Source organism: Sphingobacteriales bacterium (genome assembly GCA_016700115.1).
GTDB lineage: Bacteria > Bacteroidota > Bacteroidia > Chitinophagales > UBA2359 > UBA2359.
This window is the reverse complement of sequence record CP064999.1, coordinates 288,358-346,028: the sequence shown is the minus strand read 5'-3', so window position 1 is coordinate 346,028 and position 57,671 is coordinate 288,358. Positions and strand designations below refer to the sequence as shown.

The following is a 57,671-nucleotide window of genomic DNA, read 5'->3' as shown; positions in this document are numbered from 1 at the left end:
TTCTAAAAACTTTCCTGTAAAGATGCGCTTTACGAATTTGCGACATTGAGGGGCAATTTTAGTAAAGTGATTGTTCCATCCTTTTTATGCTTTTTTGAGCCTCTCCACCTCTGTGTTAATTTCTTTAAGCACTTCTTTATTGGCAATTTCTCCATTAAGGCTGAATACAATGAATACCTTTCCTCCGTAGTCTTCCTCGAAGTCAAGAAATCCTGCTTTCATTCTTTCTGAAACCGAGTAATTTCCAAAGTTTGACTTGGCTGTAACAGGTTTGATTTGAATACCAAATGCTTTTTCACCGATGTGTCCCAAATAGTCAATGTCGCCTGCATGGTCGAGTTCTGACGGACTTTCCTCAAACCTTACTGAGGGGTATAATTTTGCTAATCCATCATTGACAACCGATTTCTCTCGAATATATCCGTCAAAAGTCCGATTTATAGTCAAATTGTGAATATAGTCAATGCAATCTTGTAATGTCAAGTTTCTGAATGCCTCTTGCCATTCAGGAATGACAACTTCTGTTATTTTTTCGTGAAGACGATTGCCGAGTTCTTCCAAACTCTCTTTGGTTACTTTGAAGGTGTTTTTACCATCGGTGTACGCATTTTCGAAATACCACGCTTCCCATTCTTCAATCGTATTTGGCTGACATTTGCGTATCAATGCCATGACTGCACCGACTTTGTTTGGTCTCGAAAGTTGGTAAGTTTGGCAAGCATAATTCAAGACCTTTTCTTTTTTGCCAAACTCTTTTGAGTATCTCTTCATTCTTCGCTATAAATTCCGTTGTTACGAATGTTATCGCCTCTATTAGGTTTTTGAATCCATTTTACAGCGATTTCAATATCTTCCTCACTAACATTCACAAACACACCTTTTTTAAGAGGTTCCAATTGGTAAACCATGTACTTCCACCATTTCTTTAATGATGCTTCTAACATTCTGGCAGTTTGACCCCATACATTCAACTCCAAGTTACATCGGCAATTGGAGGATAATGCACGGCATTAGCATGGCCTAATGCATTGTCTTTCAAATATTTCCAAATCAATTCTTGTTCTGTTGTCATTTATCTTGCTTTAAGAGGTTATTAAACTTCTGCTTGTACTTAAAGTTAGCAGAATTGTCAACCAATGCTAATCCTTCCTTCAAAAGGTGTGCGTTCAAAAAAGTCTTGTTTTCAAGATAGAGGTAAGCCATAAGGTGGTTATGCTCATCGTGCTTGACTTCATCATATTTTAGAAACACTTTTTTTCCTTTTGTCTTTTTGATGAGAAATTCATTGGCACTACCATTTTTACTAAGGTCTTGCTTAATTCCGATAAGTCTTATAATTAAATCATTGTTTAACCTTACCAATTCGGGGCTTATAACTTCTTTAACTGTATAAAAATCTTCTCTCTTTGCACTACCATTAGCGTCGAGTTTAGATCCAAATTGAAATTTCTTTACATCTACTTTTTTGTCTAATTTATGGGCGTCTTTAAAAATATAGGGTAGTTCTTTGATTTTTTCCTCAAAGTCAAACTTTAATTCAGATTGTTTTATAAAATCTATTCTGGCATCCTCAAATAAAACGTTGTCATTTGCGCCTAATTTTTGTTTAATAATTGGAATAAATTCTGGATTGATTTCATATCCGCATGAGTTTCGTCCAAGGATTTTTGCAACTAATGAGGTTGTGCCACTTCCAAGAAATGGGTCAAGTACATTTTCTCCCGGGAAAGAGAACATTTTTATAAGTCTTTTGGGCAATTCTTCCGGAAACATTGCCAAGTGATTATCTTGACGAACTCCACTAATATACCAATGACCATTAAAGTAAGTGTTCCATTCTTCTGTTGTCATTGCAGAATGTTCTTTTTGCTCAGCCGTTGGTTTAGGTGCATTTCCCTGCTTTTTAAAGAGAAGGATGTACTCAAAATCTAACTTTACAATACCGTTTCTTGGATGAGGAAAACTGCCCATTATGCTTGCACCACCTGTCGTATTCATGGTTGTCGTTTTCTGCCAAATGATAGAACCCATAAAGTCAAAGCCTATCATTTCACAAAACTTGATTATTTCACTATGAATTGGGATGATTTTATAGCGACCGTAATAAACCGACCTTGCAAATTGGTCACCAATGTTTATACATAAACGGCAACCATTGTGGAGCACACGAAAGCACTCTTTCCAAGTCAAATTTAGATGGTTAATATATGTTTCGTAGTCGTCGTGAAAACCAATTTGATTTTCAGTGCCGTAGTCCTTTAACTGCCAATACGGCGGAGAAGTAACAATTAAGTGAATGCTCTCATCTTTGAGTTCACTCATTTGCCTACTATCGCCGTTTATAATTTTGTGATAAGTTCCCTTCATAAAACTAAAATTTGAAGCAAAAATAATTCATTTTTCTCTCTTTTTTATTATATTTTGTTTTGTTTTATTGCATGGAACTTTTTTTTATTCTAATCATTGTGTCCATTCTATTTTGGAAAAGGGCAGACCATTAATGGTTGAAATTTGTAGTTAAAAACTTCAGCCTGAGCAAGTTTCTTTATGGGTACACATATTCCACCGGTGAAAAAAATCCTGAGAATAAGATTATATTTGCTATAAAAGGGGAAGCAGTTTGCTTCAAAAACAGCTTAAATTTAAATCATTATGAAAAAAATACCGATGGTCAAAACTATCTGCTTAGCAATAACAGGGGTTCTATGGCTTTCCAACGCTTATTCACAAGTACAGAGCAAAGGGTTGATTTGGGAAGACGACCAATATTCTGAAGTCGAGCGAGTGGGAACGGGGATGAACTTTGCAGCAAATGAGCCGGTTGTCAGTCTGAAGGCATATTGCCCGCAACCGGGAAGTCAGGGCAATATGGGTTCTTGTGTAGGATGGGCCAGCAGCTACGGCGCATTAAGTATTGCCCTTGCTCAAAAAAACAACCTGACCGACCCTGTTCAGATTACGTCAATTGCCAATTCTGCCCTGTATGTGTATAACCAAATCAAACTAAGTGATTGTCAGCATGGTTCCCGCATCACCGATGCCCTAAAGTTGCTAAAAACCAATGGCGCATGTCTGAAAACCGATTTTGATCCCGGAAACTGCAACACCCTGCCCGGCATGTCCGAACATTCAAAAGCCCAGCCTTACCGCATCAAAGACTACGCCACTTTGTTTGGCATCAGTGACCCGAAAGAAACAAAAATCGGAGCTACCATTAACAGCCTCGCCTCGGGTAAACCTGTGGTTATCGGCATGAATGTTCTAAAGTCTTTTGACCTGCTTCGCTCAGAGAAATGGGACAGCAATATGGGAAGCAAGGAATTTGCAGGGGGACATGCCATGGTGGTTATTGGGTATGACGACAACAATCGGGTTTTTGAAATTCTGAACTCATGGGGTACATCCTGGGGCAATGGTGGTTTTTGTAAAATTGGCTATGATGACTTTGCCACTTATGTAAAATATGGGTTTCAGTTTACCTTAGACGAAAGGAAAGACCCCGAAATAGACCCTGTTTTGCTGTCCGGTGAGTTTGTGTTTGAGCGATTTTTGAGATGGGATGAACAACATAATACCCCCATTTTTGCCGAAGTCAGGCCCATGTTGAACAATAACCTCTATACCTTGTCGGGTACTGTGGTAAAAGTAGGGGATAATTTCAGGGTTACTGCCAAAAATGTTCGCAAAGACAAGTATATTTATGTTTTCAGCATTGACCCTTCCAACAAGGTAGAAATTCTTTACCCCAAAGACAAGGCCTTTGAACAATCGGATAATGCGAGCTTGAAAGAATTGCCCCGGGTGCCATCAGAAAAGGCAGTGATTCAGATTCCGGGCGGCAATCAGGCTATCCAAACCGATAAAGCAGGTACCGATTATCTCTGCATTTTGTATTCTGACAAGGTCATTGATGATATCCGGGAGTTGGTGCTCAAAGTTCATCAAAGCAGCGGAATCGATTTTTGGACAAAACTGAAAAGCGGTTTCGGAGACCGCCTCATGCCCGTTGACAGCATAGAATACAGCAACGGGATGATGAGTGTGAATGCAAATTCGGCAGAAGGATATATTGCACCGATTGTGCTAAAAGTAGAGGTAACTCAATAGGTATGCCGCCACTCAGTTCTTACCGCAATTATAAATTATTGCCCAATAAGCTATAGTCCGCTTGCCTTATCCGACCCTTCGGGCAGTAGAGTGTTCCTGTAGTTCAAGGGTTTCGGTGTTCAGATTTTCAATCAGCACCACTCCGGGTTTTTTACCCGTTTCAAACGAACCGAGCGTTTTCTCAAATCCAAGTGCAGTAGCCCCGTTCAATGTTGCCCAGGTCAGCAACTCCGAAAGGGGTATTTGCGGTGCGTTTAAGGCAATCGTCTTTAGTTCAGATAAAATACAAAGTTGCCGGTTAGAGGTCAGGCTGTCGGTGCCGATTACAATTTGGCAGCGATTTCGCATAAATTGTTCAAAGTCGGGAAGCCGGTTTTCGATATACAGGTTTGCATTGGGGCAAAAACACCAGTATATATCGTTGTGATAAGAGGCATGGGCAAAGGCTATATCTTCTGCCGAAGTATAGGTGTTGTGAATAAGCAGCAGTTTACAGTTCCCTTCAAGATGTGACAAAACATAGTAGAGAGATGAAGTGCCGGGAGGGGTGAAAAAGTCCGTAATTTTTCCCATCCCTATAGTATGGTAAAACTCAACAAATTCACCCGTTCCGAAACGGAACAACTCTTCTTCTTCCAAACATTCCTGATTGTGAATACTGACAACACCGCCTCCATAAACTGCGCTGAATGCCTCGATTTGCCGGAGCAAATTGCCCGAAACGCTATAGGGTGCATGAGGAACAATGCTGCAAATATTGCCGTTTGATGGGGCAAATCCGTCAAACAATTCTTTTCCCAATCCCATAGACAGGTCTGCCCTGGCAGGATTTAAGCCGAAAATTTCCAGAAAAGTATGATAGTCTAAATTGCCCTGTCTTTTTCGCTCAATAGTATGAGGTGTATTGGAAATATCTCCGACCGCAACTATGCCGTTTTTTATCATTTCTTTTTCGCCGGCTTCAATTTCTTTCAGAATATCAACCTCATCAAAAGACTTTCTCAATTCGCCAATGGGTTTCAGAAACCCCAGCAATCCCGTCCCGGCAGGAATAGCTCCTTTCAGATGTGACAACTCCAAATGACAATGGGCATTGATAAACCCGGGACATAACACACCGCGGTAACGGGTTATTTCTTCATCCGGAAAATCCCCTTCGTTAGCCACTTCCTGGATATAGCCATCTTCTGTTAAAACAACGATTCCGTTTTTGACCGGCGGACGGTTGATTGGAAAAATATAATCGGCCTGCATTTTTAACATACGTGGTCGGAGATTGTAGGTGGGGTTTAGGAGTTGCCGGTTGAACAAACCGCTGTCAGTTAAGAACTCATCAGGATAACATAATCGTGATTAGTCTGTCGGGGTTGAATACATCTGATTTCAGCAGATAAGAATTTGACGAATGGGCTATGAGTAGTTTTGATTTTTGTGTGCATCGGATAGCATTAAACCAACCCGGAAGAAACAATAAGTTTGTGTTTTCTTATATTTAACATAAATGGTTCGATTAATAAAAGAGAATTGATTATCTTTGCGGCATTTTTAGGGGGATAGTTTTTAAAGCCTTTTTAAAATTAACCATAAGAAAAACAAAAGGAACAACCTGCAATTCAATGCAGGAAAAAAACATCGCCGCTAAAACCGGATAACTAACAGAAGCCATAAAGTATAAACCGACCCATGTCAGCCTATAAAGAAGTAAAGCAGCTCAACCTGCCTGAAATAGACCGAAAAATATTGAGTTTCTGGAAAGAACACCATATTTTTGAACAGAGCATTGCCACCCGCGAAGCAGGCGAGCCTTTTGTGTTTTATGAAGGACCTCCTTCAGTTAACGGCTTACCGGGCATACACCACGTCATGGGGCGCACCATCAAAGACCTCTATTGCCGTTTTCATACTTTAAAAGGGAGACAGGTACACCGAAAAGCCGGATGGGATACCCACGGTTTGCCCATTGAGCTTGCGGTTGAAAAAACGCTCGGCATTACCAAGGAAGACATCGGTAAAACAATTACCATTGAAGAATACAACGCTCAATGCCGCAAAGAAGCGGTAAAATTTACCGAAATCTGGAACGACCTGACCGAAAAAATGGGGTATTGGGTGGATTTGTCCGACCCTTATGTAACCTTTGAAAACAGCTATATCGAAACGCTTTGGTGGTTGCTCAAACAACTGTATCAAAAAAACCTGTTGTACAAAGGTTATACCATTCAGCCCTATTCTCCTGCTGCAGGAACCGGACTCAGCTCACACGAATTAAACCTGCCCGGTGCTTATCAGGAGGTTAAAGATACTTCAGTGGTTGCCATGTTTAAGGTCATTCATAACCAACAATCGGCCTTTTTATTCGCCACTCCGGACGAAAATGTGCGAATACTGGCATGGACCACCACCCCCTGGACCTTACTTTCCAACACTGCTTTGACACTTGGCCCGGAAATCAGTTATCTGAAAGTTGAAACCTTTAATCCCTATACCGCTGCACCCGTCAGTGTCATTTTGGCCAAAGACCTGCTGCATAAGTGGTTTACTACTGAAGGAGAATCGGCACCGATGCAGTATCAGGTTCATGATAAAACATTGCCTTACCGTATTGTTGCAAACTATACCGGTAAGCAGTTGGGCGGACTTGACTATCATCAACTCCTTCCTTATGGCAACCCAATCGAGCCTTTACAGGGAGCTGCCGGTGCATTCAAAACCATCACCTCCGATTTTGTAACCACCGAAGACGGAACCGGAATTGTTCATACAGCGCCATCATTTGGAGCTGACGACCGCAGGGCAGCCATGAACAACGGCATCGGAACCCTGACCCTCGTTGACAGGCAAGGTAAATTTATTGATACGGTGGGTGAATTTTCGGGCAGATATGTCAAAGACTATCAAAACGAAGGTAAAAACTTTAAAGATGTGGATGTGGATATCGCCGTAAAATTGAAGTTGAACGGCGATGCTTTTAACATCCATAAATACGCCCACAATTACCCGCATTGCTGGCGAACCGATAAACCTATCCTCTACTATCCTTTGGATTCATGGTTTATTCGCGCCTCTGAATTTCGTGGGCGAATGGCAGAACTCAATAAAACCATATACTGGAAACCGGCCTCGACCGGCGAAGGCCGTTTTGGTAACTGGTTAGATAATCTGAACGACTGGAACCTGAGCAGAAGCCGTTATTGGGGCACTCCACTGCCAATCTGGCGAACATCTGACGGAACCGAAGAAATCTGTATAGGTGCTGTTCAGGAATTGAAAGATGCCATTGAACATGCGTTAACTTCAGGAGTATTAACCCCTGAACAAACCCGGCAAAACGAAGACTTTGCCCTTAAAATGGCTGCCGGCAGTTTTGACCTGCACCGTCCTTACATTGACTATATTACCCTGGTTTCCGCTTCCGGTAAGCCAATGCAACGCGAACCCGACCTGATAGATGTCTGGTTCGACAGCGGTGCTATGCCTTATGCACAATGGCATTACCCCTTCTCGTTGGCTTCCCTCAAAGGACAATTCCCTGCCGACTTTATTGCCGAAGGTGTTGACCAGACCCGTGGATGGTTTTATACCCTTCACGCCATTGCCGTCATGCTTTTCGATTCCGTAGCCTTTAAAACTGTGGTTTCAAACGGATTGGTCTTAGATAAAGACGGGATGAAAATGAGCAAAAGGTTAGGCAATGCGGTAAACCCGTTTACTACTATTGAAAAATATGGGGCAGATGCTACGCGGTGGTACATCATTTCCAATTCCAATCCCTGGGATAATCTGTTGTTTGACGAAGAAAAACTGGCAGAAGGGCAGCGCAAATTTTTTGGCACCCTGTTCAATACTTATTCCTTCTTTGCCCTCTATGCCAATGTTGATGGATTTACCTATTCAGAAACAGACATCCCAATGCAGGAGCGGCCTGAAATTGACCGTTGGATCATTTCGCTGCTGAACTCACTTTCAAAACAGACGGAGGATTTATATGCCGATTACGAAGCTACTAAAGCAGCCCGGATTATTGCCGATTTTGTAGGAGACCATCTCAGCAACTGGTATGTACGCCTCAGTCGCCGCAGGTTTTGGAAAGGGGAGTATAATGCCGATAAGATTGCAGCCTATCAAACCTTATACACCTGTTTAAACACCATTGCAAAACTGATTTCCCCGATAGCTCCTTTCTTTTCAGACTGGCTTTATGGCAACCTGAATAGCGTCTCTAAAAAAGAAACCGCTGTTTCGGTTCATCTTTCACAATTTCCTCAAGCAAACGATGCCGTCATAGACGTAGATTTGGAAGAGCGGATGCAGTTGGCACAAGATATTTCATCGCTCGTTTTGGCCTTGCGCAAAAAAGTTGAGATAAAAGTAAGACAACCTTTGCAAAAAATACTCGTTCCTATATTGAACGAACACCAACAAATACAATTGGACAAGGTGAAAGACCTCATTTTGGCCGAAATAAATGTTAAGGAACTTGAGTTTATCACCGATACAAGCGGGTTGATTATCAAAAGGATTAAACCCGATTTTAAAAAACTCGGTGGCCGATTGGGTAAAAATATGTCTTTAGTAAAAGACCGGTTGGAGGGTGTAAAAGACAAGCAGGGAAATGTGTTGACAGAAGGATTTACGCAGGAAGAAATTGCTGCCCTCGAAAAAAACGGCACATGTGAACTGATGATAAACAACGAAACAGTAACAATTTCCGTCAATGAAGTAATGATTGTATCTGAAGATATTCCCGGATGGCAGGTAAACAGTATGAACGGCATTACCGTGGCGCTGGATACCCATATTTCAGAAACCCTGCAAAACGAGGGGTTCGCCCGGGAATTGGTCAACCGCATACAAAACCTTAGAAAAGAACAAAACCTGAAAGTAACCGACCGGATACAACTCATAATAGAAGCTAACGGTCAACAGGAAAACATCAGGCGGGCAGTAACCGGTTTTGGCGGCTATATCTGTGCCGAAACTTTAACCGAAAAATTAACAATCGCCGAGCATCTCGAACCTTCCATCACGGTCGAGGTCAACGACTTTCCCTTAAAGGTTTGGATTGAACTTTATGAAAAGAAAAGTTAACCGGAATTTATTTAGTAATAAAAAAACGCAATTGAACAATTAACATACAAAATTCATTACTACTCTAATAAACATGCGCACTCCGGTAGTTTAATCTGTTGACAATCACCGGAAACAAATTAAGTAATTCGTCCTGCAAACTTTTTTAAAAAACAAAAAACACTATGACAAAAAACCCGGAACTAAATGACAACGTGGAAGTAAAGGAAAAAACGCATTTTACAGATGAAGAGTTGCGCGAGTTTAAAGACCTGATTCTCAGCAAATTGGAGCCGGCACGTAAAGATTTGATTTATCTTCAGGAGCAGGTAAAACAACTTACTGAAAACCCAAACAGCAAAAGTCTCGGTGGTGAAGACAGTACAGGAACGGTCGAAAAAGAATATTTGAATCAAATGGCTTCACGTCAGCTTCAACACATCAGACATCTTGAAAATGCCTTAATCCGAATCGAAAACCGAACTTATGGAATTTGCCGCGAAACCGGTAAACTGATTCCAAAAGAAAGGCTGAGAGCAGTACCTCATGCCACTTTGTCAATCGAAGCAAAAAACAAGCAAAACAAACAGCCCGTTTTATCCGGCGTTAAGACGGAAAATGTATAGCCTGATACTCCTTTAAGGAACTTATCCGGCATCATTTGCCGGATAAGTGGTATCAATATGTGCCGGTTAAATTATCTTGTTTTGTCTTTTTGAGGCAACTCCCAAAACAACCCCTGTTCAGACCTGACAATACTAATCGGGTATAGGTATTACCCACGTTGAAAATTCCGGAACAGATTGAATCTGATCATCTCTAAAAAAATCCTATCGGTAAAACAATTACACCAATTTGATTAACGACAAATCCTTCTCCTGCTTTGGGACCTAATAAATCTGCAATCGCACTGTTTACCATCTTTCTGGTACTTTTTATTGATCAGTTCACTAAAATTTGGATAAAAACTCACCTGATGATTGGGGAGGAAATCCATGTGTTTGATTGGTTTAAAATACATTTTGTCGAAAACGAGGGGATGGCCTTTGGCATGAAATTAGGTGGCGATTATGGGAAGTTCATTTTAAGCAGCTTTCGCATCATTGCTGTTGTTTTCCTGATTTTTATTTTGCGCAGCCTCATTCGCAAACCGGACACCACACTTGGTTTAACGCTGAGCATGTCCTTTATCCTGGCCGGTGCTATCGGTAATATCATAGATAGTGTCATTTATGGAATCATTTTTTCGGATAGTCACGGACAAGTTGCCACTTTTCTGCCCGCCGGAGGAGGATATGCAGGGTTGCTTTATGGTAAGGTTGTGGACATGCTGCATTTTCCCATCTATCAGGGTTGGCTGCCGGTTTGGATTCCAATTTGGGGAGGTGACTATTTAATTTTCTTCAGACCTGTTTTTAATATTGCCGATTCCGCTATAACTGTGGGTGTCTTTTCGATTTTATTATTCCAACGCAACTTTTTTGCCCATTTCGAGGACAGTAATAAAACTAAAGAAGCAGAAGTTACCCCCCTTGAAGCAAAAACTGACCATGATTCTGAAGTTGAACAAATTGTTGAAAACCCGGCAACCATAGAATCGGAAGATTTGAATGAAGATTTGGACGAAAATATACCGGAAGGAACTCAGCCCATGCCCTATGTTGATACATCAACTCCTTTTGAAACAGCAACAGACAATTTAGTAGTTGAAGACTTATCAGACGAAATACCTCAAAATCCGGCAGCAGATATAGCTACGAGCGATGAGGTAGTCAAAGAATAACAACATCGGGTATTAAATACAGGAACTGCATTTAACCCTCTGCCATCCCATCATCCTATAACACATCACAAAGCAGGTTTCCCTTCAAAACGGGCAATAATACTAACTATGATTTAATTTTGAACCATCAGTTAATGGCAATCTTTTTTAAGTTTCCCTCCACGGAGGGATTAGCGGTGGGTTCTTGTAGATAGTAAAGTGGTATGAGATGGTAGTCAGTTGCATTAAAAAAAGACCGGGCATCTGACCGTTGGTTCAAACACTTGAATTGATATATGTTTCTAATACTAACCGCAATACTTGTGTAGGGCAGATGCCACAGAAATTTTTAAAAACATTTTACCTGTTGTATCATCCATTCAAAAACTGTAACTTTATACCCTCAATACTTTGTTTATGAAACGAAATTGGGTTTAAGTGCTGCAATTGTTTAAACTGAATTTCATCTTTTTATTAAAATTAAGTTCTTATGAAACGAAATCACCCAATGCTTGCCGGATTTTTCCTGTTTTGGACATTCCTGTTGGTTGTATTTAATTCTTGTAAGGAAATCCCTCCATATATTGATTTCACGGAAACCTTGTCCGATACTACTTATGTAGATATCGTCGAATCTCCTCAAATCAGATTAGTCATTTTAGAAGAGTTTACCGGAGTGCGCTGTGTGAATTGCCCCGCCGGTCATGAAGTTTCAAAAGCATTGTTGGCGGCAAATCCAAATCGGTTTGCATATATGGTACTACATGCAGGTTTTTTAACCCAGCCTTATGCGGATAGTCAGCAGCAGTTTGTAATAGACGAAACCACATTCCTGTACGATTTTCTGGAAGTTCCGGCAGTGCCCGCAGCAGCCATCAACCGGGTTCAGTATAGCGGTGAAAACTTTTTATCAATTTTGAATCCAAATTCATGGGGAGCAAAAGTAGCTTTGGAACTACAAAAACCCACGCCGGTTAATCTGACTTTGAGTAGCGAATATGATTCCAATAACCGAAACCTGCGCATAACGGCCCGAATCCATTACACACAGGAAGTCAGTGCGGATAACAATCTCAGTCTGTTCCTTGCCGAAAGCCATATCGTTGACCCACAACTAATTCCTGACGGAACCTCAAGTATTGTCAACCTTGAGTATGAACATAATCATGTGGTCAGAAAAATGCTCACTGCTCCTCAGGGCTTAGTGCTGAATGTCGAAAAAATACCCGGCAGAGTAGTGGTAAAAGTGTTTGAAATTACCCTGCCCGAAGCATGGAATGCAGATAATTGCGAAGTAATCGGTTTTGTACACAATGCCGGTGTAAACAAAGAAATCTTACAAGGAGCAACCATCAAAATTGTTGAATAATCCTGCCCTGTTTTTTAACAACTCCAAATCATTTTCTATGGAAACTCCCTGGTCAAATACACCCAAAGATGATGCCTTTGATTATTCATCGAACACCCCTGCTAACCCTCAAACTCAGTATGCAGGTTTTTGGCTTCGGGTAGTTGCAGCTTTGGTGGACGGAATTATTTTGAGCATTTTTACAGCAATAGTTATTTCCCCTATTTTAAGGCTATTGGGATATGATTTTAGTTTTGAATTTTCTATGTTGGACGACCCAGAAAACCTGGAAATTGCTATTTCAGAACTATTGGACAACATGATGTTTAGTGTTGCTATCAATTATGTGGTGGGATGGTTATACTATGCCTATATGGAGTCGTCAGAAAAACAAGCTACTTTTGGTAAACTGGCTTTAGGTATCAAAGTAACCGACACTTCGTTTCAAAGAATAGATTTTGCAAAGGCATCTATGCGGTATTTCAGCAAAATTTTATCGGGCATTATTATGGGTATCGGGTATCTTTTGGCCGCCTTTACCGAAAAAAAACAAGGACTGCATGATTTAATTGCCGGCACTTTGGTAGTTAAAAAAGAAACAGAAACTTCGGGTTTTGAACCTGTTTAACATACATTTGTCTTTCTTGATTTATTAAAGTAAATACTTTCCGAAAACCATGAAAAATCTCCTTTTAAGCCTCAGTATTTTCTTAACCATTACACTCTTTTATAGCTGCGACTGCGAAAAAGGTTCGGGAAACGTCATTTCCGAAACCTATGAATTTGATTATTTTGACAAGATTCAACTCGAGGGCGATTATACCGTATATATTTATCAGGATACGGTTTCTCAGATAACCATTGAAGCAGAAGACAATATCTTGCCCCTGATAGATACCTATTTGACCATTGACGACAGGCTGATTATAGATACCGATAAATGTATTGGCAAACACAAACAAATTATCATTACCGTGTCTATGCCCGATGTGCGGGAAATAAGGAGCGACGGCTCTGCTGAAATTTCGGTAGTCAGTAATGTTCAAACGGATCAGTTGCGCCTGGAAACCTATGGATCTGGTAAAATCATCCTCAACATGGTGAATGCGGAATCATTGGTTTTCGTGGATATCAGAGGGTCGGGAGATGTGAGGATTGATGATTTGACTACGCCGTTATTGAAAGTGAAAATATTTGGTTCCGGTGATTTTACTGCTTATGGAACTGCGGAAGTATTCGATATTGATATTTTCGGTTCGGGCGATGTAAATGCTTTTGGTTTAGACAGCGAAATTTGCGATATAAGCATTACAGGCAGCGGCAACTGTTCCGTAACTGTTTATGAACGTTTGGATGTGCAGATTACAGGCAGCGGTAATGTATATTACCGGGGAGACCCTACTACAGTTGATGTTTATATAACCGGTACAGGTAGAGTCGAGGCGGATTAAATTAAATCCTGAACCGTATTGTGATAGGTTCAACTAACTTGTTCCGAACTACAGTTCATCTTCGGTATCGTGCAGTAAAAGCAAAGGAACAGGCGCTTTGTAAGCCATCCTGCGGGTAACACTATTTAGCAGCCATTTATCCAACCTCCCCTTGTTGGTACGCTCTACCATAGCAACCAAATCGGTTTCTGAATGTTGTTTTAAATAGTCAGAAAGTGCTTCATCCACACTACTGTGGTTAATCTCTGTCAAATCATACCGGCCTTTTCCCAATATTGTATCTGCTTTCTTGTAAAATTCCATCAGCTTTTTATTGTGAGAACGGGTTTCTTCAATGACGACATGTACAAAGTTAGTAAATGCTCCAACTGCCTCTGTAAAGTCGTGTAATTTTTGCAGTGTTCTTTCATTAGCTGAAAGGTTTGTAGCATACATTACCCGTTTAATTGCCTTATAGGTACACGTTTCCGGAACAATGAGCAGGGGACAGGGCAAGGGAGTCGCAATTAAATTTTCTAATGTACTGCCAAAAAACAAATTCCGGATGGTATCTTTAAAAAAATTGCCCGCCGATAACTCACTTAACCATCCCTTTTTTTTAGCGCTCATCACTAACAAACCAAAGTCTTTTCTTTTAACTTCTTCTATAATTGATTCGGAAGTCATATTAGGGATATAGTGGTATTGCGCCTTAATACCCGACAGGATTTCTTTACTATGTATTTTTTGTACAATGTCGGTAAAGTGAAGATGAGCAAGTTCATCAGCCACATTTAGCAAATGAAGCAGGTCATCGGCCGATTCCGATTGTTGATGAATGGAAGACAGCACCGTAATGACAGCATTACTTTGTTGAGAGACCTGAACGGCGTAGTTGAGTGCCCGAGCCGTATGAATGGTAAAATCAATTGGAATCAATAATGTTTGTAACATAAATCGGGAGTTGGCACACTATAGCTGAAGTTTAAAATAAAATGCCAAATTAACCGTAATAACTGAACTCTGTTCAGTATGAATGAAATTTGATCGAAAAAAGAATATCCGTAGCTTTTTAAAATGATGAATAAACAGCCCGGAATTGGACTTGACGGGGTTACATATTTCGCCTGTATTGCCCGCCGACTTGATAAAGTGCATTGGTGATTTGACCAAGAGAGCAATACTTCACAGCTTCCATGAGGGTTTCAAACAAATTGCCGTTTCGAATAGCGACATTTTGCAAATGAAGGAGATGTTCTGCTGATTTTTGGGCGTGGAAGTCGTGAAGTTGCTTTAAAGTGTTGATTTGTGCTTCTTTTTCTTCAACGGTTGAACGGATGACCTCTTTGGGCAGGATGGTAGGCGACCCGTCTGCTGAAAGGAAGGTATTAACTCCGATGATTGGCAGTTTACCATCGTGTTTCAGGGTTTCGTAATACAAACTTTCTTCCTGTATTTTACCTCGTTGATACATTGTTTCCATAGCTCCCAAAACACCACCACGCTCAGTAATTCGATCAAATTCAGACAACACAGCCTCTTCTACAAGGTCGGTAAGCTCTTCGATGATAAAACTGCCTTGTAAAGGGTTTTGGTTTTTAGCAAGTCCTAATTCGTGGTTGATGATGAGCTGAATGGCCATGGCACGGCGCACGCTTTCTTCTGTAGGGGTAGTGATTGCCTCGTCGTAAGCATTGGTATGCAGGGAGTTACAGTTGTCATAGATTGCATAAAGTGCCTGCAGGGTGGTTCGGATATCGTTAAAACTTATTTCCTGAGCGTGCAAAGAACGACCGGAAGTTTGAATATGATATTTTAGTTTTTGAGAACGCTCGTCAGCCCCGTATTTCAGCTTCATTGCTTTAGCCCAGATTCGTCGGGCAACACGTCCGATTACGGCATATTCGGGGTCTATTCCGTTGCTGAAGAAAAAGGATAGGTTAGGGGCGAAATCGTCAATGTTCATGCCCCTGCTCAGGTAATATTCGACATAAGTAAACCCATTGGCAAGGGTAAAAGCCAATTGACTGATGGGATTGGCACCGGCTTCAGCGATATGGTATCCGGAAATGGATACCGAGTAAAAATTGCGAACGTCATTTTGGATAAAATACTGCTGCATATCGCCCATAAGCCTGAGTGAAAATTCGGTGCTGAAAATGCAGGTGTTTTGCGCTTGATCTTCCTTTAAAATATCAGCCTGAACAGTGCCGCGCACTTGCCGCAAAGTATCGGTTTTAATCTGCTCATAGACATCAGGGGGTAAAACTCGGTCGCCCGAAATGCCGAGTAGCAACAGCCCAAGCCCGTTGTTGCCTTCGGGCAGTTGTTGTGCATTATAGACTGGAGGAACTGCTCCCTTTTCGGCAAAAATCTGTGTAATTTTTGCCCTTACTTCTTTTTCCAACCCGTTTTTATGGATATACAACTCACATTGCTGGTCTATTGCGGCGTTGAGGAAAAAGGCAGTTACCGTAGCAGCAGGCCCGTTTATGGTCATCGAAACCGACACATTGGGTTCGCAGAGATTAAACCCGGAATATAGTTTTTTTGCATCATCGAGACAACAAACAGACACCCCGCTGTTTCCAATTTTTCCATAAATATCCGGACGATAGCCGGGATCTTCGCCGTACAAAGTAACTGAGTCAAATGCAGTTGACAATCTTTTGGCAGGCATGCCCAATGACACATAATGAAACCTTTTGTTGGTTCTTTCGGGATTGCCCTCGCCGGCAAACATCCGTGTAGGATCTTCGTTTTCGCGTTTAAAAGGAAAAACTCCTGCCGTATAAGGAAACTCTCCGGGCACATTTTCCTGTAAGTTCCAACGCAAAACATCACCCCAATCTTTGTAGCGAGGCAGGCTGATTTTGGGTATTTGGTTATGACTTAGGGAAGATGTATGGGTCTGTACCTTAATTTCTTTTCCTCGAACTTTATACACATAAGTTGGTGCTGAATATGCTGCTATTTTAGATTCCCAGCTTTCGAGTATATCTGAATTAAGAGGGGTCAGGTGTTTTTGAACTTGTGCCAATTGTTCCTGCAAGACTTGGATAAGTTGCTCTTTATTTATTGCCTCCCGGCTTTGCCCCTTTTCAGTGGTGGCATAAATATCCAACACTGTTTTAAAAGCACTGATTTGCCGGGCAACTGATGCCTGCTGGTCAACCCAGTTATCATAGCGGCGGTTGTTTTCTGAAATCTCCGACAAATATCTGGTACGTGCAGGCGGAATTATGTATATTTTTTCGCTGTCGCCTATTGGAAGTTGTAATGTAGTGTTAAAATCGGTTCCGGTTTTACGGGATATTGTGCCAATCAGGGTTTTGTATAAACGGTTAGTACCCGGGTCGTTAAACTGTGAGGCGATTGTACCAAAAACCGGTAGTTGTTCGTCCGGAGTATCCCAAAGGTTGCGGGCGCGTTTAAACTGCTTTTTCACATCGCGCAGTGCGTCCAATGCTCCTCTTTTGTCAAATTTGTTGATGGCGATTAGGTCGGCAAAATCAATCATGTCTATTTTTTCCAACTGCGAAGCTGCTCCATACTCAGGGGTCATGACATAGAGCGACAAATCGGAAAAGTCAATAATTTCGGTGTCCGATTGACCAATACCCGAAGTTTCGAGCAGGATCAGGTCAAAACCTGCAGCTTTTAACAACAAGATAACATCGGGAATATGCCGGGACAAAGCCAGATTTGATTGGCGAGTAGCAACCGAACGCATAAAAACATTTGGATGGTTGATGGCGTTCATTCGGATGCGGTCACCCAACAGCGCTCCGCCTGATTTACGCTTAGAAGGATCTACCGATACAATGGCAATGTGTTTTTTGGGAAAGTCGAGCAGAAATCGGCGCACTAATTCATCCACCAACGACGATTTTCCGGACCCCCCGGTTCCGGTAATTCCAAGAACCGGAATAGTTTTAGCGGAAATCTGCGACTGAACAATAGGCATAAATTCCCGTGCAAAATCAGGGTAGTTTTCGGCAGCAGAAATGGCGCGGGCAAGATATTGAGGCTGGTTGACCGATAATGATTGAAGTTCGCCATTCAGGTGGTTGCCGGTAGGAAAATCTGACAATTGGAGCAAATCGTTTATCATACCCTGTAACCCGAGTGATCGGCCATCATCGGGCGAATAAATACGGGTTATACCATACAAATGGAGATCTTCAATTTCTGTAGGCAGGATGGTTCCACCGCCGCCGCCAAAAATTTTGATATGTGGAGCTCCCCTTTCTTTAAGTAAGTCGTGCATGTATTTAAAAAACTCGGTATGCCCACCCTGATAGGAAGTGATGGCAATAGCCTGTGCATCCTCCTGAATGGCACAATTTACAATTTCATCTACCGAGCGATTGTGTCCGAGATGTATCACCTCTGCGCCGGATGCCTGCATGATTCGGCGCATAATATTGATGGCAGCATCATGTCCGTCAAATAAACTGGCAGCGGTAACAATTCTTATTTTGTGGGTTGGTGTGTATTGTGTGGCAGGGGTCATATACAACTAATTAGGTTGAAAAAACGCTATTAGCAGAGTATTCGGACCTATTTATATCACGTTAAAAAAGTCCGGTCTATTGGGCATAAAATTACATCAAAAATCGTGAAATCAAAAAGACTACCCTTTGTTATAGCAAGGTTGAATGATTGGGTATAGTTCGGGAAACAACAATGCGCTAAAATGTAAAGTCAATAATTAGCTTTACCTCATCAGACAGATAATATTGGCAATGGGCAGAATTTCTTTTAATACAATTTTATTGGAAAATCTGTTGCGCAAAGAAAAATTGAGCAGTACACTCCGACTTAGTTTAAAGTCCCCACCATAAGCGATAGTAAATGAGTTGCTTTCAGTTTGTCTGGTAAAATTTTGCATAAAAAACTCGGTAAAGAAATTATACCGGCCATTACCAAACCGCATATTGGCACCCCATAAAAAAGAATCACTGATTTCACGAAGTGTATAATGTGCCATTCCGCTTAAAAGCCAGTTTTTACCTAACCCCACCGACGCATTTACCCACATTCCGGTAGCTTCACTTAACAGGCTTAGGCTGTCTAAAGTAACGTCACGGTCAAACACATAGGAGCGAGCAAAGGCAACATCAATCATTGAGGTATTCCAATGCCTGTTAATATAGCGGGACTGAAGTTCTCTGATAGTTTCTCGACGCATAGCCTGGAAATATACCAATTCAGCACGAAGCGAATCGATTGACTGGAACAGGGTGTTTCTCGATCTTTCGGAAGCGGCATCTTTTCTGCCTTTAAGCTTATCAGCCTGTTTTCTCAACTGTCTCAACTCAGACATCATTTGCCTTTCATCACCACCCACCAACATATTGAGCGAATCGACCAATTCAGGGTCGCTCAACGGGTCGCGGCTCCGGTAAATATTCATTTTAAACCCCCACGCCAGATTATTGAGTGAATCGCGGGAAACAATGCCAACCGAACCGCTCAAAGTGGAAAGCATTTTCAACAAAGGATTTGCCTTTTGGTACTTGCTCAAAGGAGCACGGTCGTACAATAAATGCCATAAAGGTTGCGCTTCTATGGCCAAATTGGGTTGAAAACTATATGTCCGTAATGACCAATCAACTTTAAAATTGCGTGGCATACCGGGTTTTATAATGCGTTCGGGGGTGGCATCCAACATTACAAAAGCAGGGGAAACCGGAATTGAAAACTCGGTAGATTTGATGACCTGACCAAATTCGTCATAAGCAGCCTCCTGAGCATAAATCTCATCAGTCCACAAAAACAGACTAAGTATAACACCAACAAAAAAAACAGATTTCATACGATAAACCTTTTAAGTGGTGAAAAACAAAACTTAAAACCGGTTAAATTACGGGGTCAAATGAAACATCTCAGAAAACTGTGTGCTATAGTCTAAGGCAAATCCCCATCAAAACTTACAAATCCATATCAATAAAAACCGCTGAAAAATTACCCTAAGTGCAAACATAAATAAACAACTTTACAATCATGCCTGTCTGGGCAAATATTTTGTTATTTCGATGGGTGAAAATAAGTATAGGGACTTATTGGCACTTAAATTGAGAATGGAGCATCAGATTTAGCCTTTTATTAAATTACCTCTATCTTTACCCAAAACTTATCAACATGAAAGGGATAGTACTGGCAGGTGGTTCGGGAACCCGTCTTCACCCCATCACTTATGCCATCAGCAAGCAATTGATGCCTATTTATGATAAACCCATGATTTATTACCCGCTTTCAACTCTGATGATGGCGGGTATTAACGAAATACTCATCATCTCTACACCTCAACACCTGCCTATGTTTGCACAACTCTTAGGAGACGGTTCGGCTTACGGGTGCTCGTTTTCTTATGTAGAGCAGCGAATACCCAACGGGCTGGCACAAGCTTTTGTGTTGGGGAAAGATTTTATTGGAAAAGATAAAGCAGCACTTGTGCTTGGCGATAATATATTTTACGGCACTAAGTTCGAAAGTCAGTTGGAAGAATGTAAAGATATTGAAGGAGGTCTCATTTTTGCCTATCATGTCTCTGACCCCGAGCGTTATGGAGTCGTAGCCTTTGATGAAAACAACAAGGCTATTTCCATTGAAGAGAAACCTCTCCATCCTACTTCTAATTATGCGGTACCCGGTCTATATTTTTACGACAACGAAGTAGTAAGCATTGCTGAAAACCTTCAGCCCAGCAAACGAGGAGAATACGAAATAACGGATGTAAACCGCGAATATTTGCGGCAGAACAAACTACATGTAGCTGTATTAGACCGCGGTACTGCCTGGTTAGATACAGGCACTTTTGAATCGCTTATGGAAGCAAGTCAGTTTGTACATGTCATCGAAAAGCGGCAAGGATTAAAAATCGGATGTATCGAAGAAATCGCTTTCCGAAAAGGATTTATTAATCGTGAACAACTGCAACAATTAGCACTCCCTTTGCTAAAAAGTGGTTATGGTCAGTATTTAATGGAACTTTTGCAGTAAAATTAGTGTGTAGTGTTACAGACTATATTAAATTTTTGTTTAACTCCAAAACTAAGTTTTGGGATAACTGTTAATGCGTAAAGCCCGAATAACGTTACACTTAACCTTGTTTTATAGTTTCACAGCCTCCCAAGTTCCGGAAGTTGGTACATTAGTTACATAAATACCTTCTCCAGTTCCATTATCCTCAAGATTACCACTTACATCTCCAATGTCATTACCGCTCATAAAAATATCACCTTCTACTGCGCCAGATTCCAAAATAAAGCCGGTAAATGAATTTGTTACACTTCCAAATAAACCTTGTTGGAGTACAATCGAAAAATTAAAAGATCCGTCTGATTTTACGATAATTGTTTTTTCTCCAGAAAAACTGCCACTAAAAGTAATCTCCCAAGCTCCAGCATACTTTTCTTCAAAAGACTTTTCTTTTTTGCATCCGACATTTGAGGTAAACAAAAAAGACAACAGTAAAATACCCATTAACATTTTTTTCATGATAAATATTGTTAAATTTATTGTTTAAGCTTTTAATCATTGTAACCTTAATTTTCTCGTATTAAATAACCTATAGAAAATCTTAAAACCCTGTTTTTTGCTTTAGTTTCATCTTCAGTATAAGAAGAAATGTTTACTAAACCAATATCATAAGAAATGCTAGCCTGAAACATTTTGTAATTGGCTCCTGCTCTAAATGTTAGCCCAAAATCAAATCTTTTTAGGTCATCTTCTTCTTCATTGTTTCCCCAATCAAGTTTCTCCTTTTCGGTTTCTTTGTAACCCCAAACATTGAACTTAGTTTTTATGTTTCCAATCAACCCTAATCCTAAGTAGGGTCCAAATCCGCCAAAAACTGATATATCATCATTTATACTGTAATTTACCTTAGCAGACATAGGAATGTCAACATAATATAGGTTAGTTGTTAAAACTGTTTTAATACCCAAAACATTTTCTTTAAACTTAAATCCTTTAGTTTCAAACAATATACAAGGTTCAAATGATATTATATCTGAAATAGGAAAACTGAAAGTTGTTCCCACATGAAAACCTGGCTTCATAGAAAGGTTTTCTCCAAGAGTTAAATCATCATAATTGGCAAGCATATTTGATAGGTTTAACCCAGTGGTTACAATTATGTTTTGAGCAAAGGGTAATTGAATGAAACTTAAGAAAAAAACAATAAAAATAATAAATTTTTTAAATACAATACTCATAAGCTAATTAAATTGATGACACAAATTATTTTGAACATTTATAATTATATCTGAAAATTATTGCCACTTTATTCATGTTATTTTTTTATACGCCAATTATTTGCGAAATACAATCTTGCATTAACCCCCAAAAATATTATAGAATACTTAAAATTTGAATAGAGGAACTCATTTATATTTTACTAAAGTAATTGAAATCCTGTAAAATTGTAATTTTTTAGAAGCTACAAAGTTAAATGAAAACAATTATTAAGCAATATTTTTTTTTCTATTTTCCAATATAAACAAGTTTATATAAGCATTATACAATCAACATATTTCCCCAACCTCAATACTAAGGCTGTGAGGGAAAATTATATTCGAAAAAATTAGAAATGTTTGAAGTTATTCCGTTGGTCTAAATATTTTCTTTGGCTTAAATTCGGCATCTGTCTTTTTGCCATTTTTTATTTAATACTTGGTCAATTTTTTTAAAGAAGTTTTCTTAAAAGCGTTAAAGTTTCATTCTAAAAACGTATGCTTTGCCTATAGAATACCTTGCCACTGTTGCTTAATAAACTTTAGTACATTCATATAATCCATATTAAAGTTGTTATAGAACTTTTTTTGAAAAATGATATTATAGGAAAAATTATCTCCAGACAATTTATTAAACACAAAGTTACATTTATAACCTGAATCCTGCTTTCTAATGTTTTTAAATATTTGTATTTGTGGCTTTTATAGATCAGTTAACAAATATTTATGGAAAACATTGCCAAATCACACGAAAATTCTTTTAAGAGCAAAGCGACAAGAAGTTTTGACTACAATGTAAAAAAATAGTAAAAAGTTATAAAAATGCTTACTACCTAAACTTATAGAGCATCACATTATTATAATACTATCCTTTCAAAATCGCCCAAAGTATAAAGATGAAAGCTAGTAAAAGTATTGATAAAATAATGTCTTTCTTAGAGATGTTTTCCCTGTCAAATTTGTCGCCATAGGTAACATGTTCAACCTGTTCGGGAGAAGGAGGTGATGTAAGCAAACTCACTACTATTAAAACAGCCGAACATATCACAAATAGTAGAATGGCAAAATGCAGGAAATTGATATCTGCAAAAAGGTAAAACGGTGAACCTGACTCTAAGGATGTTTTTTTAATAATTTCTAACAGAAAACGCAGTAACCCGAGGACAAACCCGGTAATCAAAGCTGCCATTGCCCCTCTGCCATTCAGACGTTTGATAAAGATACCCAATAAGAACACCGCTGCAATTGGTGGGGAAATATATGCCTGAATGCTTTGAAGATACAAGAATAACTGATTGGACAACGCTCCGCTTTGAATAACGGGAATCCAAAGAAGGCTAAACAATACTAAAAGCATCGTTGAAATCCGTCCGGCATTGACCAACTCTTTTTGTCCGGCATTGGGACGGAATTTTTGGTAAAAATCAAGTGTAATCAGCGTTGAGCTTGAATTGAACATGGAGGACAACGAACTCATTAGAGCGGCGAACAGACCGGCTACCACCAACCCCCTAAGACCAATAGGCAATACGTCTTTGACCAATGCCGGCAAAGCTTTATTTGACTCTGCTTCACCGTTGACCACAGGCATACTTGGCAATAGCCCTTTCTGGTATAAGGCAAACGCAATGATGCCCGGAATTACAAACAAAAACAAAGGCAACATTTTCAGGAAGCCGGCAAAAATAGCACCTTCGCGGGCATTTTGAACGTTTTTTGCCGAAAGCACCCGTTGTACAATAAACTGGTCAGTACACCAGTACCAGATGCCCAAAATAGGAGCTCCAAACAAAATACCCGTCCACGGATAGTTTGGATGATCCTTAGGCTTCCATATTTCAAAAAAACTGTTGCTGCCGTTAGTATTGCCGGATTCAGACGAGGCCTGCAGGGTAATATTCCAAAGTTCATCCCAGCCTCCTAAAGCAGTGATCCCGAAATAGGTAACGGCTATTGCTCCGCCAATCATGACAAACATCTGCATGGCATCTGTATAGGCAACCGCTCTTAGCCCGCCAAAAATGGTATAAATTCCGGTTGCCAGTACCAATAAGATAGCACCCACCCAAAAATCCATACCTATAGCTTCCAACACCACACCGCCCGCAAAAATGGTTACCGAAATTTTGGTCAGTACATAAGCGATGACCGACACTACTGCCAGATAAGTTCGGGCGCTGTTAGAATAGCGCAATTCTAAAAACTGAGGCATAGTAGCGACTCCGCTTTTTAGGTAAAAAGGCACAAAAACCCAACCTAACAACAACAATATAACTCCTGCCCAAATTTCGTATTGAGCTACAGGAACTCCCTCAGAAAACCCGCTCCCGGCAAGGCCAATCAGATGTTCAGACCCTATGTTTGAGGCAAACAAAGAGGCCCCGATAACAAACCATCCCAAATTGCGACCGGCTAAAAAAAACTGATCTGAATTTTCTCCTGCACTTTTAGAAGCCCAATAGGCGACCCCAAATACAGCTAAAAAATACAGAAATATAATAACGAGGTCTAAAATATGTAATTCTATGGTCATAAAGTTCCCCTGATTTGAATGGGTAAATAAATGTAGCCTGAAGTCTGACAAATTTTGGAGTATCCCGGATAAATCGGGTCAAATTACCATTTATTTCTAAAAAAAATGGAGAATGAATTTTTTTTTAGAAAAACATAAGATATTTCAAAACATAGGTTGGAAAACTTTGGTGTTTTAAGTGTTGCGCACAAATTTTGTTTCTGCTACAAATTCGATACGTATAATATGAGTGTCTTAAAGACCCCGAAAACGTCTTGGCAACGATAGACTTAATAATTACCTTTGTACTTTTTGTGTTTTCAGGTAAATCAGCAATATGAATGTAAAAAATGAAACGGTACTTATTTCCGGAGGCTCATCGGGAATAGGGCTTGAGTTGTCAAAATTATTTGCCGCTGACGGTTTTAATTTGATTTTGGTGTCAAAACCGGAAGATGAGTTAAAGGAAGCCCAAACACTTTTGGAGCAAAGTTTTCCTGAAGTCAAAATAATAACCATCCAAAAAGACCTTACCAATGCCAAGGCTGCAGAGGAAGTATTTCAGCAGGTAGAAGACACGGGACTTGCCATCACTGTTTTGGTGAATAATGCGGGTTTTGGCACTTATGGATATTTTTCAGAAAACGATATGAATACTGAATATCAATCCATTCTGTTAAATTGTGGTGCTGTTTATAAAATGACCCGTTTATTTTTACCCGGTATGATAGCCCGAAATCGGGGATTTATCCTCAACGTTTCATCAGTAGCAGCATTTCAACCCAACCCTTTATTTTGTGTTTACGGTGCAACCAAAGCATTTGTACTTTCCATGTCCAAAGCCCTACGGTTTGAGTTGAAAAAGCAAAAAACGGGAGTGAGCGTTACCACACTTTGTCCGCCGCCTACCCGGACTAAATTTATAGCGGCTGCAGGTATGCAAAAATCTGCTATGTTCAGGCATATAGATTCTTTAGATGCCGCCACTGTTGCCCGATATGGATACAAAGCCCTATTCAATAAAACAGAAACGATCATTCCGGGAGGTTATATAGGCGTTTTGTACAGATTGGTCAATATACTTTTGCCCCAATGGCTTGTGATGCAGTTGGCCTATTTTAAACTGATTATGAAAATAAAGAATTAAACCCATTTCTAAAGCAGAATGGCGATAAATAAAAAAACCTTCTTGCTTTGCGGCAAGAAGGCTAAACCCTTATTAAACCCAAACAACTAATTCTACAGTTGTTAGAATTACATAGTAATACGCAAAATGCGGTCAAATGTTGCACAAACGAAAACATATTTTCCAGTGAAATATTTTTCATTTATACTGCCTGCTCTATAAACGGAATCATATTTTGATATTAAATCTCCAATTGGCAAAGCAGACAGGTAAGTGTGCAAGATTTTGTGCAAGGTACAAATAAGTGGCAACAAAGTATCCCTGTCATTAAAAATTTTCGAGTAATCTGCATGTTGGTTTACTAAAACAGGATTATTGGGTTTGCAAAGAATGTTACAGGATAGTTAGACATACCATTTACCTGTTTGAGGAGTTATAAATGACGATACGTATTTATTTAGAGTTGCGAATTACCTTTGTGAAGTACCTTTACAGGTATTACTATGTTAACCGCTTCGAAATTCAAGCTATATGAACAAATTTATTCTGCTTATCTTTTTCCTGAGCCTGATGTTCCAAAACTGTCAGGAAGCCAAACAGTTGACGTTAGACCAAAGTAAGCGAGAAGCAGGGAAAATAACAGGCATCGTCGCTTTTTACAATGTTGAAAACCTGTTTGATACGGAAGATGACCCTATAACGGATGATAGCGGCTTTTTACCCAACAGTGCAGCCGGATGGACATTACAAAGGTATGAGCAAAAACTCGGCCGCTTGACGCAGGTGTTGGACAGTATCGGCAGGGGAGGGCTTCCTGACCTGATTGGGTTGTGTGAAATTGAAAACAAACGAGTATTGCAAGATCTGATAGCTCATGCTAATGCAGGCAAAACACACGACATTGTTCAATATGATTCACCCGATGCCCGTGGTATTGATGTTGCTTTGATTTACAACAAAAAAGCGTTTACACCCACATTCTCTGAACCCCTGCGGGTCAGCTTCGATTTTGAACCGGAAACTCCAACACGAGATATTCTCTATGTGCAAGGTAACTTTCGGGGTGAACCATTACATTTGTTTGTCAATCACTGGCCTTCGCGGCGGGATGGGGAGGAAAAAAGTGAACCGAAACGCATGGCTGCTGCTGCTGTGTTGCGAAAAAAATTAGATGGGGTTTATTCTGCCGACCCAAAAGCGAAGGTGATTATTATGGGTGATTTTAACGACGAACCCGATAACAACAGTATCAGAAATGGGGTTAGGGCAATGCCTCACAATTCTAAAGACCCCATCAATAATGAATCGTTGTATAATATGATGTATTCAAAACAACAGTCAGGTGAAGGCAGTTACAATCATCGGGGGGATTGGAACATGCTCGATCAGTTTATTGTGTCCGGTGAGCTGTTGAAATCATCAGGGGGGGTGTATCTGGACAGCAAAGATGTACATATTTATAAACGGGACTGGATGTTATATACTACCGACAAAGGCGATAAAGTGCCCAACAAAACTTATGGGGGCAATAAATATTACGGCGGTTACAGCGACCATCTTCCTGTTTATTTATTGTTGAGAAAATAGGGCTGCAACCGGAAATTAATTTGTCCGTTAAATTTAGAACCGATTAATCGGGAATGGGGGGATTAATTTTACCAAGCGAGCGGGCAACAATAGCCGAAACTGTCGAATCGCTGGTTACATTGGCAACTGTTCTGCACATATCCAAAGGGCGGTCAATTGCCAAAATTAAAGCCAATCCCGCTTCCGGTATTCCTGCCTGTGCCAATACAATGACCAACATGACCATTCCTGCGCCCGGAACCGGAGCTGAGCCAATGGAAGCGAGTAAGGCTGTCAGAATAATCCCCAATTGAGCAGAAAGAGATAATTCCATACCGAAAGCCTGAGCGATGAACACTGCTGCTATCGCCTGATACAGACTTGTGCCGTCCATGTTTACAGTGGCTCCAACCGGCAACACAAAACTGGCTACTTCATCATCAACTCCAAGCTTGGTTACCGTTCGTTCTAAGTTTACCGGCAGCGTGGCAGCACTCGAACTGGTTGAAAATGCTACTAATTGTGTAGGACCCAAGGCAGACCAAAACTGACGCAACCCAATGCCCGCAAACGTTCTGACCATAAACGGATAAAACAAGAACAGCAAAATGCCAATCCCCAGCAACACACAAACGGCATAACCTATTAATGCTTTAAACAAATCAATGCTGGGGGATTCTGCGACTAATGCCGCCAACAACGCAAAAACACCTATTGGAGCAGTCAACATAATAATATCTACCATTTTGAGAATAACTTCGTTAAACCCGTCAAAGAAGTTTTTGACCGGTTGCGCTTTTTCTTTGGGTATCATCACTAAGGCAATGCCGAAAAACAAGGCAAAAACAATGACTTGCAACATGTTGCTGTTATCAGTTGCCGATTTGAAAAAATTATCAGAAACCAAACTTACTAATGGCTCTAATGGTCCGGCTGATTTTTGCTTTTCTGCCAACTCTATCTTTCCCGAAGCCTGTGAGCTGTATGCAGTAACTAATTCCTGCCGGGTGGTTTCGCTGATTAAATTGCCCGGACGTATGACATTGACTAATATTAAACCAAGCGTTATAGCAACAACGGTGGTAATCAGAAAAATTCCAATAGTACGAAATCCCATTTTAGACAAACTACTGATGTCCTTTAAATCGGATACTCCTTTTATCAGGGATGCAATGACCAGGGGTATGGCAATGAGTTTCAGAGCGTTGATAAAAATAGTACCAAAGGGTTTTACCCAATCAACGATAAAAGGTTTAAAGCCGGCATAAGCTCCTATGATACCAAACACAATTCCAAATACCATGAATATCAGAATCTGCAGATGCAACGGGATTTTTTTCATAACCAACAGATATATTAAAGTGAATGCTAAAAAGCCAAAAAAATTAATCGGCAATACAGGTCATTTTGGGGTTTCTGACGATTTGGAGGCGCTAAGGTATAGTCCGGCACAAACGGCTGCCAAAGCCAATGCACCTATCCAACTGCTTAAAGGTTCCTGCAACAAGGCTAAAACATTGGTAGAGCCACTGATGGCAACCGGAACAGCCAAAGCGATGCCTATCAAGGCTTCGCCGGTAATTAGCCCGGAAGCAAAAAGCAAACCCGATTGGGATCCCTCTCCCGAATTTTTGCCGTTACGGGTTGACAATTGACGCGATGCAAACCAGGAAATCAGCCCGCCTAACATGATGGCACTGTCTAACTCAAAGGGCAAGTATGCTCCTACAGCAACTGCCAATACCGGCAACCGGAATGAAGACCCTCTTTTTTCCTGATATAAATCGGCAACTATGACAATGGCACCCATCAGAACCCCTAACCCAATCATTAGCCAGGGCAGGTTCCCACCAAAAACACCTTGGGTTACACTTTGCATCAGCGTTGCTTGTGGTGCGGCAAGTGCATCGGGATTTTCTGCCGTTTTGGGGCCAAAACCATAGGCTGTATTGAGTAAAGTAAGCACAGGTGCTAACACCAATGCTCCGGCGGTTACCCCAATGATTTGCATAGTTTGTTGTTTTTTTGGTGTTGCGCCCAAAATATAACCAGCCTTGAGGTCTTGCATATTGTCACCGGCAATTGCCGCCGCACAGCAAACAACGGCACCAATCAATATTGCAGCAGCAGGACCTTTTGCAGATCCTGTTCCCATTAGTGCGAGCAGCAACAAGGAAGCTACCAGTAAAGTTGCAATCGTTACACCGGAAATTGGGTTGTTGGAGCTTCCGACCAAACCGGCCATATAGCCTGCAACGGCCGAAAACAGAAAACCTGCCACAACCATAACGACTGCCATAAAAAGGGAAACAGGTAACACCGCTATTTCACGATGATATATAAAGAATATGGCAATAATCAGAAAGCCCATCATGGTAAGTAGGAGCGACATCGGAAGGTCACGGTCTGTGCGCAACTCTGCTTTCTGTATTCCGGCATTTTTTCTGAAAGCAGCAAGACCATGTGTCAGTGCCGACATCAGTGCAGTTCTGATGCTCACCAGAGCCCAAAGCCCTCCTATCAACATTGCACCTGCTCCCAAATAGCGGATATTGGCGTTCCAGATTTGTCCACCTAAAGTTACAGCATCAGCATCTGCAGGTGCGCCATTCACCGCTATATAAGCAGGAATAGCTATCCACCAACTGATGACACCGCCCATAAATACCAAAACAGCGATCCGCAAGCGAATGATATATCCAACGGCTACCAAAGCCGGTGAAAGGTTTATTCCAAAGTATAGAAAGGCCTTTTCCTGAAGCAAAGTCCCTTTTTCAAATACCCCTTCCCAAAGTTTAAAACCGGCTTCAGCAAATTTGACTGCCGCTCCGGCAATACTGCCGACCAACAGATATTTTACCGATTTCCCTCCGGTATCCCCTGTTTTCAATACTTCGGCAGTCGCTACACCCTCCGGAAACAGTAATTTTTTCTCTACAATAAGTGCCCTGCGCAATGGGATTGTAAACAAGACACCCAGCAATCCTCCACAAAGCGAAATCAGTGTGGTTTCCCAATAATTAAACGCTGTCCAATATTGCATCAGCACCAATGCGGGAAAAGTGAAAATCACTCCGGCTGCCAGCGATTCTCCTGCTGAGGCGGCTGTCTGCACTCCGTTGTTTTCCAGAATATTGCTGCGCCGGAACATGCGAAGGATGGCCATTGAAATAACCGAAGCAGGAATAGAAGCGGACACGGTCATACCGGCAAACAATCCCAAATAAGCATTTGCCCCCGCCAAAATTGCCGACAAAAGCACTCCTAAGATGATGCTCTTTATGGTAATTTCCGGCAACTGAACATGGGGCAATACATAAGGTTGGTTGGAGTTGGACATAAACGCATTGCTTGATATTTGTTGAATTTTTTCTTTGCGTTGCTAAAGTAAGACAAATGCACCAAGTTCGGTTACAACAAGGCCAAAATTGAATAAAAAACGAGGCTAAAGCGCAAATTGAAGGAGTGCTGTCTTTTTGCTGTTAAGCAAAATTTTCAAATGGATGGGGTACAGTTTTTAAAATTTTGAAAGATAAAATGTAATTTGTAATATTGTGTGGAATTGTGTTTTGGGTTACATTTAAAGGCTACCATTTTGTAAGTTTGGCTACGAATCAATATTGGCTGAATACCAAATCTTTAAAAGGCCGGTATTATCAAATTAATCTGTGAATTCAGCAAATCTTTAAATAAGCATTTGTACAATGAGAGAATTAGATAAAATATTGCTGCAAGTAGAAGAGCATATAAAAAAAGGGACATATTCCCCGGTGGAGACAGATAAAATTGAGTTTAAAGATTTGTCAACGAGCGACAACTGGACAGAGCTTCATAAATCAATTTGTGCATTCCTGAATAGTAAAGGTGGAATTTCTGTAATTGGAATCAAGGAGGACCAGAAACAGAAGCGGTTCAAATTCACCGGTTACAATCCGAATAATGAACCTAAGATTAAATTATTACCAACACTATTTACTGATGATGAAAACAGAAGTATTGACCTTAATGAATTTATTAGACCTGATTTAATTGAAATTATTCCTTTTTATACAGGACAAATTTGTATAGTGTTTACAGAAAAGCTGCCCGATGAGTTAAAGTATGTTTTGTATAAAGGCGAAGCTTATGAAAGGCAGGCAACCGGCGACCATCTTATTCCAAAAGAAAAGATTCAAAAGCAAAAAGAACTCAAAGAAGAAATTAAAGATGCCACTGAATTACAGTATGTACCTAATACAACTTTGGAAGATTTTGACATTGACAAATTGAACGACTATATCATTCGTTTGAACAGCGTAATAAAGGTGGAAGCATATAAAGCAGATTTGCAATCGGCATTACCTTTTCTGAACAGAAAAAAATTTATTCGTAATGGTAGTCCAACTTTGTTGGGAATGTTGGTTTGTGGCAAACATATCTTTGATCATATAGGGGGTAAGTGTGAGTTGGATTCTTATTTTGAAACAAAAACGTCCTTAGCCGATGATAAAAAGATTTATAAAGATAATATAATTCCATTGATGGAAAGCGGATGGAATTTTACTTTCAGTAAAATCGGAACCGGTATCAGTACTCACCTTGGGGGCACAACGATTTATGAATATCCTGAGGATGTTGTTCGTGAGACTATAAACAACGCATTAGCTCATAGAGATTACAAATCAGATAGGTTTTCGATTCTTAGGATTCGCAATAATGAATTTATAGAAATTCGCAATCCGGGCAAATTCAGACAAGAGCAGTTATTATATGCCGAATCTCCAATTAAGTTAAGAAGAATAATTCCATTCCCAAAACGGCAAAATGCAAATCTGGCAGATATTTTAAAAGCATATAACCGCTATGAAGGCAGAGGAATTGGGATGGCTACACTTACAAATTATGCTTTAAGTAATTCTATTGATGTGCCTTATTATAGATTATATAATGAGAATGAAATTGGTCTTTACATTCCTAAAGGAATGGTATTGGATGAAAATTCGGTTACCTGGCTGAAAAGTTTCAACAAATACATCATGTCAAAAACAGGCGGTTCAAAACTTTCAAAGGAACAGGAAACGGTGTTGGCATATTTCAGAAAATCGGAATTGATGAACGAACAAGAAAGATTTACAGTAAATCTAACACCCGATAATAACCATTTTGAAGTTATTGTAGATTTGACAAAATGGAAACTGCTTAAAGAACTTCCACAAAGCACTTTAGAAATAAAGGTTTTTCAGATTGACCCTGTTTTACTTAGAACTGATTTCAGTATTGAAATGAGAAAACTTTATGGTGGAGCTTTTGAAGATATAAATCAAGACACTCAACGAGTATTAGAAGCAATTTACCTGCACAATGAATTCGGAACTTATTCAGAAATAAGTGCTAACTTAATCAGCAATTATTTATATTTTCAAAAACATTCTTCTATTAACATTGATATTCAAGCTTTAGGCAATTTCAAGAGAAAAGTTCGCAGTATAATAAATAAGTTAGAGCAGAATGGGTTTATAAGAAGAAAACAAGAGGGCAAACCAAATTATGAAATTAATCCTGAATTTGTAAGACCTCCTTCTTTGTTTGACGAAATGCAATGAAACTTCAATTTGAGTACAATCAAGAATTTCTTTGAGAAGACAACACCAACTTCCTGGCATTGTAAACTTTGAGGTAAGGAGGTTTAGAATTTTAAAACGATTTGACGAAAAGTATATTGAGTATTCTGCAATTGGCGACTTGCATAGGTCTGAATATCTAATCATTCTACCGATTGTGAAACTAAAAAAGCCCCGCATGGTGCAGGGCTTCATTGTTGGTTGTAATGGAATAGCTGTTTGGGAATATTACCCTTGCAAAGCGGCAACTCCACCCACAATTTCTGTAAGTTCGGTGGTGATTGCTGCCTGACGGGCGCGGTTGTATTGTATGCCAAGTGTTTTTAGCAGTTCTTCCGCATTGTCGGTGGCTTTGTCCATAGAGGTCATCCTTGCACCGTGTTCGCTGGCGTTGCTGTCCAACAGGTAACGGTAAAATTGTGTTTTCAGGATTTTTGGCACTAACTCTTCGATGATTTCTTTTTGACTTGGTTGATAGATGAAGTCATTCACCATGTTTTCACCGGCTTTTTTAGTGCCTGCCGGAGCATCCTGCTGCAATTTTTGAATGGGTAAAAACTGTTCGACAGTGGGGAGTTGTGTAATCTGATTTTTGAACTGGTTGTAAACCACTTCCACCACGTCAAAGTTTTGATTTTCAAAATCACTCATTACCCTTTCTGCAGCTTTGGCAACATCCTCAAAGGTGAGATCGGCAAACAGGCTGACGTAATCGGTATTAAACGATACATTTTTTTCCTTTTTCAGGGCTTCATATCCCTTTTTTCCGATGTTCAGAATGGTTACATTTCCGTTTGCCCGCTGGGTGGCATATTTATTTTGAATCAGCCCTTTTACAAGTTTGGAAACATTGGCGTTAAAACCGCCGCAAAGGCCACGGTCGGAAGTCAGCAAAACAATGAGTACCTTTTCGACAGGGCGTTCTTTGGTATAGCCCATATCCACATCACCCAAACCGCCGGAAGCTATATTGCCCAAAATGCTGTACAATTTGTTGGCATAAGGGCGCATTTTTATGATGCGGTCCTGTGCTTTGCGCAATTTGGAAGCAGCCACTAATTTCATGGCTTTGGTAATTTGCTGCGTTGATTTGACCGCTTGTATTCTAATCCGTACTTCTTTTAACTGACCGGGCATATTTTAAAAACTGGGTTTAACAGATAGTATATAAAGAGGCAGCACTTCTGTATTTTAAGAAGCGCTGCCTGTTAAATGATTAGTTATACTGGCTCGAAATTTCATTGGCTAACGTTGTCAGGGTTTTATCCATGTCGTCGTTGATGCTGCCTTTCTTTTCGCGAAGTTTTGCCAACACATCGGGGAACCGTTTTTCCAAACTGGCAAGGAAAGTCATTTCAAACTCTTTTACCTTATTGACCGGCACATTGCGGAGCAGGTTTTTGGTACCGATATAGATAATGGCCACTTGTTTTTCTACCGAGTAAGGCGTATATTGGTTTTGTTTCAATACTTCCACGTTGCGGGCACCTTTGTCCAACACAGCTTTGGTGGCGGCATCGAGGTCAGAACCAAACTTTGAAAATGCTTCTAACTCGCGGTATTGCGCCAAATCGAGTTTCAGGGTTCCTGCTACCGATTTCATGGGTTTAATCTGTGCGTTTCCACCTACGCGGGAAACAGAAATCCCTACGTCAATGGCGGGTCTTACACCGGAGTTAAACAATCCGAGGTCGAGGAATATTTGACCGTCTGTGATTGAAATTACGTTAGTCGGAATATAAGCAGATACGTCTCCGGCCTGGGTTTCGATAATAGGCAATGCCGTCAGAGAGCCGCCCCCTTTGACCAAATGTTTGATGGTATCGGGAAGGTCGTTCATACTTGCTGCAATGCCGTCGTTGTTGATGATTTTGGCGGCGCGCTCCAGCAAACGGGAGTGCAGGTAAAAAACATCGCCCGGATAGGCTTCGCGTCCGGGAGGACGGCGCAACAACAAAGACACCTCGCGGTAGGCTACGGCTTGTTTGGAAAGGTCATCATAGATAATCAGTGCCGGACGGCCGGTGTCGCGGAAAAACTCACCGATGGCACAACCGGCAAACGGTGCGTAAAACTGCAAGGGGGCGGGGTCGGAAGCCGAAGCATTGACAATGACCGTATAATCCATAGCTCCGTTTTCTTCGAGGGTACGGGCTATATTGGCAACGGTGGATGCTTTCTGACCGATGGCCACATAGATACAGTAAACGGTTTCACCGCGTTCGAAAAATTCTTTTTGATTGATGATGGTGTCAATGGCAATGGCTGTTTTTCCGGTTTGACGGTCGCCGATGATCAACTCGCGCTGTCCGCGTCCAATGGGAATCATCGAGTCAATCGCCTTGATACCTGTTTGAAGGGGCTCGTTTACCGGTTGGCGGAAAATAACGCCAGGAGCTTTACGCTCAAGGGGCATTTCGAATCTTTCTCCGGTGATGGGGCCTTTCCCGTCTATCGGCTCTCCCAAAGGATTTACCACGCGGCCAACCATTCCTTCGCCCACATTAATTGAAGCGATTAACCCGGTACGGCGAACGGTGTCGCCTTCTTTGATTTTTCCGGACTGCCCCATTAACACGGCTCCTACATTATCTTCTTCTAAGTTAAGCACAACGGCTTTCACTCCGTTTTCAAATTCTATCAACTCTCCGGCTCTTACTTTGGTCAGTCCGTATATACGGGCAATTCCATCGCCGATTTGCAATACGGTTCCAATTTCTTCGAGGTCGGTTTCCGACTTGAAGTTAGAGAGTTGCTGCCTTAATATCGCAGATATTTCTTCCGGTCTTACTTCTACCATAGTTTTACTGTATGTATATAGTTAGAATTTATTCAATGACTGATTATGAAGTAACAGTTGCGTCTGATTCAGCATCATGCAACCTTCAGTGAAATTAGAACTGACGGATGTATTTGTTTTCCTTGAATTCTTTTTTGAAATCGAACATCTTATTGGCGATGCTGCAATCGTATTGTTTGTCGTCAAAAGTCAGCACAAATCCTCCTAAAATGGAAGGGTCTATGCTTGTGGTAATTTCGACCCATTTTTTACCCGAATGGCTGAGTACAATTTCTCTGACCTGTTCCAAAAGCTGTTCATTCACCGGAACTGCCGTTACTAAATTGGCGGTTGCGATTTGTTTCAGCTCTTTGTACAGTTCTTTGAACGAGGAAATGACTTCGGGCAGGTAAAACTCGCGGTGTTTGGTGATAACGAGGTTGATAAAACCCGAAGTAATGGGCTCAAAATGGTCTTTAAAGATTTCTTTGATGATGGCCAGCTTTTTATCCGATTTAATAATGGGGCTTTTCAGCATCAAAAGCAAGTCGCGGCTATGAAGGGCTTTGTCAAACTCAAGCACATCATCGTAAACCTGCTCTAATTTGTTGTTTTCAAGAGCAAGGTCTAACAAAGATTTTGCGTATCGGGATGCTAATCGTGTAGCAGACATAGCGGAAGTGTTGGTTTGTTGAAATCAATGGTTCGGCCTTTTGTGTTGCGGGCATATTTCCGGTTGTTTACCATCATACAGACATTTTGGGTAAAAAACGGCAGAGTCATGCCCCGCAAAGGCGGCGGTTTAATTGAGTTTGATGTTATTTAATTCCTGTACAACAAAGTTTTCCTGTGCCTTTGGGTCGTTCAATTCTCTGCGAAGCACTTTGGTAGCCAGTTCAATGGCCGAGTTGCCAATCAGGTTTTTAACCTCGGTAATGGCTGCCATTTTTTGGTTATGAATTTCCAAAGCGGCATCTTCCACCACTTTTTTTGCCTCGGCTTTGGCCTTTTCTTTGGCTTCGGCAATGATGGAGTCTTTAATTTCTTTGGCTTCTTTAATAATTTGGGCGCGCTCTTCTTTTGCCTCAATGAGCAATTGCTCGTGAGTAGATTTGAGTTCGGCCATTTCCTGACGGGTTTTTTCGGCTTGTTTCAGAGAGTTCTCAATGCTGCCTTCGCGCTCTTTTAGTGCGCCGATGAGGGGTTTCCAGGCAAATTTGCCCAAAAAATACCACAATGCTAAAAACAGAATCGTTGTCCAGAAGATCAGCCCGAGATCGGGAGTCATTAAAGCTGATGAAAGGAGTATAAGCATGGAAATTGCTATGATTACAATAGTGAGTTAACAAATTAATGGGTAAACGTGCAAGAAAAACTGCCCCCTCGCCATCCGCTCGGGGAACAGTTTTACGGTTCAATACTTTTTAGAAGAAAAGTGTTAGCAAGCAAACAACTACGGCAAAGAGCGCTACCCCTTCGACCAAAGCTGCAGCCAAAATCATGTTGGCGCGAATATCACCAACAGCTTCGGGCTGACGTGCAATTGCTTCAACTGCGCTTCCACCGATGCGGCCTACACCAACACCGGCACCTAAGGCTGCCAAACCTGCACCGATACCACCACCTAAAGCGGCAATTTTACCGGTAACGCCGGCGGCTTGAAGTAAAATAAGTCCTAAAAGTTCCATAAATAAAATATTTGTGGGTTTATAGAAAAATCTGTTTAATGGTGATGTGGCTCTTCAATCGCTTGTCCGATAAAAACAGCCGACAACATCGTAAAAATATAGGCCTGTAATGCGGCTACCAACAACTCCAAAGCGTTCATAAACAAAATGAACAGACTTGCAAATATGCTCACTCCAAATCCTGCTGCATTTCCGGCAAATTCGGCGAATATAAAAATGATGCTCACCAAACTGAGAATGATGATATGCCCTGCCGTAATATTGGCAAACAAACGTATCATCAAGGCGAATGGCTTGATAAACACCGACAAAAATTCGATGAGTATGATAATCAGGTTAATTGGAAACGGAGTTCCGGGAGGGTTGAAAATATGACCCCAGTAATGTTTGTTTCCGGCAGTATTGGTCAGAATAAAGGTAAACAAGGCCAGAGTGGCTGTAACCGCAATATTGCCCATCACATTGCCGCTGCCCGGAAAAAATGGAATTAACCCTATCATATTGCTGATCCAGATAAAAAAGAATACGGTCAGCAGGTAGGGCATGTATTTTTCGTATTTATGTCCCAGGTTTGGTTTGGCGACTTCATCTCTGATGAATATGATAATCGGCTCAAAAAAGGACTGAAGCCCTTTGGGAACCATATTGGTTTTGTAGGAACGGGCAATGCCGATAAACAACCAAAGCATCAAACCCACGGCCAACATCATGGTAAATACCACTTTGGTGATGGAAAAATCATAAAATGAAGCGCGGCTTGCGGTAAATTCTACCCCGCGATAACTCACTTTGCCATCGTGGATGGCATTAATCTCATTCGATCCGGTTTTGGGAAAATTCGGGTCGTCCACATATTTCAGCACACCGTGGTCTAAAACATAGCCGTTATAGGAATTGTGTCCGTGGTGGAACACATTAGACATGAAAATTTCAAAACCCTGATGTTTGTTATAGACGATGCAGGGCAGGGGGATGGCAAACTTGCCGGCAACATGAAATTCGTTGGCATCGGTTACGTGGCCGATAATCAGTTTACCCACGTCCAATTTCTGCTCTCCTTCGTGATGGCCGTCTGCTGCAAGGGTTGCGGGATGTCCGGCAGGGGTGGGGGCGTTGGTGCCGGCAGGGGTCGTGCCATGGCTGTGGTCGTGCCCTTCGTGGCTATGGTCGTGTTGGCTGTGGTCATGTCCGTCATGACTATGGTCGTGCGTCTGGGCTTGCAAAATCAAGCCTTTAAAGACAATAATTAGCGCAATAATGAAAAATTTTACCACTCGTCCGGCCAAAATATTATTTCCCACTGTTAATTATCTTTTAATTTCGCCGCAAAGATAGTAATTTAACTGTTCGATAGGGTTGTTTTTTTGAAAAAAAAGCTAAGGTTTCAAAGTTTCGGAAACAGAACCTGAAATTGCCGGCCAAAATCGGGGCGGGTGATTGAGAATTAAAAATTGACAACGGATAAATGCCAACGAATTAAGTGCAACTGCCCTGCACAAATCAAAAGATATGCTTAGGAAAAAGGGGGAAACTTTTGGCATTTAACCCTGTAACTGTTCATAGTTCTTGCCTTGGTTACCCATAAACAACCTATGCTGCCGCATTAGCCCAAAATGCTGAGGTATATATATTGAATCAACGCAGTTTTTTTGCGGCTAATCGTAAAACATCCACGAGGCACCAAACCGGAACACACGATCAATTCCGGGATAGGTGGGCGAGGTGAAGTAGCTTTTGTCCTTAAACAGTCCCTGATGCAGATGCTCCATTTTGACATAGAGCCGCACCCTTTTTATTTTAAATGCACCATAAACCTCGAGCAGGGGATAGGCCATGACCACATCTGTGGTTTGAAGATGAAATTGACCGGTTGCAGGCATATAGGCATTGGTGAAAAAGTCGGTTTGTATGTTAAACAGGAAACCCAACTGCGCCAACAGTGCATTTTTAAACATCGGTTGTTGCCAGTAAAACAGGGATTGTGCCCAATATAAAGGCAATTTAACCTTGTCTGTGCTGCTCAGTTGTAGCCCCATCCGGTTGTACAGGTAAAAATTTCGCCACCGCAGTTGATTTTGCAGGGAAAAACGGCTGATATTGATGGCTTCTGAAAGTTGTTGCGGGATTGCCTGCTCATTCCAGAAGATAAAACCGGCAAAAGTATGGGCCACATAAGACAACTCTAATTTATGTTTCGGGTTAAAATAGGCAACTTCCAACTGCAGGGCATTGATTTTGTTAAAATCGTTGTTCCATCGGTAGTGGTTGGAAAAATAAAAGTCCTGAATATAATCGGGGGTTAGTCGGGAGGTAATTGCCTTGCCCCGGATTCCGCCTACCTTTTCGGACCAAAGCAACTGCAAATTGGCTTCGGCATACAAGTCGCCTGCATTAAATCCAAACAGGGCATACTGTGCCGCAACATGATAGCGGAAACGGTTTGATTTCGGGCTGCTGTGCACCACAAAATTCAGCGTTCCGCTGTTGAGTTTTGGCTGGTCTTGGGTAACTGTGAAAATGGTGTCCCTTTGGGTGGTATAACTGACGGGTCCGATATTGATTTGCTGAATCGGCAGGGTATCTTGTCCTGTAAACCGGTTGATTTCGATGATTTCGTGTGTAAATCCCGCCCGCATGGTATGGGATTGATCCCCTTCTGTTGTATTGGCGCGTTTTTTTCCGGCCATCCACGACACAAACAGTTCGTTTTTCCAGGTTCTGCTGCTGATGGAGTCGGCGGTTTTTGTGCGACTGATAAAAAAATCGGGGTAAAACCCTTGTTGAGGCGGGCTGTTGTCCTGATACAGATTTTTGAACTTGCTGACACTAAAGGCATGACCTGCTTTCAGGGAAGTGTTCATCCCGCCGGCAGAATCTGTTTGAACCGAATCCTGGGGAATTGTGCCGGATCTGGAAATCAGGTCGTATGTCTGTTGCAGCAACATCTCCCGGCTACGCTGTTTGTTTTCTGCATTGGCCAACCGGACATTGACCACATTGGTACGCGGCAAAAGGAGTTCGTCCAAAATCACATTGACCGTATCGCCCAAACGCAGTTGCTCAGGCAATACCCCCCCGTTTTGCTGCACGGTAGCGGCGTTATTTATAAAAACTCCGATAGCGTTGTATCTTTTGTTGGGCGACTCAAACCAAATTGAGCTGCTCAGGTTTTGATGATTGGCGCGCTGCCTTTTGAAAGCTCCCGGGCTGCTGACCATCCTGTAGTCCACCAAATAGCGCAGGTTGGATCCCAGTGCCTGTGCAAAGGTGATGGTCGCGCTTTGTTCTTCCAGACCGCCTATGGTATATTTTATCTGCGCATAAGGATAGTTGCCGGCATAAAAACGCACCGAATCGCGCGAATAGGCATACCGCTCAAATTGCCGGAAACCAAGATGAAATCCCATCTTTTTGTCGTACTCAAACTCGGACGACTGAAAGGCCTGCCCCACATTGCCAATCTGACGCGCCATCCTGTTTGCGCTTTGCAAAGGATTGTAAAAAGGAAATTCAAACAAAGAGGTATCAGGCAGTTGGCGGTTGCCGAAATCGTACCGGTCTTTTGTAAAAAAAATTTCTGTATGCCGCAGATCCGCTCTGATGGTATCGCGCTTGAGTATCTGACCAACCGCAAACTGTTGAAACAGACATCCGGTTACTGCCCAAAATAATCCTGTAATAACAGCAAGTCTGAGGCCGGACGTATGGGTGAAGATTGGGTTAATGCTCATTTGCCGAAGCAAGTTTTTCTGTGAATGTACCGTAATAACCAAACACAAATTGCTGCACGCTTTAAAAATATCCGATGCTTAGCTAATTTGGTTAGTTTTTATTGATTAAACCTGCCGTTTTTTTCCGGCACTCCTGTTTCCGGCTTCCCCAACAACCCCCTGTCCCCTGTTACCGGTACCGGGCTGCCTGCATTTTCACCGCCAAACGATGGGCAAGATACAACACATTACCGGTTTGGCTGAAAAAAATATCCGGACATTCCAATCCGAAATGAACGACAAAGATAACACCCCTTCAACATTTCCACATCATGGTGTCAATGCAGGAATTCATACTTTTCCTCCTTTTGGAATTAGAAAAAGACAATACGGACTATAAGTCAGGATTTTGGGTAAAAAATACGGTTGATTCTACACCAATGCAGGGGTGCATAGGATTGTTGCAGGGGTGCAATGAGGCAATGCAGGGGTACATCGCGTTGATGCAGGTGCTCAGTAAGTCAGGGCAGAGGTGCAACGGTTTGTAGCAGGGGTGCAATGATGCTTAGCAGGTATGCAATGAGTTAATGCAGGGGTACAATGCGTCAATGCAGGGATTCATAGGTTTGTTGCAGGGGTGCAATGTTGTATGGCAGGTGTGCTTTGAGTTATTGCAGGGGTACAATGAGTCATTGCAGGGGTGAAGTAGCCTTTTGCATAGGTCGGAAATGATCTTATTGTTGTTTGAGAAGACACCAACAACGACACAAGCACAAATTCCCCTCTTGGGTGTGGCAAGGGGTGGGTTCTTAGTCCCTCACAGGCATATTGGGGTTCTTTGTGAGGATACAACCAACGGCACAAAACATAATGAGGGGTTCAAATAAACCTTTAAATTTGTGAATTCTGCAACTATTTAGTAGCTTTTTTGCGTTTATTTATTTAAAATTGCATTAAAAAATTTAAAAAAGAAATGGCTTTAAATTTTGAAGAGGGTGTAAGTTTTGAAGTAAAAGGTGAAATTGGTAAAAACAGCACCTTTCGAATTGAGCGCCTCGAAAAGATTGCTGAAAACTTACAAGTACTTATCGAAAAGATTGCTTTAGCTGATATTTCCGAATCTTCGGCAATAGACTTAAAAGATTTTAAAATTGAACTGTCAAGATATAGATCGGATAGGGCAGTTTCTGAATTTGTATTTGCCCCAATTGTTGAACAAGCGGATACAGACGACATTCATCTTAAACGGCATATAGTTAATAAAAAGTTTGAAGATTTAGTAATAATATTTTCAAAAGGTGAATACGAAAAAATAAAAACATTCTACCCGGACGAAAAAAAAAGATATAGTATTGTTAAGTATTTTTATGAATTTTCAACTTCATTTGGCAAAAGTCCTGTAAACATTGTAAGTTTTATAGATAATGAAAAAATAGTTCCTTTATATCAATTAAAACAGCTTTTAAAAACCAAACTCGAACTTATAATCCCAAAAGAAGAATCAGTAAATCCACCTCTTTCCTATGCACCAACTATCATTGAAACAGATAACGTTAAATATATTTTAAACACTCCTTTAATGTGTGATTTAGAAAAAGAAGAAAATTACTATGTAATCACCAACGAAATGCTCGATATAACCGGTACAGGCTTAACCATAGACGAAGCAAAAGCAAGCTTTAACCAGGAATTTGACCATATTTATACGCGGTACAACCAATTAAAGGACGAAAATCTTAGCGAACGCATCCTAAACATAAAAAGAATGCTGCAAACTTTAGTAAAATCAGTTGAATAATTATGGCGGTACTTGATGCTACAAAAACGTATAAAAGCCTCAAAAGCAAAGGTTTTGTTGATGCACCCAATAGAAGTAATGACCATAAATACCTCGAATTATATCAAAATGATAAGTTGGTACTCTATACCAAAATTAGCCACGGAGAAAAAGACTTAGGCGATCACCTTATTTTACAAATGTCGCGTCAATGCAAATTGACCAAATCAGAATTTATTGATTTAGCAAAATGCCCCCTTTCTGAAAAAGAATACTTTCAAATTTTGGAAGAAAAAGGAATTGTACGACCATATACTGATCCCTCTCACGACAATACCCCTGAGTAAAGTTTGAGTTGTTTGTTTGTACACCAACAACAAAAGCAAAAATTCCCCTCTCAGGAGGCAAAAGGTGGGTTTTTCCTACAATTACCAATACCCCCAAAAGCAAATTACCGACACCAACAACGACAGCGCAAATTCCCAACTCGGGAGGGGCTAAGGGTGGGCTTTTCCTACCATTACCAATGCCCCCAAAAGCATATTGCCGACACAAATAACAACAACAGCGCAAATTCCCCTCTCAGGAGGCAAGGGGTGGGTTTTTCCTACAATTACCAATACCCCCAAAAACAAATTGCCGACAACAAAAACAACAGCGCAAATTCCCCTCCGAGGCTAATCTTGTAGAGGTTTTTCTCCCGAAGATTTTTACACAGAGAAAAATAATATACTCTGTGGTTCTCTGTGCTGCCTCTGCGAACCTCTGCGATTAATAATTGCCGGGAATAAAGCAATAAAGCACCGGTACTCCGAAGCATCCTCAATTCCGGCAAAAGCCGGCACACCAACCAAACCCCTGCAAGATTAACTCAAGTGGGATAGGAGGGGAATTTAAAGACCTACGTCAGTAATTGATGGATCAAAATTAAATTAGAGCTGGTATTAAATGTCTGTGGATGACTTAAAGAGTTGACTTAGGTTGTTAAGAATAATTGAAAAAGTCTGCCCTCCTTTAGGTGACAAACCGAGTAGTTTGTTTTCACCACCACCTTATTACCTTATTGTCCGAAGTGCATACATCCCTTTTTTATGCTTTCATTTTTATTAGGTAATAAGGTTTGTGAGTTTACTTGTTATATATTTTACTAAGGTAATAAGGTTATACCACTTCACTATCTAAAAGAACCCGCCCCTAACCCGACACCCCCTGCCCCCCTCAAGTGCTAATCTTGTAGAGGTTTTTCTCCCGAAGATTTTTGCACAGAGAAAAATAATATACTCTGTGGTTCTCTGTGCTGCCTCCGCGAACCTCTGTGATAAAATAATCGCCGGGAATAAAGCAATAAAGCACCGGTACTCCGAAACACCCTCAATTCAGGCAAAAGTCGGAACACCAACCAAACCCCTGCAAGATTAACCTCGGAGGAGTTAGAGGTGGGTTCTTCCTGATATTACCAATGCCCCCAAAAGCATATTGCCGACACAAATAACAACAACAGCGCAAATTCCCCTCTCAGGAGGCAAGGGGTGGGTTTTTCCTACAATTACCAATACCCCCAAAAACAAATTGCCGACAACAAAAACAACAGCGCAAATTCCCCTCCGAGGCTAATCTTGTAGAGGTTTTTCTCCCAGGAATTTTTACACAGAGAAAAATAATATACTCTGTGGTTCTCTGTGCTGCCTCTGCGAACCTCTGCGATTAATAATTGCCGGGAATAAAGCAATAAAGCACCGGTACTCCGAAACACCCTCAATTCAGGCAAAAGTCGGAACACCAACCAAACCCCTGCAAGATTAACTCAAGTGGGATAGGAGGGGAATTTAAAGACCTACGTCAGTAATTGATGGATCAAAATTAAATTAGAGCTGGTATTAAATGTCTGTGGATGACTTAAAGAGTTGACTTAGGTTGTTAAGAATAATTGAAAAAGTCTGCCCTCCTTTAGGTGACAAACCGAGTAGTTTGTTTTCACCACCACTTTATTACCTTAGTAACCAACTAATTACACACTCAAAAAAAACCTTATTACCTTATTGTCAGAAGTGCATACATCCCCTTTTTATGCTTTCATTTTTATAAAGTAATAAGTTTTGTGAGTTTACTTGTTATATATTTTACTAAGGTAATAAGGTTATACCACTTCACTATCTAAAAGAACCCGCCCCTAACCCGACACCCCCTGCCCCCCTCAAGTGCTAATCTTGTAGAGGTTTTTCTCCCGAAGATTTTTGCATAGAGAAAAATAATATACTCTGTGGTTCTCTGTGCTGCCTCTGCGAACCTCTGCGATTAATAATTGCCGGGAATAAAGCAATAAAGCACCGGTACTCCGAAGCATCCTCAATTCCGGCAAAAGTCGGCACACCAACCAAACCCCTGCAAGATTAACTCCGAGGAGGGGCTAAGGGTGGGTTCTTTTAGATAGCGAAGTGGTATCAACAACAAAACACAAATTCCTCCCCCTCCAAAAAAAAAAATTCCCCCCCAAACATCGCCAAGCCCAACAAAATAAGATACGCCAAAAAAATTAGCAAAAATTTTGAAAAAAATAGCAACTCCGGCGAACTATTTAGTCGGAGTTGTCGTTTATAGTGGCAAATGGCTAAAAATGTTGTCAATATCAACCAATAGTCATCTAAAACATAAATCTATTTGCAAATAGACATAAACAATTTTTTTTCACCCCCAAATTTTAATTTGCTATGATCAAATTTAAAATTTATCTGGCGTTTTACAGGCTCGCCGATGCCTTGCTGATTTTGTTGGTTCAGCGCATTATCGGAATGATGACGGGCAACCCGAATTTCGCAACGCCCAGCCCTACCTTAGCAAGTGTAACTACCTTGCTCGACAACTTTATCACCGCTTGTGTCAATGCTGCCGACGGGGGTAAAACCCTGACCGCCATCAAACGGCAACAGCGCGCCCTGCTCACCGCCCAACTCCGGTTGCTCGCCTCTTATGTGGAAAACATCAGCAACAACGACGAAGCAGTGATTCTCAGTTCCGGTTTCGACATCTACAACGGACCTTATCCTCCACGGCCCGTGCCCGATGCACCGACCAACCTCCGCCTTTCTGACGGAATCGTTTCAGGAACTATCAAAGCAAAAGTGGACGTGGTCAATACGGCCGATGTGTATGAACTCCGGTTTACCACCGACAGTTTCGGACCCGAAGCCCGCTGGACCAACCTTCCCGTATTTCTCTCACCAACTAAAATGACGATTTCCGGACTAACTCCCGGCGTAACGGTCTGGGTGCAGGTGCGCTGCATCAACAACCGGGGAGTCAGCAACTGGAGCGACCCCGCTTTCTTCGAATTCGTCCGTTAGCAAATCGGTGAACGGAAGCTATTTGCGCAACCCTTTCCACCCACCTGCCTCACCCGCAGGTGGGTTTTTTATGACATCTTTCCCTGCAAATGTCCCGTTAGACCGGTTCCGGTCAGCCAAAAGTAAAAAATGTCCACTCGTTTTCAAAAAATACCTATATAAGTGCTTCTGTGTGCAGAAACATGTTTAATTTTACCGAAATTTTCTCTTTCCTTTTGAAATTTTTTGGAAATTTCTATTCTGAATTTAATTTTACCATTTAATCAGCGCATCTGCGCTTTTTAATTTTGCTCATTTCCTTAATCCAATTTTCCTCTTTTGTCTCATCACTGAACATTAAATCCCGACCTCAACCTAAGGACACCTCTTGTTTTCAGGGGATGTCTGCTTTGTGTCAATACCCTTCAACTTCCTTTAAAAACTCCGATTTTATGAAAAATATATTACTCCTTGCTACTCTTATTATTGCTACCCTATCTTCCTTTTTGGCTCAGGCGCAAACTGTAACTCATGCAACTTTTCCAGTAAGTTCATTGGGTTTAATCGGTACCCCCGGTGCTACAAATACAACTTTTAATAACATAGGGAAAGCTGCCATGTTGAAATTCGATATTAATAAAGGCGCCTCGTCAGCTTGTTATGGATGGGGATTTCCAACGATTAACTTTGGCGGAATGGCTTTTGGTACAATTTCTACAGCTACGCCTACCAATGGTTGGATTTATCAAGCCGGATCATCAATTCTTTCTCAAGGTTTAGTAGTTTTCACACATAACCCTATTAATATTAATGCTTATAACGGAGGATCTTTAATTAATAACTTTACATTGTCAAGTATTACATTGAGGATTGACTTTTGTGTTGACGGAAGTGCTAACAGAGACGATACTCCATTACCTGTTACTTTAAGCAACGATATCATTGCGATTCCTTTAGATCAAAACTCAGATGTCTATATGCAAATAACAGCCAGTTCGATAGCTGGTGATTACTATTTATCTGGTGGTACCGGTGCGAGATCTAACGTGCCAATTCTTGATTTGTACGATGTAATAAAGACTCAAGATGGATTTACATTAAACACTTCAATTGTTCCGGGTCCATGGTATTCGAGATATTCATTACCATCTGTAACCGTAACTCCAACTTCGCCAACAACTATGTGTACAGGAGGTAACCTTACCTCGAATCCTTCTGGTGGTTCAGGAAGTTATACTTATTCATGGCCGACAGGTTATGGTTTAAATAATACTACAATACAAAATCCCATTTTAAACTCAGCTATTCCGTCTCAGACTTTCACAGTAACAATAACAGATACTTACAATTGTAAGGCTGCAGCTTCAACTGCGGCGGTAACAGTTGTTAACGACCCCACCATCTCTACCCAACCAACGCCACTTTCAGGGGACGTTTGTGTAGGAGCGATTATAACGCCGCTTACCGTTGCAGCAACCGGAGGGACAGGAACGATAAGTTATCAATGGTATTCAGATGCAAATGGTGATTATAGCGGAAGTCTCAATTTGGGGAATTTTAATGGCGCAAATACTACCAGCTTTACCCCGCCTACTTCGTCAACAGGTACGACTTATTACTTTTGTGTGGTATCTCAGACAGGAGCCGGTTGCGGTCCGCTTTATACAAATATTATAACAGTCAATGTAGTTGCAGACCCCACAGTTACCAATCCCACACCGGCCACTCAAACGGTATGTCAAAATGCGCCAAGCACCAATTTGACGGTAACGACAAGTGGCGGTACGGGTGCACTTACCTACCAATGGTTTTACAATCAGACAGGCTTAACTTCAGGTGGTACTGCTGTAGGCGGAAATTCCAATACCGTTACTCCTCTCACCAGTTTAGCGGCGGGTACTTATTATTATTATTGTGTGGTAACCCGTAGTGGAGCGGGCTGTAATACAGCTACTAGTTCTACTGCAACTGTTATAGTCAATGCTTTGCCAAGTATTTCCAACCAAGCCCTTAATGTGTGTAGCGGAGTACAATTTAGTAACACACCATCATTATCAGCGACTTATAGTTGGTCAGCTCCATCGGGCAGCGGCTTTTCGGGTGGTGCCCCGGGTTCGGGTGCTGCAAGCATTACCGGAACATTAACTACCACCTCAGGAGGTACGGCTACCTATACAGTAACACCCACCTCCAATCTTGGTTGTCCGGGTACTCCCTTTACCCTTACCGTAACCGTCAATCCCCTGCCGGTTCCGTCTATTGCCATCAGCAACGAAAATTCGGGCATCGCCAACGACGGGCTGCTCTGTGCCAACACCCCCATCACCCTGACCGCATCTGCTACCGGTGCGGGAGGCGGATATACTTATAACTGGACTACTCCGGGCGGGCCAAACGGTTCCAACCCGATAGTCATCACCAATGCCACAAACGCAAATCATGGCAGTTACACGGTAACAGTAACGGCTGCCAATACCTGTTCGGCAAGTGCTACGCAATCTGTAACGGTCTATCCTCTGCCATCGGGCGGCTCGATTGACCCGCAGAGTTTTTGTCCGGGCGGGTCGGTTTTGTCCACCGTTAATGATGTCACCAATGTCACGACCTATTCATGGTCGTTGCCGACTCAGCTTTCGGGCAGTTCGACCAATAATAACATCTCCTTAACCGGTACGGTGTCGGGCGTTTATACGGTAACGGTTACGCCCATCAATGCCACTACTGCCAATTCCTGCCCGGGTCCTATCGTTACAGGTACGGTAACCATCAAACCCGTTCCGACCGTAACGACGGTCAACAACAATCCCACCATCTGTTCCGGCCAAAATGCCAACATAACGCTCAGCCCTTTGCCGGCAAATGTGGGCGGCACATTATTCGACTGGAGCAGGAACAATACCATCAACGTAACGGGCGATTTTTCGGAAAACAACGTATCGGGTCCTATTATTGAGACCCTGACCAATACGACCTTTGTTCCTCAAACGGTGGTGTTTACCATTACCCCCAAAGCCGATGGATGTCCGGGCACACCGGTGCAGGTATCGGTGGTGGTCAACCCAACTCCCGATATGACCGTTACTAACAACGATACCCATATCTGTACGGGAGAGAGTACCAATATCACCCTGACCTCCAGCGTGTCGGGAACTACCTTCAACTGGACAAGAACCAACGGAAACGTTTCGGGTCTGACCTTTCAGAACGGCAACACCGGCACCATCGCCATCCCGCTGACTAATGCCACCGGTATCAATCATGCGAGCGTGTTTACCATCACTCCGGTGGCAAACGGATGTTTTGGCAGTGATCAAAACACCATTGTCAATGTAGGTGCGTTGCCAAACATTACATTGCCGGTCAGTGCCGGAGCGTCCACCGTTTGCGAAGGCAGCGGCACCACCGTTACCATTAACCCCTCTCAGACAGATGTTACCTATCAGTTGAGGCGTTCCGACAACAGTCCGGTTGTTGGTGCGGTGGTGAGCGGACCGGGAACAGGGCCAAAAGTCATCAATGTGCCGGCATCGGCATTAACGGTTTTGGGTTCTCCGCATACCTTTAATATATGGGCCACTACGGCAGCACCATACAGTTGTTCGGCACAGTTAACCAATACGGTAACCATTACCGTACACGGAAATTCGACCCCACCGACAAGCGCTACGGTCAACGGACAACCGACCATCACAATATGCCCCAATGCGGTGGCCAATATCAACCTCGCTGCCTTTGGTGGTTTTGTGGGTGCCGGTGCTTTGGTCAGATGGTATTCAGGCGGATGTGCATCAGGGCCGGTCATTGCAACGGGCGCAACAGTGTCAATTCCACCTCCAGCCGTAACCACCACCTATTTTGTCAATTATTCAGGTTCAGTTTGTGCGCCTACTACCTGCGCTTCGGTAACGGTAGTGGTATCAGATACCACATTGCCAACCATCACCTGTCCTGCGCCGATTTCGGTCAATACCACGCCGGGGGTATGTTCGGCAGTGGTTGTTTACTCCGTAACCACATCCGACAACTGTTCGGTGGCAAGTGTTGACCAACTTCAGGGCATCGGCAGTGCCGGTACTTTCCCCTTGGGCGTTACGCTCAATCAGTTCAGGGTTACAGACGGAAGCGGCAACACGGCTACCTGTAGCTTTACGGTAACGGTTACCGATAATCAGGCACCTGTTGTACAGGGTTCCAACGGTTCAAGCACCGTGCCTTGTCCTGCCAATGCAACTTTGCCTTCTGCACCGATAGCATTGGATAATTGTAACGGCACCATTTCAGGGGTTTTATTTAGTACGGTGAATTCGCCTTCCTCGTTTACCTGCGAAGGCATCCGCGTTTATACCTTTTCCTATACGGACGGGGCAAGCAATGTGTCTTATTGGACCTATACCTACACCATAGAAAGGCTACCCTTTACCATTTCAACTCCCAATGGAACGGCAGATGTTGCCTGTCCTTACGAAACCGACACCCCACCCACACTGCCCACTGTTACCGATCATTGCGGAAATGTGCTGACCCCCTCAGCACCGGTGATCAGCCCGATTCCGGTTTGCGAAGGAGATCGCACTTATACCTATACTTATACCGATTGTGAAGGAAACTCACAAAACTGGGTCTTTACTTATACGGTTATTTACGACTCGTTTTTTGGCCCCTCAGACGATAGTATGACGGTCGCCTGTCCGGACGATACAGACAATAATCCGCCATTCCCGGATGTTTTCGACAACTGTGGAAATCCGCTTACACCCGTCTTACAGAACGCAACCGCGAAACCTGTCTGTGAAGGAGAACGAACCCTCACCTATCTATATTCCGATTGTGTCGGCAACGAAGCCGAATGGAACTTTACTTATTATGTGGTGTATGAAGATTTTACCCCTCCTGCTCCCGGAGGTTCAACCGTATCTTGCCCCAATCAGACCGACACCCCTCCAACACTTCCTACATTTACAGACAACTGCGGGGAAACCCTTACCCCTTCTGCACCGGTGGTCAGTGTAAAACCCGCTTGCGAAGGAACCCGTACTTATACCTATACCCTGACCGATTGTGCGGGCTTTTCACACAACTGGGTTTATACCTATACGATTGACTACACCGGCGGGTTAACACCTCCGGCAAATACCATCTCTACGGTAAGTTGCCCCGGGGCTGCGGTCAATCCGGGAGCACCGGCCAATATTACGGATGCCTGCGGACGCACGGTGAGTCCGGTATTAATTGGTTCAGTTCAGGTGCCCAACCCCGTTACCTGCGAAGGAACGATAGTCTGGACATACCGCTACACCGCCTGCGACGGCACAACTACCGCCGATTGGACACATACCTATACGATAGACTACAGTGGCGGGTTAACGCCTCCGGCAAATACCACCTCAACGGTGAGTTGTCCTGCCAATGCGGTCAACCCTGGCGCACCGGCTAATATTACGGATGCCTGCGGACGGACGGTAAGTGCGACGCTGATAGGTGCTATCCATACGCCGGACCCCGTAACCTGCGAGGGAACAATAGTCTGGACATACCGCTACACCGCCTGCGACGGCACAACTACCGCCGATTGGACACATACCTATACGATAGACTACAGTGGCGGGCTAACGCCTCCGGCAAATACCACCTCAACGGTGAGTTGCCCTGCCAATGCGGTCAATCCTGGAGCACCGGCCAATATTACGGATGCCTGCGGACGGACGGTAAGTGCGACGCTGATAGGTGCTACCCATACGCCCAACCCCGTTACCTGCGAGGGAACAATAGTCTGGACATACCGCTACACTGCCTGCGACGGCACGACAACTGCCGATTGGACACATACCTATACGATAGACTACAGTGGCGGGTTAACGCCTCCGGCAAATACCACCTCAACGGTGAGCTGCCCTGCTAATGCGGTCAATCCTGGAGCACCGGCCAATATTACGGATGCCTGCGGGCGGACGGTAAGTGCGACGCTGATAGGCGCTACCCATACGCCCAACCCCGTTACCTGCGAGGGAACAATAGTCTGGACTTATCGCTACACCGCCTGCGATGGCACAACTACCGCCGATTGGACACATACCTATACGATAGACTACAGTGGCGGGTTAACGCCTCCGGCAAATACCACCTCAACGGTAAGTTGCCCGGCAAATGCAACCAATCCGGGCGCACCGGCCAATATTACGGATGCCTGCGGACGGATGGTAAGTGCGACTCTGATAGGCGCTACCCAAACGCCGGACCCCGTTACCTGCGAGGGAACAATAGTCTGGACTTATCGCTACACCGCCTGCGACGGAACAACAACCGCCGATTGGACGCATACCTATACGATAGATTACAGTGGCGGGTTAACGCCTCCGGCAAATACCACCTCTACGGTGAGTTGTCCGGCAAATGCGGTCAATCCGGGCGCACCGGCCAATATTACGGATGCCTGCGGACGGACGGTAAGTGCGACGCTGATAGGTGCTACCCAAACGCCGGATCCCGTTACCTGCGAAGGAACGATAGTCTGGACATACCGCTACACCGCCTGCGACGGCACAACAACCGCCGATTGGACACATACCTATACGATAGACTATAGTGGCGGGTTAACGCCTCCGGCAAATACCACCTCAACGGTAAGTTGCCCGGCTAATGCAACCAATCCGGGAGCACCGGCCAATATTACGGATGCCTGCGGACGGACGGTAAGTGCGACGCTGATAGGTGCTACCCAAACGCCGGACCCCGTTACCTGCGAGGGAACGATAGTCTGGACATACCGCTACACCGCCTGCGACGGCACGACAACGGCCGATTGGACACATACTTATACGATAGATTACAGTGGCGGGTTAACGCCTCCGGTAAATACCACCTCAACGGTGAGTTGCCCTGCTAATGCAACCAATCCGGGCGCACCGGCCAATATTACGGATGCCTGCGGACGGACGGTAAGTGCGACGCTGATAGATGCTATCCAAACGCCGGACCCCGTTACCTGCGAGGGAACAATAGTCTGGACATACCGCTACACTGCCTGCGACGGCACGACAACGGCCGATTGGACACATACCTATACGATAGACTACAGTGGCGGGTTAACCCCACCAACAAGCACAACCTCCACGGTAAGTTGCCCGGCTAATGCAACCAATCCGGGCGCACCGGCCAATATTACGGATGCCTGCGGACGGACGGTAAGTGCGGCGCTGATAGGTGCTATCCAAACGCCGGACCCCGTTTCCTGCGAAGGAACGATAGTCTGGACATACCGCTACACCGCCTGCGACGGCACGACAACGGCCGATTGGACGCATACCTATACCATAGAGCGTTTAGATTTCAGCGTACCGACTAACGGAAGTTTAACCGTTGACTGCGGTTCCGATGCCGTACCACCCACTTTACCCACAGTTACCGACAATTGCGGGACTGCCCTTACCCCCACCGGACCCGCAATGAGCGGAACTTACGCCGGTTGTGGAGGAACGATTATTTACACTTATACTTATACTGATTGTGAGTTAAACACACATGATTGGTTGTTCACCTATACGGTTGTTCCTCAGGACTTTACAGTTCCGCCAAACGGCTCTAAAACGGTGGCTTGCGAGGCTGATGCAGTAACTCCTCCCTTACCCGATGTGGATTCAGACTGTGGAATTGCCCTTACTCCTGCCGGACCGGTAATGAGCGGGGATTACGACGGCTGTGAAGGCACGATCATCTATACTTATACCTATACGGATTGTGCGGGCTACAACCACGATTGGTCTTATATTTATACCGTTGTAGCACAAGACTTCACCATGCCGGCCAATTCTATGACCACGGTAAGCTGTCCCGATGCAACCGATACAGCTCCCGCTTTGCCCGTAGTAACCGATTTTTGCGGCAATCTGCTTACCCCAACGGGACCTCCGGTCATCAGTGCTAAACCGGCTTGCGAAGGAACCCGCACCTATACCTATACTTATGTGGATTGTGATAATAACTCTCATAATTGGGTTTTCACCTACAATGTTGAGCGGGAAGACTTTACCATGCCGGCCAATGACGGCACAACCGTTGCCTGTATCACAATGGCGATTGCACCTGCTGCGCCTGCGGTAACCGACAACTGCGGCACCCCACTCAATCCAACCGGTCCGGCAATGGGGGGTACTTATGACGGCTGTGAAGGCACACGTACCTATACCTTTACCTATACCGACTGTGAGTTAAATACTCACGACTGGGTTTATACCTATACCATCGAGCGGGAAGACTTTACAGTTCCGGGCGGAGGTAGTTCCACGGTAGCCTGTATCGCATTGGCGACTGCACCTGCTTTGCGCCTGCGGTAACCGACAACTGCGGTACTCCACTTACGCCGACCGGTCCGGTAACAGGCGGCACTTATGACGGCTGTGAAGGCACGCGCACTTATACTTATACCTATACCGACTGTGAGTTAAATACTCACGATTGGGTTTATACCTATACCATCGAGCGGGAAGACTTTACAGTTCCGGGCGGAGGTAGTTCGACGGTAGCCTGTATCGCATTGGCGACCGCACCTGCTGCGCCTGCGGTAACCGACAACTGCGGCACTCCACTTACGCCGACCGGTCCGGTAACAGGCGGCACCTATGACGGCTGTGAAGGCACGCGCACTTATACTTATACCTATACCGACTGCGAGTTAAATACTCACGATTGGGTTTATACCTACACCATCGAGCGGGAAGACTTTACGGTTCCAACCGGAGGTAGCTCGACAGTAGCCTGTCAATCGCTGGCAACTCCACCTCTGTTACCCAACGTTACGGATAACTGCGGAACCCCTTTAACCCCTGTAGGTCCCTCCATGAGCGGCACCTATGACGGTTGTGAAGGCACCATCATTTATACCTATACTTATACAGATTGTGAGTTGAATGTTCACAACTGGACCTATACCTATACGGTAGAATTAGAAGACTTTACCCTGCCCGCCAATTCAGGATCAACCGTGGACTGTCCGGATGATACCGACACTCCACCGGCACTTCCGACCGTACTGGATTATTGCAACAACGTGCTGACTCCGGCCGGACCTCCGGTGGTAAGCGCCAAGCCGGTTTGTGAAGGCACACGTACCTACACCTATACCTATACCGACTGCGAAGGAACGAGCCACAACTGGGTTTATACTTATACCGTCGAGCGGGAAGACTTTACGATGCCGGCCAATGACGGCACAACTGTTGCCTGTATCACAATGGCGATTGCACCTGCTGCGCCTGCGGTAACCGACAACTGCGGCACCCCACTCAATCCAACCGGTCCTGCAATGGGAGGTACTTATGACGGCTGCGAAGGCACACGTACCTATACCTATACTTATACCGATTGCGAGTTAAATACTCACGACTGGGTTTATACCTATACCATCGAGCGGGAAGACTTTACGATGCCTGCCAATGACGGCTCCACGGTTGCTTGTATCGCAATGGCGATTGCACCGGCTGCGCCTGCGGTAACCGACAACTGCGGCACTCCACTTACGCCGACCGGTCCGGTTACAGGCGGCACCTATGACAGTTGTGAAGGCACGCGTACCTACACCTATACTTATACCGATTGCGAGTTAAATACTCACGACTGGGTTTATACCTATACCATCGAGCGGGAAGACTTTACGGTTCCGGGCGGAGGTAGTTCGACGGTAGCTTGTATCACATTGGCGACTGCACCTGCTGCGCCTGCGGTAACCGACAACTGCGGCACACCACTCACACCGACCGGTCCGGTAACAGGCGGCACCTATGACGGCTGCGAAGGCACACGCACTTATACTTATACCTATACCGACTGTGAGTTAAATACTCACGATTGGGTTTATACCTACACCATCGAGCGGGAAGACTTTACGGTTCCAACCGGAGGTAGCTCGACAGTAGCCTGTCAATCGCTGGCAACTCCACCCCTGTTACCCAACGTTACGGACAACTGCGGAACCCCTTTAACCCCTGTAGGTCCCTCCATGAGCGGCACCTATGACGGCTGTGAAGGCACCATCATTTATACCTATACTTATACAGATTGTGAGTTGAATGTTCACAACTGGACCTATACCTATACGGTAGAATTAGAAGACTTTACCCTTCCCGCCAATTCAGGATCAACCGTGGACTGTCCGGATGATACCGACACTCCACCGGCACTTCCGACCGTACTGGACTATTGCAACAACGTGCTGACTCCGGCCGGACCTCCGGTGGTAAGCGCCAAGCCGGTTTGTGAAGGCACACGTACCTACACCTATACCTATACCGACTGCGAAGGAACGAGCCACAACTGGGTTTATACTTATACCGTCGAGCGGGAAGACTTTACGATGCCGGCCAATGACGGCACAACTGTTGCCTGTATCACAATGGCGATTGCACCTGCTGCACCTGCGGTAACCGACAACTGCGGCACCCCACTCACACCGACCGGTCCGGTAACAGGCGGCAACTATGACGGTTGTGAAGGCACGCGTACCTACACTTATACCTATACCGATTGCGAAGGAACAAGTCACAACTGGGTTTATACCTATTTAATTGAAGTTTTAGATTTCACGATGCCTGCCAATGATGGCTCTAATGTAGGGTGCACGAATGCAACCAATACACCGCCAACGCCTCCGGTGGTAACTGATTTCTGTGGCAATACGCTGACCCCTTCAGCGCCGGTAGTAAGCCCAATTCCGGCTTGTGATGGAACCCGTACTTATACTTATACTTATACCGATTGCGAAGGCACTTCACATGATTGGGTTTATACTTACACCATTAATGTAACTGAATCCCCCGCCATCATTTGTCCTGCGGACATTGTCCAATTATCGGATATAGGATTATGTTTTGCCTCAAATGTAACCATCATTCCGGCAACGTCTTCCCAGGATTGTACAGTATCTGCTATAACCGGAGTCAGAGATGACGCTCAACCGTTGAATGCACCTTATCCCATAGGTACCACCACTATTACCTGGACAGCAACCGATGCCTGTAACCATACCAGTATTTGCGAACAGTCGGTTACAATCAACAACAGTAATGTTTTGATTGCCCAATGCAAAAATGCTACGGTTCAGTTGGATGCGACAGGCAGTGGAATACTTTTGCCGGAGGACGTGGATAACGGAAACACGGACGCTTGTGGAAACCTTACTTTGAGTGTAAGCCAAGCAACCTTTACTTGTGCGCATATCAGCACCAACCCAAATACTGTAATATTGACTGTTACAGACGATCAGAACAATACCAGCACTTGTTCAGCTTTTGTAAACGTTCAAGATCAGGTAGATCCCGATGCTAATTGCCAAAACATCACCGTTCAGTTGGATGCAACAGGCAACGTAACTGTTTCTCCCGCAGCGATCAACGACAACAGTACAGATGCTTGTGGTATTCAATCTATGAGTTTGAGCAAAACCAACTTTACTTGTGCTGACATCAGTACAAACCCCAACACAGTTACCTTAACCGTTACCGATGTTAATGGTAACAATGGTTTATGTTCGGCAACTGTAACCGTTCAGGATTTAGTTTTACCGAATGCTTCGTGTCAAAACGTAATTGTTCAGTTGAACAGCGGGGGCAACGGTATAGCTACTGCGGCAGCAGTTAACAATGGCA

Annotated in this window: 36 protein-coding genes (1 of these 36 running past the window's edge); 17 read left to right on the top strand and 19 right to left on the bottom strand. The window is 43.1% G+C overall.

Features of this window, described 5'->3' with window-relative positions:
• Positions 1–84 precede the first annotated feature (84 nt).
• The 3 genes from IPM47_01290 to IPM47_01280 form a co-directional block, all read right to left on the bottom strand.
• Complete coding sequence (locus IPM47_01290; protein QQS29615.1) at positions 85–771, bottom strand: MjaI family restriction endonuclease; 687 nt, start codon at positions 769–771, stop codon at positions 85–87.
• Positions 768–944, bottom strand: coding sequence for a hypothetical protein (locus IPM47_01285; protein QQS29614.1), 177 nt, complete (start codon positions 942–944; stop codon positions 768–770). Before IPM47_01285 ends, IPM47_01290 begins: the two co-directional genes overlap by 4 nt.
• Positions 945–1,068: 124 nt before the next feature.
• Positions 1,069–2,322, bottom strand: a complete 1,254-nt coding sequence (locus tag IPM47_01280) for a thermonuclease family protein (GenBank protein ID QQS31358.1) — start codon at positions 2,320–2,322, stop codon at positions 1,069–1,071.
• 330 nt (positions 2,323–2,652) lie between these two features.
• Here IPM47_01280 and IPM47_01275 point away from each other — a divergent pair, with 330 nt between their 5' ends.
• Positions 2,653–4,107 (top strand): C39 family peptidase, encoded by a 1,455-nt coding sequence (locus IPM47_01275; protein QQS29613.1) that lies wholly within the window; start codon positions 2,653–2,655, stop codon positions 4,105–4,107.
• 66 nt (positions 4,108–4,173) lie between these two features.
• Here the strand turns inward: IPM47_01275 and IPM47_01270 are convergent, their stop codons facing one another.
• On the bottom strand, positions 4,174–5,370 hold the full coding sequence (locus IPM47_01270; protein QQS29612.1) for an amidohydrolase family protein: 1,197 nt from the start codon (positions 5,368–5,370) through the stop codon (positions 4,174–4,176).
• A 420-nt stretch (positions 5,371–5,790) separates the two neighbouring features.
• Between IPM47_01270 and IPM47_01265 the strand changes: the two genes are divergently transcribed.
• The 6 genes from IPM47_01265 (at position 5,791) to IPM47_01240 (ending at position 13,735) form a co-directional block, all read left to right on the top strand.
• Positions 5,791–9,195 (top strand): isoleucine--tRNA ligase, encoded by a 3,405-nt coding sequence (locus tag IPM47_01265; protein QQS29611.1) that lies wholly within the window; start codon positions 5,791–5,793, stop codon positions 9,193–9,195.
• Between the two features lie 164 nt (positions 9,196–9,359).
• Positions 9,360–9,800 carry a TraR/DksA family transcriptional regulator gene (locus IPM47_01260; GenBank protein ID QQS29610.1) on the top strand — a complete coding sequence of 147 codons (441 nt, stop codon included), beginning with the start codon at positions 9,360–9,362 and terminating at the stop codon, positions 9,798–9,800.
• 257 nt (positions 9,801–10,057) lie between these two features.
• Entirely contained in the window at positions 10,058–10,957 is a 900-nt protein-coding gene (locus IPM47_01255; GenBank protein ID QQS29609.1) for a lipoprotein signal peptidase, read from the top strand.
• A gap of 469 nt (positions 10,958–11,426) precedes the next feature.
• The gene (locus IPM47_01250; GenBank protein QQS29608.1) at positions 11,427–12,305 is read left to right on the top strand and encodes an Omp28-related outer membrane protein; all 879 of its coding nucleotides are present in this window, start codon (positions 11,427–11,429) and stop codon (positions 12,303–12,305) included.
• Between the two features lie 37 nt (positions 12,306–12,342).
• Entirely contained in the window at positions 12,343–12,912 is a 570-nt protein-coding gene (locus tag IPM47_01245) for an RDD family protein (protein ID QQS29607.1), read from the top strand.
• Positions 12,913–12,961: 49 nt separating this feature from the next.
• Positions 12,962–13,735 (top strand): DUF2807 domain-containing protein, encoded by a 774-nt coding sequence (locus IPM47_01240; GenBank protein ID QQS29606.1) that lies wholly within the window; start codon positions 12,962–12,964, stop codon positions 13,733–13,735.
• A gap of 48 nt (positions 13,736–13,783) precedes the next feature.
• Here IPM47_01240 and IPM47_01235 read toward each other — a convergent pair whose 3' ends face one another.
• The 3 genes from IPM47_01235 to IPM47_01225 form a co-directional block, all read right to left on the bottom strand.
• On the bottom strand, positions 13,784–14,668 hold the full coding sequence (locus tag IPM47_01235) for a universal stress protein (GenBank protein ID QQS29605.1): 885 nt from the start codon (positions 14,666–14,668) through the stop codon (positions 13,784–13,786).
• 160 nt (positions 14,669–14,828) lie between these two features.
• Positions 14,829–18,230 carry a methylmalonyl-CoA mutase family protein gene (locus tag IPM47_01230; GenBank protein ID QQS29604.1) on the bottom strand — a complete coding sequence of 1,134 codons (3,402 nt, stop codon included), beginning with the start codon at positions 18,228–18,230 and terminating at the stop codon, positions 14,829–14,831.
• Positions 18,231–18,434: 204 nt separating this feature from the next.
• On the bottom strand, positions 18,435–19,535 hold the full coding sequence (locus tag IPM47_01225; protein ID QQS29603.1) for a hypothetical protein: 1,101 nt from the start codon (positions 19,533–19,535) through the stop codon (positions 18,435–18,437).
• Positions 19,536–19,861: 326 nt separating this feature from the next.
• Here IPM47_01225 and rfbA point away from each other — a divergent pair, with 326 nt between their 5' ends.
• On the top strand, positions 19,862–20,722 hold the full coding sequence (gene rfbA, locus IPM47_01220) for a glucose-1-phosphate thymidylyltransferase RfbA (protein QQS29602.1): 861 nt from the start codon (positions 19,862–19,864) through the stop codon (positions 20,720–20,722).
• Between the two features lie 111 nt (positions 20,723–20,833).
• Here the strand turns inward: rfbA and IPM47_01215 are convergent, their stop codons facing one another.
• From IPM47_01215 to IPM47_01205, 3 genes are all read right to left on the bottom strand, one after another.
• On the bottom strand, positions 20,834–21,220 hold the full coding sequence (locus tag IPM47_01215) for a hypothetical protein (GenBank protein QQS29601.1): 387 nt from the start codon (positions 21,218–21,220) through the stop codon (positions 20,834–20,836).
• Between the two features lie 47 nt (positions 21,221–21,267).
• On the bottom strand, positions 21,268–21,939 hold the full coding sequence (locus IPM47_01210) for a PorT family protein (protein QQS29600.1): 672 nt from the start codon (positions 21,937–21,939) through the stop codon (positions 21,268–21,270).
• Positions 21,940–22,822: 883 nt separating this feature from the next.
• Positions 22,823–24,490 carry a sodium:solute symporter gene (locus IPM47_01205; GenBank protein QQS29599.1) on the bottom strand — a complete coding sequence of 556 codons (1,668 nt, stop codon included), beginning with the start codon at positions 24,488–24,490 and terminating at the stop codon, positions 22,823–22,825.
• 316 nt (positions 24,491–24,806) lie between these two features.
• On the opposite strand from IPM47_01205, the gene IPM47_01200 reads away from it, so the two are divergent.
• Together IPM47_01200 and IPM47_01195 are read left to right on the top strand one after the other, a co-directional pair.
• Entirely contained in the window at positions 24,807–25,616 is an 810-nt protein-coding gene (locus tag IPM47_01200) for an SDR family oxidoreductase (protein QQS29598.1), read from the top strand.
• Positions 25,617–26,126: 510 nt separating this feature from the next.
• Positions 26,127–27,182: a hypothetical protein gene (locus IPM47_01195; GenBank protein ID QQS29597.1), complete on the top strand. Its 1,056-nt coding sequence runs from the start codon at positions 26,127–26,129 to the stop codon at positions 27,180–27,182.
• Between the two features lie 43 nt (positions 27,183–27,225).
• On the opposite strand, the gene IPM47_01190 is transcribed toward IPM47_01195, so the two are convergent.
• A complete protein-coding gene (locus tag IPM47_01190) occupies positions 27,226–28,503 on the bottom strand; it encodes a dicarboxylate/amino acid:cation symporter (protein QQS29596.1) in 1,278 nt (425 codons plus the stop codon).
• A 60-nt stretch (positions 28,504–28,563) separates the two neighbouring features.
• Positions 28,564–30,501, bottom strand: a complete 1,938-nt coding sequence (locus tag IPM47_01185) for an oligopeptide transporter, OPT family (protein ID QQS29595.1) — start codon at positions 30,499–30,501, stop codon at positions 28,564–28,566.
• A 364-nt stretch (positions 30,502–30,865) separates the two neighbouring features.
• Between IPM47_01185 and IPM47_01180 the strand changes: the two genes are divergently transcribed.
• Positions 30,866–32,743 carry a putative DNA binding domain-containing protein gene (locus IPM47_01180; protein ID QQS29594.1) on the top strand — a complete coding sequence of 626 codons (1,878 nt, stop codon included), beginning with the start codon at positions 30,866–30,868 and terminating at the stop codon, positions 32,741–32,743.
• A gap of 246 nt (positions 32,744–32,989) precedes the next feature.
• On the opposite strand, the gene atpG is transcribed toward IPM47_01180, so the two are convergent.
• The 7 genes from atpG to IPM47_01145 all read right to left on the bottom strand — a co-directional run bounded on the left by atpG (position 32,990) and on the right by IPM47_01145 (position 40,959).
• On the bottom strand, positions 32,990–33,898 hold the full coding sequence (atpG, locus tag IPM47_01175) for an ATP synthase F1 subunit gamma (GenBank protein QQS29593.1): 909 nt from the start codon (positions 33,896–33,898) through the stop codon (positions 32,990–32,992).
• Between the two features lie 79 nt (positions 33,899–33,977).
• Positions 33,978–35,561: a F0F1 ATP synthase subunit alpha gene (locus tag IPM47_01170; protein ID QQS29592.1), complete on the bottom strand. Its 1,584-nt coding sequence runs from the start codon at positions 35,559–35,561 to the stop codon at positions 33,978–33,980.
• A 94-nt stretch (positions 35,562–35,655) separates the two neighbouring features.
• Complete coding sequence (gene atpH / locus IPM47_01165; protein QQS29591.1) at positions 35,656–36,213, bottom strand: ATP synthase F1 subunit delta; 558 nt, start codon at positions 36,211–36,213, stop codon at positions 35,656–35,658.
• A 129-nt stretch (positions 36,214–36,342) separates the two neighbouring features.
• Positions 36,343–36,855 (bottom strand): F0F1 ATP synthase subunit B, encoded by a 513-nt coding sequence (gene atpF / locus IPM47_01160; protein QQS29590.1) that lies wholly within the window; start codon positions 36,853–36,855, stop codon positions 36,343–36,345.
• A gap of 109 nt (positions 36,856–36,964) precedes the next feature.
• Entirely contained in the window at positions 36,965–37,228 is a 264-nt protein-coding gene (gene atpE, locus IPM47_01155) for an ATP synthase F0 subunit C (GenBank protein ID QQS29589.1), read from the bottom strand.
• Between the two features lie 35 nt (positions 37,229–37,263).
• The gene (atpB, locus tag IPM47_01150; GenBank protein QQS29588.1) at positions 37,264–38,529 is read right to left on the bottom strand and encodes a F0F1 ATP synthase subunit A; all 1,266 of its coding nucleotides are present in this window, start codon (positions 38,527–38,529) and stop codon (positions 37,264–37,266) included.
• A 354-nt stretch (positions 38,530–38,883) separates the two neighbouring features.
• Positions 38,884–40,959 carry a hypothetical protein gene (locus IPM47_01145; protein ID QQS29587.1) on the bottom strand — a complete coding sequence of 692 codons (2,076 nt, stop codon included), beginning with the start codon at positions 40,957–40,959 and terminating at the stop codon, positions 38,884–38,886.
• Between the two features lie 208 nt (positions 40,960–41,167).
• On the opposite strand from IPM47_01145, the gene IPM47_01140 reads away from it, so the two are divergent.
• From IPM47_01140 to IPM47_01115, 6 genes are all read left to right on the top strand, one after another.
• Positions 41,168–41,338 (top strand): hypothetical protein, encoded by a 171-nt coding sequence (locus IPM47_01140; GenBank protein QQS29586.1) that lies wholly within the window; start codon positions 41,168–41,170, stop codon positions 41,336–41,338.
• Positions 41,339–41,911: 573 nt separating this feature from the next.
• Positions 41,912–42,736 carry a hypothetical protein gene (locus IPM47_01135; protein ID QQS29585.1) on the top strand — a complete coding sequence of 275 codons (825 nt, stop codon included), beginning with the start codon at positions 41,912–41,914 and terminating at the stop codon, positions 42,734–42,736.
• Positions 42,737–42,738: 2 nt separating this feature from the next.
• Complete coding sequence (locus tag IPM47_01130; GenBank protein QQS29584.1) at positions 42,739–43,062, top strand: hypothetical protein; 324 nt, start codon at positions 42,739–42,741, stop codon at positions 43,060–43,062.
• Between the two features lie 2,361 nt (positions 43,063–45,423).
• Positions 45,424–46,056, top strand: a complete 633-nt coding sequence (locus IPM47_01125) for a fibronectin type III domain-containing protein (protein QQS29583.1) — start codon at positions 45,424–45,426, stop codon at positions 46,054–46,056.
• Between the two features lie 431 nt (positions 46,057–46,487).
• Positions 46,488–54,365: an HYR domain-containing protein gene (locus IPM47_01120; protein ID QQS29582.1), complete on the top strand. Its 7,878-nt coding sequence runs from the start codon at positions 46,488–46,490 to the stop codon at positions 54,363–54,365.
• A gap of 200 nt (positions 54,366–54,565) precedes the next feature.
• Positions 54,566–57,671 carry the 5' portion of a hypothetical protein gene (locus tag IPM47_01115; GenBank protein ID QQS29581.1) on the top strand. It continues 3,071 nt past the right edge of the window, so only the first 3,106 of its 6,177 coding nucleotides appear in the window; the start codon lies at positions 54,566–54,568; the stop codon falls past the right edge of the window.

What these genes read in the sequence shown, in the direction of transcription:
- IPM47_01290 (QQS29615.1), bottom strand. Translation starts at nt 771, where the DNA reads ATGAAGAGATACTCAAAAGAGTTTGGCAAAAAAGAAAAGGTCTTGAAT.
- IPM47_01285 (QQS29614.1), bottom strand. Translation starts at nt 944, where the DNA reads ATGTTAGAAGCATCATTAAAGAAATGGTGGAAGTACATGGTTTACCAA.
- IPM47_01280 (QQS31358.1), bottom strand. Translation starts at nt 2,322, where the DNA reads ATGAGTGAACTCAAAGATGAGAGCATTCACTTAATTGTTACTTCTCCG.
- IPM47_01275 (QQS29613.1), top strand. Translation starts at nt 2,653, where the DNA reads ATGAAAAAAATACCGATGGTCAAAACTATCTGCTTAGCAATAACAGGG.
- IPM47_01270 (QQS29612.1), bottom strand. Translation starts at nt 5,370, where the DNA reads ATGTTAAAAATGCAGGCCGATTATATTTTTCCAATCAACCGTCCGCCG.
- IPM47_01265 (QQS29611.1), top strand. Translation starts at nt 5,791, where the DNA reads ATGTCAGCCTATAAAGAAGTAAAGCAGCTCAACCTGCCTGAAATAGAC.
- IPM47_01260 (QQS29610.1), top strand. Translation starts at nt 9,360, where the DNA reads ATGACAAAAAACCCGGAACTAAATGACAACGTGGAAGTAAAGGAAAAA.
- IPM47_01250 (QQS29608.1), top strand. Translation starts at nt 11,427, where the DNA reads ATGAAACGAAATCACCCAATGCTTGCCGGATTTTTCCTGTTTTGGACA.
- IPM47_01245 (QQS29607.1), top strand. Translation starts at nt 12,343, where the DNA reads ATGGAAACTCCCTGGTCAAATACACCCAAAGATGATGCCTTTGATTAT.
- IPM47_01240 (QQS29606.1), top strand. Translation starts at nt 12,962, where the DNA reads ATGAAAAATCTCCTTTTAAGCCTCAGTATTTTCTTAACCATTACACTC.
- IPM47_01235 (QQS29605.1), bottom strand. Translation starts at nt 14,668, where the DNA reads ATGTTACAAACATTATTGATTCCAATTGATTTTACCATTCATACGGCT.
- IPM47_01230 (QQS29604.1), bottom strand. Translation starts at nt 18,230, where the DNA reads ATGACCCCTGCCACACAATACACACCAACCCACAAAATAAGAATTGTT.
- IPM47_01225 (QQS29603.1), bottom strand. Translation starts at nt 19,535, where the DNA reads ATGAAATCTGTTTTTTTTGTTGGTGTTATACTTAGTCTGTTTTTGTGG.
- rfbA (QQS29602.1), top strand. Translation starts at nt 19,862, where the DNA reads ATGAAAGGGATAGTACTGGCAGGTGGTTCGGGAACCCGTCTTCACCCC.
- IPM47_01215 (QQS29601.1), bottom strand. Translation starts at nt 21,220, where the DNA reads ATGAAAAAAATGTTAATGGGTATTTTACTGTTGTCTTTTTTGTTTACC.
- IPM47_01210 (QQS29600.1), bottom strand. Translation starts at nt 21,939, where the DNA reads ATGAGTATTGTATTTAAAAAATTTATTATTTTTATTGTTTTTTTCTTA.
- IPM47_01205 (QQS29599.1), bottom strand. Translation starts at nt 24,490, where the DNA reads ATGACCATAGAATTACATATTTTAGACCTCGTTATTATATTTCTGTAT.
- IPM47_01200 (QQS29598.1), top strand. Translation starts at nt 24,807, where the DNA reads ATGAATGTAAAAAATGAAACGGTACTTATTTCCGGAGGCTCATCGGGA.
- IPM47_01195 (QQS29597.1), top strand. Translation starts at nt 26,127, where the DNA reads ATGAACAAATTTATTCTGCTTATCTTTTTCCTGAGCCTGATGTTCCAA.
- IPM47_01190 (QQS29596.1), bottom strand. Translation starts at nt 28,503, where the DNA reads ATGAAAAAAATCCCGTTGCATCTGCAGATTCTGATATTCATGGTATTT.
- IPM47_01185 (QQS29595.1), bottom strand. Translation starts at nt 30,501, where the DNA reads ATGTCCAACTCCAACCAACCTTATGTATTGCCCCATGTTCAGTTGCCG.
- IPM47_01180 (QQS29594.1), top strand. Translation starts at nt 30,866, where the DNA reads ATGAGAGAATTAGATAAAATATTGCTGCAAGTAGAAGAGCATATAAAA.
- atpG (QQS29593.1), bottom strand. Translation starts at nt 33,898, where the DNA reads ATGCCCGGTCAGTTAAAAGAAGTACGGATTAGAATACAAGCGGTCAAA.
- IPM47_01170 (QQS29592.1), bottom strand. Translation starts at nt 35,561, where the DNA reads ATGGTAGAAGTAAGACCGGAAGAAATATCTGCGATATTAAGGCAGCAA.
- atpH (QQS29591.1), bottom strand. Translation starts at nt 36,213, where the DNA reads ATGTCTGCTACACGATTAGCATCCCGATACGCAAAATCTTTGTTAGAC.
- atpF (QQS29590.1), bottom strand. Translation starts at nt 36,855, where the DNA reads ATGCTTATACTCCTTTCATCAGCTTTAATGACTCCCGATCTCGGGCTG.
- atpE (QQS29589.1), bottom strand. Translation starts at nt 37,228, where the DNA reads ATGGAACTTTTAGGACTTATTTTACTTCAAGCCGCCGGCGTTACCGGT.
- IPM47_01145 (QQS29587.1), bottom strand. Translation starts at nt 40,959, where the DNA reads ATGAGCATTAACCCAATCTTCACCCATACGTCCGGCCTCAGACTTGCT.
- IPM47_01140 (QQS29586.1), top strand. Translation starts at nt 41,168, where the DNA reads ATGGGCAAGATACAACACATTACCGGTTTGGCTGAAAAAAATATCCGG.
- IPM47_01135 (QQS29585.1), top strand. Translation starts at nt 41,912, where the DNA reads ATGGCTTTAAATTTTGAAGAGGGTGTAAGTTTTGAAGTAAAAGGTGAA.
- IPM47_01130 (QQS29584.1), top strand. Translation starts at nt 42,739, where the DNA reads ATGGCGGTACTTGATGCTACAAAAACGTATAAAAGCCTCAAAAGCAAA.
- IPM47_01125 (QQS29583.1), top strand. Translation starts at nt 45,424, where the DNA reads ATGATCAAATTTAAAATTTATCTGGCGTTTTACAGGCTCGCCGATGCC.
- IPM47_01120 (QQS29582.1), top strand. Translation starts at nt 46,488, where the DNA reads ATGAAAAATATATTACTCCTTGCTACTCTTATTATTGCTACCCTATCT.